Annotated in this window: 43 protein-coding genes, 1 tRNA gene and 1 pseudogene; 26 read left to right on the top strand and 19 right to left on the bottom strand. The window is 60.6% G+C overall.

The genetic code is table 11. The features are described from left to right. Nucleotides 1-71: 71 nt before the first annotated feature. Nucleotides 72-788 carry an aspartate/glutamate racemase family protein gene (locus VL202_RS13215; RefSeq protein WP_325464574.1) on the bottom strand — a complete coding sequence of 239 codons (717 nt, stop codon included), beginning with the start codon at nucleotides 786-788 and terminating at the stop codon, nucleotides 72-74. A gap of 168 nt (nucleotides 789-956) precedes the next feature. On the opposite strand from VL202_RS13215, the gene VL202_RS13210 reads away from it, so the two are divergent. Further along, a complete protein-coding gene (locus VL202_RS13210) occupies nucleotides 957-1,421 on the top strand; it encodes an Lrp/AsnC family transcriptional regulator (RefSeq protein ID WP_325464573.1) in 465 nt (154 codons plus the stop codon). A gap of 113 nt (nucleotides 1,422-1,534) precedes the next feature. Beyond that, nucleotides 1,535-2,830 carry an NAD(P)/FAD-dependent oxidoreductase gene (locus VL202_RS13205; RefSeq protein WP_325464572.1) on the top strand — a complete coding sequence of 432 codons (1,296 nt, stop codon included), beginning with the start codon at nucleotides 1,535-1,537 and terminating at the stop codon, nucleotides 2,828-2,830. Between the two features lie 18 nt (nucleotides 2,831-2,848). Here the strand turns inward: VL202_RS13205 and VL202_RS13200 are convergent, their stop codons facing one another. Further along, nucleotides 2,849-3,208, bottom strand: coding sequence for a DUF4087 domain-containing protein (locus tag VL202_RS13200; RefSeq protein WP_325464571.1), 360 nt, complete (start codon nucleotides 3,206-3,208; stop codon nucleotides 2,849-2,851). A 314-nt stretch (nucleotides 3,209-3,522) separates the two neighbouring features. Beyond that, nucleotides 3,523-3,963, bottom strand: a pseudogene (locus VL202_RS25970) (hypothetical protein); the annotation flags it as partial. A 301-nt stretch (nucleotides 3,964-4,264) separates the two neighbouring features. Between VL202_RS25970 and VL202_RS13190 the strand changes: the two are divergent. The 3 genes from VL202_RS13190 to VL202_RS13180 all read left to right on the top strand — a co-directional run bounded on the left by VL202_RS13190 (nucleotide 4,265) and on the right by VL202_RS13180 (nucleotide 7,794). Beyond that, a complete protein-coding gene (locus VL202_RS13190) occupies nucleotides 4,265-4,915 on the top strand; it encodes a TetR/AcrR family transcriptional regulator C-terminal domain-containing protein (protein ID WP_325464569.1) in 651 nt (216 codons plus the stop codon). Nucleotides 4,916-4,964: 49 nt separating this feature from the next. Beyond that, on the top strand, nucleotides 4,965-5,984 hold the full coding sequence (ilvC, locus tag VL202_RS13185; protein WP_325464568.1) for a ketol-acid reductoisomerase: 1,020 nt from the start codon (nucleotides 4,965-4,967) through the stop codon (nucleotides 5,982-5,984). Nucleotides 5,985-6,570: 586 nt separating this feature from the next. Continuing rightward, nucleotides 6,571-7,794, top strand: a complete 1,224-nt coding sequence (locus tag VL202_RS13180; protein WP_325464567.1) for a PLP-dependent aminotransferase family protein — start codon at nucleotides 6,571-6,573, stop codon at nucleotides 7,792-7,794. On the opposite strand, the gene VL202_RS13175 is transcribed toward VL202_RS13180, so the two are convergent. Further along, nucleotides 7,791-9,458 carry a M20/M25/M40 family metallo-hydrolase gene (locus tag VL202_RS13175; RefSeq protein WP_325464566.1) on the bottom strand — a complete coding sequence of 556 codons (1,668 nt, stop codon included), beginning with the start codon at nucleotides 9,456-9,458 and terminating at the stop codon, nucleotides 7,791-7,793. The two genes, VL202_RS13180 and VL202_RS13175, sit on opposite strands and share 4 nt — an antisense overlap. Nucleotides 9,459-9,617: 159 nt before the next feature. Between VL202_RS13175 and VL202_RS13170 the strand changes: the two genes are divergently transcribed. Continuing rightward, the gene (locus VL202_RS13170) at nucleotides 9,618-10,034 is read left to right on the top strand and encodes an Lrp/AsnC family transcriptional regulator (protein ID WP_325464565.1); all 417 of its coding nucleotides are present in this window, start codon (nucleotides 9,618-9,620) and stop codon (nucleotides 10,032-10,034) included. Nucleotides 10,035-10,050: 16 nt separating this feature from the next. Here VL202_RS13170 and VL202_RS13165 read toward each other — a convergent pair whose 3' ends face one another. The 3 genes from VL202_RS13165 to VL202_RS13155 all read right to left on the bottom strand — a co-directional run bounded on the left by VL202_RS13165 (nucleotide 10,051) and on the right by VL202_RS13155 (nucleotide 13,674). Next, the gene (locus tag VL202_RS13165) at nucleotides 10,051-11,100 is read right to left on the bottom strand and encodes an aldo/keto reductase (RefSeq protein ID WP_325464564.1); all 1,050 of its coding nucleotides are present in this window, start codon (nucleotides 11,098-11,100) and stop codon (nucleotides 10,051-10,053) included. 101 nt (nucleotides 11,101-11,201) lie between these two features. After that, on the bottom strand, nucleotides 11,202-13,103 hold the full coding sequence (locus VL202_RS13160) for a CASTOR/POLLUX-related putative ion channel (RefSeq protein WP_325464563.1): 1,902 nt from the start codon (nucleotides 13,101-13,103) through the stop codon (nucleotides 11,202-11,204). 187 nt (nucleotides 13,104-13,290) lie between these two features. Then, on the bottom strand, nucleotides 13,291-13,674 hold the full coding sequence (locus tag VL202_RS13155) for a DUF4189 domain-containing protein (protein WP_325464562.1): 384 nt from the start codon (nucleotides 13,672-13,674) through the stop codon (nucleotides 13,291-13,293). Between the two features lie 210 nt (nucleotides 13,675-13,884). On the opposite strand from VL202_RS13155, the gene VL202_RS13150 reads away from it, so the two are divergent. The 5 genes from VL202_RS13150 (at nucleotide 13,885) to cax (ending at nucleotide 18,211) form a co-directional block, all read left to right on the top strand. Continuing rightward, the gene (locus VL202_RS13150) at nucleotides 13,885-14,991 is read left to right on the top strand and encodes an endonuclease/exonuclease/phosphatase family protein (RefSeq protein ID WP_325464561.1); all 1,107 of its coding nucleotides are present in this window, start codon (nucleotides 13,885-13,887) and stop codon (nucleotides 14,989-14,991) included. Nucleotides 14,992-14,999: 8 nt separating this feature from the next. Continuing rightward, nucleotides 15,000-15,749 carry an NUDIX hydrolase gene (locus tag VL202_RS13145; RefSeq protein ID WP_325464560.1) on the top strand — a complete coding sequence of 250 codons (750 nt, stop codon included), beginning with the start codon at nucleotides 15,000-15,002 and terminating at the stop codon, nucleotides 15,747-15,749. Between the two features lie 70 nt (nucleotides 15,750-15,819). Next, nucleotides 15,820-16,737, top strand: coding sequence for a PhzF family phenazine biosynthesis protein (locus VL202_RS13140; RefSeq protein ID WP_325464559.1), 918 nt, complete (start codon nucleotides 15,820-15,822; stop codon nucleotides 16,735-16,737). Between the two features lie 149 nt (nucleotides 16,738-16,886). After that, nucleotides 16,887-16,962, top strand: a tRNA-Lys gene (locus VL202_RS13135). A 160-nt stretch (nucleotides 16,963-17,122) separates the two neighbouring features. Then, a complete protein-coding gene (cax, locus tag VL202_RS13130) occupies nucleotides 17,123-18,211 on the top strand; it encodes a calcium/proton exchanger (protein WP_325464558.1) in 1,089 nt (362 codons plus the stop codon). A gap of 38 nt (nucleotides 18,212-18,249) precedes the next feature. On the opposite strand, the gene VL202_RS13125 is transcribed toward cax, so the two are convergent. Continuing rightward, nucleotides 18,250-18,435: an SDR family oxidoreductase gene (locus VL202_RS13125; protein ID WP_414692852.1), complete on the bottom strand. Its 186-nt coding sequence runs from the start codon at nucleotides 18,433-18,435 to the stop codon at nucleotides 18,250-18,252. Between the two features lie 13 nt (nucleotides 18,436-18,448). Here VL202_RS13125 and VL202_RS13120 point away from each other — a divergent pair, with 13 nt between their 5' ends. The 5 genes from VL202_RS13120 to VL202_RS13100 all read left to right on the top strand — a co-directional run bounded on the left by VL202_RS13120 (nucleotide 18,449) and on the right by VL202_RS13100 (nucleotide 27,040). Beyond that, on the top strand, nucleotides 18,449-18,565 hold the full coding sequence (locus VL202_RS13120) for a porin (RefSeq protein WP_325464557.1): 117 nt from the start codon (nucleotides 18,449-18,451) through the stop codon (nucleotides 18,563-18,565). Between the two features lie 321 nt (nucleotides 18,566-18,886). Continuing rightward, nucleotides 18,887-20,578, top strand: a complete 1,692-nt coding sequence (aspT, locus tag VL202_RS13115) for an aspartate-alanine antiporter (RefSeq protein WP_325464556.1) — start codon at nucleotides 18,887-18,889, stop codon at nucleotides 20,576-20,578. 186 nt (nucleotides 20,579-20,764) lie between these two features. After that, entirely contained in the window at nucleotides 20,765-23,476 is a 2,712-nt protein-coding gene (locus tag VL202_RS13110) for a decarboxylase (protein ID WP_325464555.1), read from the top strand. Nucleotides 23,477-23,652: 176 nt separating this feature from the next. Then, complete coding sequence (aspT, locus tag VL202_RS13105) at nucleotides 23,653-25,350, top strand: aspartate-alanine antiporter (protein ID WP_325464554.1); 1,698 nt, start codon at nucleotides 23,653-23,655, stop codon at nucleotides 25,348-25,350. 82 nt (nucleotides 25,351-25,432) lie between these two features. Continuing rightward, on the top strand, nucleotides 25,433-27,040 hold the full coding sequence (locus tag VL202_RS13100) for a bifunctional aspartate transaminase/aspartate 4-decarboxylase (RefSeq protein ID WP_325464553.1): 1,608 nt from the start codon (nucleotides 25,433-25,435) through the stop codon (nucleotides 27,038-27,040). Between the two features lie 259 nt (nucleotides 27,041-27,299). Here VL202_RS13100 and VL202_RS13095 read toward each other — a convergent pair whose 3' ends face one another. Genes VL202_RS13095 through VL202_RS13080 form a run of 4 tightly spaced genes read right to left on the bottom strand, consistent with a single transcriptional unit; the run spans nucleotide 27,300 to nucleotide 31,910 of the window. Next, nucleotides 27,300-28,136, bottom strand: coding sequence for an alpha/beta hydrolase (locus VL202_RS13095; protein WP_325464552.1), 837 nt, complete (start codon nucleotides 28,134-28,136; stop codon nucleotides 27,300-27,302). 12 nt (nucleotides 28,137-28,148) lie between these two features. Next, a complete protein-coding gene (locus VL202_RS13090) occupies nucleotides 28,149-29,636 on the bottom strand; it encodes an NAD-dependent succinate-semialdehyde dehydrogenase (protein ID WP_325464551.1) in 1,488 nt (495 codons plus the stop codon). Nucleotides 29,637-29,652: 16 nt separating this feature from the next. Then, nucleotides 29,653-30,879 carry an iron-containing alcohol dehydrogenase gene (locus tag VL202_RS13085; protein ID WP_325464550.1) on the bottom strand — a complete coding sequence of 409 codons (1,227 nt, stop codon included), beginning with the start codon at nucleotides 30,877-30,879 and terminating at the stop codon, nucleotides 29,653-29,655. Beyond that, nucleotides 30,876-31,910 (bottom strand): Ldh family oxidoreductase, encoded by a 1,035-nt coding sequence (locus VL202_RS13080; protein ID WP_325464549.1) that lies wholly within the window; start codon nucleotides 31,908-31,910, stop codon nucleotides 30,876-30,878. Before VL202_RS13080 ends, VL202_RS13085 begins: the two co-directional genes overlap by 4 nt. A gap of 105 nt (nucleotides 31,911-32,015) precedes the next feature. Here VL202_RS13080 and VL202_RS13075 point away from each other — a divergent pair, with 105 nt between their 5' ends. The 5 genes from VL202_RS13075 to VL202_RS13055 all read left to right on the top strand — a co-directional run bounded on the left by VL202_RS13075 (nucleotide 32,016) and on the right by VL202_RS13055 (nucleotide 36,960). Continuing rightward, on the top strand, nucleotides 32,016-32,699 hold the full coding sequence (locus tag VL202_RS13075) for a GntR family transcriptional regulator (RefSeq protein ID WP_325464548.1): 684 nt from the start codon (nucleotides 32,016-32,018) through the stop codon (nucleotides 32,697-32,699). Between the two features lie 100 nt (nucleotides 32,700-32,799). Further along, entirely contained in the window at nucleotides 32,800-34,287 is a 1,488-nt protein-coding gene (locus VL202_RS13070; protein ID WP_325464576.1) for a sugar ABC transporter ATP-binding protein, read from the top strand. After that, a complete protein-coding gene (locus tag VL202_RS13065; RefSeq protein WP_325464547.1) occupies nucleotides 34,284-35,276 on the top strand; it encodes an ABC transporter permease in 993 nt (330 codons plus the stop codon). Before VL202_RS13070 ends, VL202_RS13065 begins: the two co-directional genes overlap by 4 nt. Before the next feature lie 56 nt (nucleotides 35,277-35,332). After that, on the top strand, nucleotides 35,333-36,283 hold the full coding sequence (locus tag VL202_RS13060) for a substrate-binding domain-containing protein (protein WP_325464546.1): 951 nt from the start codon (nucleotides 35,333-35,335) through the stop codon (nucleotides 36,281-36,283). Between the two features lie 62 nt (nucleotides 36,284-36,345). Beyond that, on the top strand, nucleotides 36,346-36,960 hold the full coding sequence (locus tag VL202_RS13055; RefSeq protein ID WP_325464545.1) for a DJ-1/PfpI family protein: 615 nt from the start codon (nucleotides 36,346-36,348) through the stop codon (nucleotides 36,958-36,960). 468 nt (nucleotides 36,961-37,428) lie between these two features. Here VL202_RS13055 and VL202_RS13050 read toward each other — a convergent pair whose 3' ends face one another. After that, the gene (locus tag VL202_RS13050) at nucleotides 37,429-37,656 is read right to left on the bottom strand and encodes a hypothetical protein (protein WP_325464544.1); all 228 of its coding nucleotides are present in this window, start codon (nucleotides 37,654-37,656) and stop codon (nucleotides 37,429-37,431) included. A 461-nt stretch (nucleotides 37,657-38,117) separates the two neighbouring features. Between VL202_RS13050 and VL202_RS13045 the strand changes: the two genes are divergently transcribed. Together VL202_RS13045 and VL202_RS13040 are read left to right on the top strand one after the other, a co-directional pair. Further along, complete coding sequence (locus VL202_RS13045) at nucleotides 38,118-39,839, top strand: ABC transporter ATP-binding protein (RefSeq protein ID WP_325464543.1); 1,722 nt, start codon at nucleotides 38,118-38,120, stop codon at nucleotides 39,837-39,839. Nucleotides 39,840-39,937: 98 nt separating this feature from the next. Beyond that, the gene (locus VL202_RS13040) at nucleotides 39,938-40,102 is read left to right on the top strand and encodes a hypothetical protein (RefSeq protein WP_325464542.1); all 165 of its coding nucleotides are present in this window, start codon (nucleotides 39,938-39,940) and stop codon (nucleotides 40,100-40,102) included. Nucleotides 40,103-40,226: 124 nt separating this feature from the next. Here VL202_RS13040 and VL202_RS13035 read toward each other — a convergent pair whose 3' ends face one another. From VL202_RS13035 to VL202_RS13010, 6 genes are all read right to left on the bottom strand, one after another. Further along, a complete protein-coding gene (locus VL202_RS13035; RefSeq protein WP_325464541.1) occupies nucleotides 40,227-40,460 on the bottom strand; it encodes a hypothetical protein in 234 nt (77 codons plus the stop codon). 500 nt (nucleotides 40,461-40,960) lie between these two features. Beyond that, entirely contained in the window at nucleotides 40,961-42,004 is a 1,044-nt protein-coding gene (locus tag VL202_RS13030; protein ID WP_325464540.1) for a sulfate/molybdate ABC transporter ATP-binding protein, read from the bottom strand. A 14-nt stretch (nucleotides 42,005-42,018) separates the two neighbouring features. Then, on the bottom strand, nucleotides 42,019-42,903 hold the full coding sequence (gene cysW, locus VL202_RS13025; RefSeq protein ID WP_325464539.1) for a sulfate ABC transporter permease subunit CysW: 885 nt from the start codon (nucleotides 42,901-42,903) through the stop codon (nucleotides 42,019-42,021). Then, on the bottom strand, nucleotides 42,893-43,750 hold the full coding sequence (gene cysT, locus VL202_RS13020; protein ID WP_325464538.1) for a sulfate ABC transporter permease subunit CysT: 858 nt from the start codon (nucleotides 43,748-43,750) through the stop codon (nucleotides 42,893-42,895). Before cysT ends, cysW begins: the two co-directional genes overlap by 11 nt. Before the next feature lie 6 nt (nucleotides 43,751-43,756). Beyond that, entirely contained in the window at nucleotides 43,757-44,722 is a 966-nt protein-coding gene (locus tag VL202_RS13015; protein WP_414692854.1) for a sulfate ABC transporter substrate-binding protein, read from the bottom strand. A gap of 250 nt (nucleotides 44,723-44,972) precedes the next feature. Beyond that, a complete protein-coding gene (locus VL202_RS13010) occupies nucleotides 44,973-45,245 on the bottom strand; it encodes a hypothetical protein (RefSeq protein WP_325464536.1) in 273 nt (90 codons plus the stop codon). 187 nt (nucleotides 45,246-45,432) lie between these two features. Between VL202_RS13010 and VL202_RS13005 the strand changes: the two genes are divergently transcribed. The 3 genes from VL202_RS13005 to VL202_RS12995 all read left to right on the top strand — a co-directional run bounded on the left by VL202_RS13005 (nucleotide 45,433) and on the right by VL202_RS12995 (nucleotide 51,464). Further along, nucleotides 45,433-45,993, top strand: coding sequence for a DUF924 family protein (locus tag VL202_RS13005; protein ID WP_325464535.1), 561 nt, complete (start codon nucleotides 45,433-45,435; stop codon nucleotides 45,991-45,993). Between the two features lie 254 nt (nucleotides 45,994-46,247). After that, nucleotides 46,248-48,740 (top strand): mechanosensitive ion channel domain-containing protein, encoded by a 2,493-nt coding sequence (locus VL202_RS13000; protein ID WP_414692853.1) that lies wholly within the window; start codon nucleotides 46,248-46,250, stop codon nucleotides 48,738-48,740. Nucleotides 48,741-48,902: 162 nt separating this feature from the next. After that, nucleotides 48,903-51,464: an FAD-dependent oxidoreductase gene (locus tag VL202_RS12995; protein WP_325464534.1), complete on the top strand. Its 2,562-nt coding sequence runs from the start codon at nucleotides 48,903-48,905 to the stop codon at nucleotides 51,462-51,464. Nucleotides 51,465-51,801: the final 337 nt, after the last annotated feature.

Here is a 51,801-nt window from a genome sequence, read left to right as displayed (position 1 = left end):
TCGATATGCAGCAGGCGCAGTTTTGCCGTCTCTTCCGTCGCTTGACGAGGAAGATGCTGCCGAGCAGCCGGTCAGGCTGCGCGCGATTCCAGCTTGGCCGCATCAAGTGCGAATTCGACGGCCGCATTGGCATGAATGGCGGTCGAATCGAAGCCCGGCAGCGGCAGGTTGGCGGGATCGAGGATCAGGCAGATTTCGGTGCAGCCGAGAATGATCGCATCCGCGCCTTCGGCCTTCGCCCGCTCGATGACACCCATCAGGGCCGTGCGTGAACTGTCGAGGATGATGCCGGCGCAGAGTTCGTTGAAGATGATGTCGTGAACGAGCGTGCGGTCCTCGGCATTTGGAACCATGACATCGACGCCGTCGGCGGCCATGCGGTTGACGTAGAAGCCGTGTTCCATCGTGTAGCGCGTCGCAAGCAGCAGAGGCCGCTTGATGCCGGCCGCCTTCATGCTCGCGGCCGTCTCGTCGATGATGTTGATCAGCGGCACGGAAACGGCGGACTGAACCTCGTCGGCGATCAGGTGCATCGTGTTGGTGCAGATCAGAACGCAGGCGGCGCCGGCCGCCTGAAGGCCCTGTGCGACCTCGGACAGGCGCTTGGCGGCGTCATCCCAGCGTCCGGCCTTCTGCATGTCGACGATCGTCTGGAAATCGACGGAATGCAGCATGACTTCGGCGGAGTGCAGGCCGCCGAGACGCGAGCGCACGGCCTCGTTGATCATCCGGTAATAGACCGCCGAACTTTCAAAACTCATTCCACCGATAAGGCCGATCTTGCGCATTGTCTTGGCTCCACTCCGTTTTTGTATGAAGGGATTGTCGCCGGGATGCGATCGAAAGTGTTCGCTTTGTTTCGTGACATTTTGCTCGTTATCGCGTATTTTTTGCACAATAAGCGGCGGCGGCGCAAATATTTGTTGCTGTGGTGAAGATTTACACGGAGGCGAGGCGTGCTGGACGAAAGAGACCGCAAGATTCTGTCGTTGCTGCAGGAGGACGCGAGCCTCTCGGTCAGCGACCTCGCCGAAAAGGTCAGCCTGTCGATCTCGGCCTGTTCGCGGCGGATCCAGCGACTGGAGGAAACCGGTTATGTCGCTCGTCGCATCGCCGTGCTCGATCGCGAACGGATGGGCGTTCCGACCACGGTGTTCGCCCTCATCAAGACGGCCCATCATGCCGACGACTGGATCGATACCTTTCGCAAGGTGATCAGCGATATCCCTGAAATCGTCGAAGCTCACCGGCTGACCGGCAATTACGATTATATCCTCAAGGTCGTGCTGCCACGCGTCGAGCAATATGACATCATCTACAAGCAGATCGTCCGCAAGGTCGAACTGTTCGATGTCTCGGCCTCGATCTCGATGGAAATTCTGAAGAGCGGCATGGCGGTGCCGGTGGGCTACGCGACGTGAAACGCCGGTATCTGTGAAACGAACAGCACGGGTGCACGTTAGCCATGCCGAGATCGCAGTTGTCGATCATTGCCGACAGGTAGAGGCTGGGCTTCAAAACAGGAGAAACGGTCATGGCGCTTGAAAACGCTCATCATGTCGTCGTTGTCGGCGGCGGGTTCGGTGGTCTTCAGCTTGTGAAGGATCTCAAGGGATTGCCGGTTCGGATCACTTTGATCGACCGGCGCAACCATCATCTGTTCCAGCCGCTTCTCTACCAGGTCGCGACGACACTTCTGGCGACATCCGAAATCGCCTGGCCGATCCGGCGGCTGTTTCGCGACCGGCCGGAGGTGACGACAATTCTTGCCGAGGTCGATGGTGTCGATGCCACGGCGCGGAGCGTGACCCTGAAGGGCGGCGCGACCCTGGGCTACGACACGCTGGTTCTGGCGACCGGAGCAACGCACGCCTATTTCGGCCATGACGAATGGGCACCGGTGGCGCCGGGGTTGAAGACGCTCGAGGACGCGACCACGATCCGCCGGCGCATGCTGCTCGCCTTCGAGCGAGCGGAGACCGAAACGGATCCCGCGACCCGCGATGCACTTCTGACCTTCACGATCGTCGGTGCCGGACCAACGGGCGTTGAACTTGCGGGCATCATCGCCGAGCTCGCCCACAAGACACTGCCGCAGGAATTCCGCCATATCGATACGCGCAAGGCGCGGGTGATCCTCGTCGAGGCCGGGCCGCGCGTGCTGGCGAGCTTTGCCGAGGAACTTTCGCCCTATGCCCACACGGCGCTCGAGAAGCTCGGAGTGGAGATCCATACCGGCGAGCGGGTAACCGATTGCAGCGCCGAAGGCGTGATGATCGGCGAAACATTCATTGCCAGCCGAACGATCGTCTGGGCGGCCGGGGTTCAGGCATCGCCCGCCGCGCGCTGGCTCGGCGTCCCGGCCGACAAGGCGGGACGGGTCATCGTCGATGCCGATCTGCGGGCGCCGGGTCTGGCAAATGTCTTCGTCGTCGGTGACACGGCCTGCGTCATCCAGCAGGACGGAAAGCCCGTGCCGGGCATCGCGCCCGCCGCCAAGCAGCAGGGCGCCCATGTCGGCAAGGTCATCCGGGCGTGGCTTCTCCAGAAGCCCGCGCCGTCTTCTTTCCGCTACCGTCATCAGGGCAGCCTGGCGACGATCGGCAAGCGGTCGGCGATCATCGATTTTGGCCGGATCAAGCTAACCGGCGCGCTGGCCTGGTGGATCTGGGGCATCGCCCATATCTACTTCCTGATCGGAACGCGAACGCGGTTTGCCGTTGCCTGGAGCTGGTTGTGGATCTATCTGACCGGCCAGCATTCGGCGCGGTTGATCACGCAGAAGGAGACGTTGGAGCCGACGCTGGAAAACGGTGAGGCCAAGCCGTAGCCGTGATGTCGCCCGAGCCTATTGCGGCGAGGAAAGATTGCTGTCGTTCTTGCATTTGGAAAGCGCCAACTGCCTGAACGAAAGAATCTGTGTGATGCTGCCGTCGGCATCGTCGGTTTCGACCTTCATGCAGGCGCAGGCGTAACCATAATTGCCATTGGTGGCGACATAGTCGCGCTCCGAAATATCCGGGATCAGGTCCATGCCCTCCGGGCCTTCGCCGGCGCCCTGCGACATGATCGTCCAGCTGCCTTCCGCGTCGTCCAGCCACCAGTTGCCCGGTGTCGGGTTCTGCAGCCAGCCGCAACGATTTTCGGCGGCAAATACCGGCGTTGCGGCGAGGGCGGCGACAAGAAGGGCGGCGAGGCGGAGTTTCATCGGATGGTCCTCGGGGTCGGTCATGTGTGGGATCAGGGCTGGACGCGCTTGCAGTCGAACATGTCGCCGCTCTCCATGGAAAGCCATTGCAACGACTTTGCCGTCACGCTTGAAAGGCCGATCTGGTACTTGTTGTCGAAGGACAGGATGTAGTTTCCGTCCTCCTTCTCGACCTTGCGGATAGCTTGCGATTCTCCGCCCGAATCGTAGGTCTTGTCGGTGAACGTGAAGACACCGACGCCGCAATCCCAACTGCCGATATAGGGCGGCGCGTCCTGCTCGGCCGATGCCGGCTCGGCGGCGGCCTCCGCCGCGTTGATGCTAGTGATTGCCCAATGCGCCTTGGTGCAATCGTCATTGTCGCAGATCGCGCCCATCCACACCGCGCCATCGGCCAGCATGACGCCGTCGCTGTTGACGAAGAGGCCGCTGTATTCCTGATTGGCGACCGCATCGCGCGTTTCCTGCGGCACCAGCGCATCGAAATGTTTTCGCATGTCTTGCGCGTCGCCAATGTCGTAGCTTTCACCATTGGCATTGACCCGCAGAGGATATTCGCCGAGTGCCGCGACCCCGGCCGCATCTCCATCGCCCATTGCCTCCGTCAGCTTTTCCCAGGCCGTATCGAAGGCGTCGGCGTTGCCATGCAATTGCTCGATCCGGTCGTAGACGGCATCCTCGGACTGGGCCGCCGCCGGTACGGCCAAGGCAAGCGGCAGGAGGAAGAGAGCGGCGGACAGGCGGGTGCGGATCATCGGAAACTCCAGCGCAGCGGGCAGGAAAGCAGGAAGGCGGGAAGGCAGGAAGGCGAGGGTAGTGGATGCGGTGAGAAAACAAAACCGAACATCCTTGAATGGTCCGACCCATTTTCGGGGGAGTGCGCGGTTTCGCGGGATTTTTTTCTCTCCCCGAAGACGGCCGAAGGTCGGCTTTCGTTTGCGCCGTGGGCCTCAAGAAAAAATATCCTTACGGCCCTCGCCAACTTGCTTGACCGGCTCCCGGCTTTGCGGCATAAGCGGAGAACCGTACCGTACGGTACTGTCGTTGGAGACGATATTGCAGCTTGCCGCCCACCCACACCAGCCGGATTATTCGCCGCGCCAGAACGACGTTCTGGACAGCGCGTTGCGGCTGCTTGTCGATGGCGGCGAGAAGGCGCTGACGACGGCCAGCGTCGCGCGGGCGGCCAATTGTTCGAAGGAAAGCCTCTACAAATGGTTCGGCGATCGCGACGGACTGCTGTCGGCGATGATCGGTTTCCAGGCGAGCAAGGTCAGAACCTTCGACGATCATGCCGGATTGCTGACGGCGGCGACGCTGCACGACCATCTGGTCCTGTTCGCGCGCGATCTGCTCGAGGTTCTGTCGGGTGACGTGTCGCTGGCGCTGAACCGGCTGGCGATCGGGCAGGCGAGCCGCGAGGGTTCCAAGCTCGGGATGATGCTGCAGGAGCGCGGCCGCCGGCAGATCGGCAAGCGCGCCGGTGCGCTGCTGGAGGCTGGCCGGGATGCCGGGCTGCTGGTGTTCGGGGACCGCGACGATGCCTATGACATGCTTTACGGCCTGATCGTTTCCGATCTGCATCTGCGCATGCTGCTCGGCGAGGACAGTGTCCGGATAACCAGGGATTTCGGCCGCAGGGCGGAGAGGGCGGTGTCTGCGTTTCTTCGCCTCTACGGCAGTGAAAAGAGTTCGGCCAGGTCCTGAGGGCGGCCGGAAGAGTTTAAATGAGACAAGCAAAGGGAAGGAAATTACAATGCGCGTCTATTACGATCGTGATGCCGATCTCAACCTCATCAAGTCCAAGAACGTCGTCATCGTCGGCTACGGTTCCCAGGGTCGCGCTCATGCGCTGAACCTGAAGGATTCCGGCGCGACCAACGTCGTTATCGCTCTGAAGGCCGGCTCGCCGACCGTCAAGAAGGCTGAAGCCGACGGCTTCAAGGTCATGACCGTTGCCGAAGCCGCCAAGTGGGGCGACCTTTTGATGATGGCAACGCCGGACGAACTCCAGGCCGACATCTACAAGGCTGACATTGCCGGTAATATCCGCGACGGCGCAGCGATTGCCTTCGCGCACGGCCTCAACGTTCACTTCGGCCTCATTGAGCCGAAGGACACGCTCGACGTCGTCATGATCGCTCCGAAGGGCCCGGGCCACACGGTTCGCGGCGAATACCAGAAGGGCGGCGGCGTTCCCTGCCTCGTTGCCGTTGACAAGAATGCGTCCGGCAACGCGCTCGACCTCGCTCTCTCCTACGCTTGCGGCGTCGGCGGCGGCCGTTCGGGCATCATCGAAACCAACTTCAAGGAAGAGTGCGAAACCGATCTCTTCGGCGAACAGGTCGTTCTGTGCGGCGGTCTCGTCGAGCTGATCCGCGCCGGCTTCGAAACGCTGGTCGAAGGCGGCTACGCGCCGGAAATGGCCTACTTCGAATGCCTGCACGAAGTGAAGCTGATCGTCGACCTGATCTATGAAGGCGGTATCGCCAACATGAACTACTCGATCTCGAACACCGCCGAGTGGGGCGAATATGTTTCGGGCCCGCGCATCATCACGGCTGAAACCAAGACCGAAATGAAGCGCGTCCTGACCGACATCCAGACCGGCAAGTTCACCTCCGAGTGGATGCAGGAATGGAAGGCCGGCGGTGCCCGCTTCAAGGGTATCCGTCGCAACAACGATGCCCACCAGATCGAGGAAGTCGGCGCCAAGCTGCGCGCCATGATGCCCTGGATCGGCAAGAACAAGTTGGTCGACAAGGCCAAGAACTAATTCTTTCTGCATGGCAAAATTAGCGTGTTGCACTTGCGCAATACTGAAAAGGCCGGAGATTTTTCTCCGGCCTTTTTCACATTCCGCAGTCTAGTTCCGGCAATATTTGGAACTTTTGGCCTTTTGGGGTATTCTCTTCGCCAGGAGGATACTGCCATGACAACGTTCTTCTACCATTTCGCCCTGTTTGATGTTTTTATCGTCGGTGCCATCGTGGTTCTCATCGGGCTCAGCATGTTCGGGCATCACGAGGCGTAAAGACGTTTTCCGTTGAAGCGACGAACCGTCGAAAGCCTGAACGGCCTACAGTTCCGGTACCTGCATGCGTCGTCCGAGATGTGCACGTCCGTGATTTCGGCGTGCGCTGATATCTCTGCGATCGATGATATTGATCGCGCCTGCATCGTTGATGATGCTTCCCAGGCCCAATGATCTTTGTAAATCTGTTGCTTCTTCACGCCCGTTGCTTGGCTGTCCATGGCGCGATCACAAAATGTGTTCGCGGGATGAAATATAGGTCAGTATTGTTGACTTATTAGGCGGACCGTGATGTGCTTCGGCAAAAGCATAATCTGAGGAAACGTTCATGCTCGATTGGGAAAACATCTTCGCAACGCGGTCTTCGCGGATGCGCGCTTCGGAAATCCGCGAACTGCTGAAACTGCTGGACCGTCCCGACATCATCTCCTTTGCCGGCGGCATTCCGGATCCGGCCCTGTTTCCCGACGAAGCCTTCAAGGCGGCCTATGCCGACATTTTCGGCGGTCCGACCGTCAGCGCCGCCCTGCAATATTCGGTCAGTGAAGGCTACCTGCCGCTGCGCCAGTGGCTGGCCGACCGCATGGCCGCGATCGGTATCCCTTGCGAGCCGGAAAACGTCCTGATCACGTCGGGGTCGCAGCAGGCGCTCGACTATCTCGGTAAGCTGTTCCTCTCGCCCAATGACACCGCTCTGGTGACCTGGCCGACCTATCTCGGCGCACTGCAGGCGTTCAACGCCTATGAGCCGACTTACGACCAGCTGTCCGTTACCGGCAATCGTACGCCGCAGGCCTATCGCAATGCGGCGGCGGACGCCGGCGGCCGGGTGAAGTTTGCCTATATGTCGGCCGAGTTCGCCAACCCGACCGGGGAAACGCTGGATCTGGCGGCGCGCGAAAAGGCCCTCGATCTCGCCGAGGAACTGGACATCGCGATCATCGAGGATGCCGCCTATCAGTCGTTGCGCTATGACGGCGAAGCCGTCCCGCCGATCCTGGCGCTCGAAATCGCCCGCAAGGGATCGATCGACGATACCCGCACGATCTATTGCGGTAGCTTCTCCAAGACGCTGGCGCCCGGCCTGCGCGTCGGCTTCGTGGTCGCGGCCATGCCGATCATCCGCAAGCTGGTGCTGATGAAGCAGGCGGCCGACCTGCATTCCTCGACTATCAACCAGATGGCCATCTGCCATGTCGCCGAGCGTGGTTTCGACGCACAGGTCGAGAAGATTCGCGCCGTCTACAGCAAGCGCCGCGATGCGATGCTCGCAGCACTTGCCAAATATATGCCGAAGGATGTCAGCTGGACGGTGCCGGAAGGCGGCATGTTCGTGTGGCTGACCCTTCCGGCCGGCATGGACGGTGCCGAGTTGCTCGCCAAGTCGCTCGTCTCGGCCAAGGTCGCCTTCGTGCCCGGCAAGGCCTTCTTTGCCGATGGTTCAGGTGCCAATACCTGCCGCGTCAGCTTCTCCTGCGCCAACGAGGCGATGATCGATGAGGGCATTTCCCGTCTCGGTCGCCTGATCGGCGAGCAGGCACTGGCGGCCTAATCCCCCGCTGCGAAGCTGGCAAGAGCGGCCTCATGGATCAGGTCGGGGAGCACGTCGAAGGCATAGGGCATGTGGACGCGCTCCCATTTCTGATGGTAGTCGCGTCCCCATGGGCCGATATTGACCACCGGATAGGACAGGAGCCCATCGGGTGCGTCATCGACAAAGGCGGCGCAGGGTGTGTTCTGTGCCAGAAGTTGCGTTTGTTCGGTCGCGGGACGATGACCGAAGAAGCTCATGTCGGAAATTCCGGCGAAGAATTGCTTGGCCTTGATGCTGGTTTGATGCCGCTTGGCGCAGATCTCGGCAGCAGTCATCATGCATCGCTCGAAGGCGGTACCCCGCTCGCCGGCGCTGTCCAGATGCACCCGCGGATAATGCAGGGTGGAAAACCCGACGACGACCAGCGGACCTTCGAGCCCGGCTTCCGCCAGCGTCGCGGCAACGATCTGGCGGGTGATCGAAAGCGGATCCTGACCGTTGGACAAGGAACGATCGAGCGTGGAAATCCGGTCGAGCGCTGCCTGTCCGCCGCGCTCAGAGGCGGTCGAGCGCAATTCCGAGTACAGCAGAATTTTCCCCTCATGCCGACGCGCTTCTCCGCTGCCCTGCCGGGCGAAGAACGCCTCGGCATTTTCGGTCTGGGCATCGAGCGCAGTCCGCATCGCGCCGGCGACGATCGAACGGAATTCGCCGAGCATGTCCTCGGGCGTCCGGCGGTGCGTCAGCCAGTTGAACGACATCCAGACATGGGCGGGTGTCGTCACCTCGTAGCCGTGGCGCACGTCCCTGGCTTCGAGGCAGACGGGAGCCGGCGAGAGTTCGCCGTGAGCCTCGTCGCAAAATGCGCTGTTGGTCTCCATCGCCCGCATGATCTCGGCGCCGATCAGATGGGCGCTGATGCCGTCGAAGGCGTAACCGGCATGGGTCGGCCGGCCGGCAATGAAGGCGAAGGGCGAAAACTTGCCGACGGAGCCGAGATAGACCGCGCGGCCTTCTTCGCCGGTCCCGTCATCGCCGCTGGCATCGAGATTGATGCCGCCGATGATATCGAGATCGAATTTTTCCGCGACGGCGGGCAGGGCGTCGCGCAGGGCGCGCATGCCGCGTGAGCGGTTTTCCTCGTCCGGCGTGGCGACGAAGAGCAGATTGCCGGGCGGCTCGTCCAATTCGGCAAAGCGCTCCAGCGCCGCGATGCCGGCCGCAAGGCCGCTTTTCATGTCGAGCAGGCCACGACCGGCCAGAAAGTCGCCGCTCATCAGGTCGGAAAGCGCCTTGTCTTCCGCCGGGCTGCGGCTCTTCGCCGACAATTCGTCGATCAGTGCCTGGGTCAGGAACTCCGGGTCGCAGGCGAGGGAAGCCAGCGACCCGTAATTGGCGATCGATACGGTATCGAAATGACCGGCCAGCACCAGGCAGCGACGACCCTTTCCACGCACCAGCGCCAGCACGTTCTGCCGGGCCGGCGTGCCGTGGCTGTCGAGAGCCAGCAACTGATCGGGACGGGCAGAGAAATAGGGCATTTGCCCGAGAATCTCGATCAACCGACCGGAAAAGGCAGCTTCGTCGTCGCTTTCCGTCACGCTCGGCCAACGGGTCATCTCGACCGACAGTTCGCCGGCGCGTGACAGGGAGTTGCGGAGGGAGGCGGGGCTGGATTGCATGGAACTGGTCCTGATATGCGGGAAGCAGGGGATCTGCGGGAACGATCATCGGACTGTAGTTGGAGGCTCGAAAAGGCGAAATGGCAAAATCATGGAAATTTGCTTGATATTTTAGGCAAAGTGACGGTTTCTGTTGGCATATTGTATGAGGGTATCACGATGGACAACATCGACCGGCGGTTGCTGGCGATTCTGAGGACCGATGGTCGTGCCTCTGTCTCGAAGCTGGCGGAACTTCTGAAGATTTCCCGCGGCACGGTGCAAAACCGCATCGACCGGCTGACCGCCGACGGCGTCATCGCCGGCTTTACGGTTCGCATCGCAGCAGTGGAGGATCCGCATGCCGTGCGTGCGGTCATGCTGATCGAGATCACCGGACAGAAGACGGTGTCGGTGATCAAGACGCTACGCGGCATTCCGGAGATCAGGGCGCTGCACACGACCAACGGCGCCTGGGATCTCGTCGCCGAAATCCAGACGGAAAACCTCGGGGAATTCGACCGGGTCCTACGTCACATCCGTGCGCTCGACGGGGTGTCGAAATCCGAAACCAGCCTGCTGTTGACGACGATATAGGCCGGAGCGATCCTGTTTAGATATGCGGTCCGAGCAGCGACAAATCCGCTTCGCCCAGCCTGTCGGCGGCGGTGCGCAACTGGTGCCAGTAGGGATAGATCACCGGTGGGGCGCTGACTTCGTCGAGGCGCTGGCGTTCTTCTCCTGATAGCACGAGGTCGGCCGCGGCGAGATTGTCCTTGAACTGCGCTTCCGTGCGGCCACCGATGATCACCGACGTCACGGCCTTGCGGCCGATCAGCCAGGCAAGCGCCACCTGTGCCGCCGAGACATTGCGGCTTGCGGCGATATCGACGAGGACATCGACGATCGCCCAGAGGCGGTCCTCGTTGCGGATCGGCGGTTCGTCCCAACCGGCCAGTTGCCGCGAGCCTTCCGCTGTCTTGTCGCGCCGGTGCTTGCCGGAGAGCAGGCCGCCGGCAAGCGGACTCCAGACGAGCACGCCAAGGCCCTGGTCGATCGAGATCGGCAGCAGTTCGTATTCGGTGTCACGCGATTCCAGCGTGTAATGGATCTGCTGGCTGACGAAGCGCTGCCGGTGCTCCTGCGTGCTGACACCGAGCGCCTTCATGATGTGCCAGCCGGAAAAGTTGGAGCAGCCGATATAGCGCACCTTGCCGTGGCGCACGAGCGTATCGAGCGCTTCCATGGTTTCCTCGACCGGCGTCTGGCCATCCCATTCATGCACCTGGTAGAGGTCGATCACGTCGGTTTTCAGTCGCCGCAGGCTATCCTCGCAGGCACGGATGAGGTGGTGGCGCGACAGGCCGCGGTCGTTCGGACCGTCGCCCATCGGAAAGCGCGCCTTGGTGGCGATCAATACGCCGTTCTTGCGCTTGCCACCGAGCGCGTCACCGATGATCTCCTCGGAAACACCGGCGGAATAGGCGTCGGCGGTATCGATCAGGTTGATGCCGGCATCGAGGCAGATGTCGATCAGCCGACTTGCCTCGTCGAGACCCTGCGTTCCCACCATCGACGCCCAGCCCTTGCCGCCGATCGTCATCGTGCCCATCGTCAGCGTCGAAACCTTGAGGCCGGAGCGGCCGAGGAGGCGATATTCCATGTTGATGTCCTGCTGTTCGTGGCGGGGAGGGTACGCGCTAGATTAAGGCAATCGGGCGAAACGGAAAGGGCAAAAGATGGTCTTGCACTGTTCGCCGGTCATCATTCCTTGGCCAGCACGATGACGCGGTCGCTTGCGTCGTAGAGCAGCTTTTCGGATTTCGACGGATTGACGACAACGCCGCCGAGACGGCGCGGATCCGCGTCACCCTCGCGCTGGCGGCGATAGCCGATCGCCACTTCGCCACGGCGCAGCGCCGCAAGGCACAGCGTGTAGAAGGTTACCGGTTCGCCGATCGCGACATAGTCGCTGACCGGGCGCATGTAGATTTCCGACCCATCTTCGTCGAGCAATTCGTCGAAGATCGCCGCCATGCGCTCGTTCTCCGACGCCTGCGCCAGCATCAGGCTGACCAGCTTGTTGCTGACGACGAAATCGTCGGCGCGGGTGACTTCCGCCAGTTCGCGGTTGCGCACATCCGTCATCTCGCTGACGACGCTGATATGGCGGCCCGCCTTTTCGGCGATCTTGCGCAGTTGCAGCAGCGTCACCAGTGTGCGGGTGTCAGCCGGCTGCGGGGCCATGTGGTCGCTGTAACCTAAAACCAGCACATGGTCATAGCTCGGAATATCGAGCGCATCGAGTTCGGCGCGGCTGCTGGTGTCGATGATGTGGCGATCGATCGCCATATTGCGGTTGGCGACGTCGAGCGCGGCGATCTCCGCTTCCAGCTCCGGCGTGTCGCCGGCGATGGTCAGCAGGGAGCCGGGTGCGACATAACGCGACAACTCGTAGGCGATGATTGGTCCGCGGCGGTTCCAGCCGAGAATGAGGGTCCGTTCCGGAGCCTGTCCGCGCGCCTCGACGGGTAGGATGGCTTGCTTTTCGATGCGGATCTCATTGTTGCCGGATTTGATCGCGGCGTCGTCCTCGGCAATGATGATGGCGCGCTCGCCTTCCTTGAACACTCGGCTCGGCGCCGGGTTGAGGTGCACCTTGCCCTCTTCGTCGCAGAGACCGATCAGCGTCGATGTCTCATACGCCATGACGGCAGCGGCAAAGCTCTTGCCGGTGAGGTTTGGCTGCGTCAGGGTGTAAATCTCGCATCCGTCGAAATCGAGCAGTTCGGAATAGACGGCGCTGAGGCCCGACTGGCGGCTGGAATGGACGACGATGCGGGAGATCAGGTCGTCGGCGAGAATGAGCTGCAACTCGCTGCCGCCAACGATGCGGGCGACATCGGCATTGCTGCTGTCGCGAATTTCTGCGGCGATCTGATAGGGCTTTGCCCGCCGGTCGGGGCCGTTGACCAGCGCCAGCACGCTCTTGATGACCTGTGAATCCGGATCGTCACCTTCCGGTGACAGCACGATCACCGAGCGCGACGTCTGCGGGTTGACGATATTGAGGTCGTAGAGGTCGGTCGGATCGCCGCTGCGGCAGATGATCTTGGTGTTCTTCAGATCGGCCACCTTGGTGGCGATTTCATCCTCCATTTCCACCTTGTCCTTGGCGGCCATGATGACGATACGCGGCTTCTTGCGGCTGGTGTTGGCGATGACGAGCTCTGAAATGACGTCGAAGATCGAGGGCGACCAGTTGAGGATGATGGTGTGGTCGCTCTCCAGCACCTGGGAGCGGCCCTTGCGCAATTCATCCAACTTGTTTTCCAGGCCGGCACTGAGCACGCCGATCAGGGCGGAGAAGACGAAGATGCCGGCGATCGTGACGAAGAGGGAGACACCGCGAAAGCCCCAGCCGACGTCGCCGCCCATCGCTCCGGCATCCATGGTGCGCATCAGCGATTCCCAGGCACCTTCGATGAAGCTGACCGGTTCTCCGCCTTCCGGCGCGATCTGGGTTATCGCCAGGAAGGCGCCGGCGAGGATGATGACAATGAGAGAAATGACTGCCAGCCAGCCGATCAGGGCGATAGGGCCTGCTGCCATGCTCTTGTCGAACGCATAGCGCAACCGCGCGCCCCATGCCGTACCCTTGCTCATTGATATTCCCCCTGACGCCGCAATATGGCAGTCATTTTCGAGTCGCAGATATTCCCAATATAATCAACAGGTTTGGACGGCTGAAACGCGAATTCGCATAGGGATGTTCGCGGCGCGTTTCGCTGCAAACTTGCAAATCCATTTTCGCCGGTCTTTTCCGGACGGCGGTTTCTGCCGGAAAAGCCTTTCAGTATCCGCCGGAGCATTGCCAGCGGATCACCTGGCAATTGTAGGAGTGACGCGAGCAGGCCGCGACTGCCGCGCGCTGCGCCTGCCGGTTGTTTTGCGCCCAGTCGGCGCCCCAGCCGCCGTCCGGTCCTCTTGCGAGCGCGCCGCAGCTGTTCTTGAACCAGATCGCCACGCGGCAATCGCCGGCATTCTTGTAGCAATAGGATTGGGCCGCGTCCTCGGCTTCCCGGCGGGAGCGGTAATCGTGCGACCAGCCGGTTGCGCCGGTTGCGGGCGACAGCGAAATCGCCCCGAAACTGTCGGCGCGTGCAGTGGCGATACCGCCGGTCAGGCAAACGACGGCCGCAAGAATGGTTTTCGTCGCCCAATTAAATGCGCGCATGCTCTTATCCCCGATGCTTCCAGCATGATCCTCGACCCGATCCTGATCATCAGCAACGGCTGAACAAGAACCTTTATTCAGCCGGATGCGATGCCCCCAATTTTGGTGCAGGCACGCATGTCGCGCAGGCGTGATCGAGGCCGGGAGAAAGACGTTCGACTTTTGCCAATGATTGGCTAAAGTCGCGCCAATCGCAGCCGGAATTCGCTGATGTCCCTTCGCCTCGCCACCTTCAATATCGAAAACCTGATGAGCAGGTTCGATTTTTCCGGCTTTCGCAACCAACTCAAGCAGGATCGCGTGCTGCGGTTGTTCGACGTGAAGAGCGAGGCGGAATACCAGCGGCTGGAGGAAGCCCGCACGATCGCCCATACCGACGACACAAGGCAGATGTCGGCCTTGGCGATCGCCGACTGCGACGCCGACATCCTCTGCCTGCAGGAAGCCGACAACATGACGGCGCTGCAGGCGTTCGAATACGGCTATCTCTTCCGCATGGTCGGCAATGGCTACCGGCAGAAATATCTCGTCGAAGGCAATGACAGCCGTGGCATCGATGTGGCGGTGCTCGTGCGCGAGGAGACGCGCGACGGGCAGAAGATCGAGTGCGTCGAGGTCAAATCCCATGCCGGCCTGACCTATGCCGATCTCGGCCTGTTCAACGACGCGCTGGCCGCCACTAACCGGCCGGGCGACAAAATCTTCAAGCGGGACTGCCTGGAACTCGATTTTCGCATCGGCGGCCGGCCGTTCACCCTGTTCGTCGTCCATTTCAAATCGATGGGGCCGGCGCGCGACGGGGTGGACGGACGCACCGCGACGATGCCGGTCAGAACGGCGGAAGCGACCGCCGTCCGGCGCATCATCGAAAACCGGTTCGGCCCCGGCAATCTCGCCGGCAAGATGTTCGCTGTTTGCGGTGACATGAACGACTATCAGGAGCGCGTCGATGTGCTGGGCGACCGGCGCAACGGCTACAGCTTTGTCCCGAAGCAGGAAACGGTCAGCGCGCTCGATGTGTTCAGCCATGACGGCTTCGTCGAAAACGCCCTTCGCCGCCGCCCGGAACTGGATCGCTGGACCCTGTTTCACAGCCGTGGCCCCGAGGAGCGGCATCTCTGCCAGCTCGACTATATCTGGTTGTCGAAGGCTTTGGCCGAGCGCAATCCGGCAAGCGTGCCGGAGATCATCCGAGGCGGCCAGCCCTACCGCACGATCTTTCCAAAGGGGCAGGAGGTCGAGCGCTATCCGCGAACCGGTTGGGATCGTCCCAAGGCATCCGACCATTGTCCCGTCGTCATTTCCCTCAACGTGTGAATGCGTCCATGCATGATCTCAAGTCGAACCTGACCACCAACATGTCCGAATGGCCGCCGGAACGCAGGATTTTTCCCGTGACCGGTATCGAACTGCGTGTCATGGACGGTCCCCATCCGTATTGTGTTTCCGCACAGGAAGCGATCTCTGCCAACTGGGCTGAGGAGATTGCGGCCAATCCCGCGCTTTACGATGGCCGCATGCTGCTGCCGCGTGCGATCACCATCGAGAACGGTCATATTCGCGGCGAAAGCCATATCGTACCGTTCTCGGCTTTCCTGCTCTGGCGCAAGACCCGTCCGGTCGCTTCCGCGCTGCACCTGTTCGGCCTGCCGGTGATCATGTCTTCCGATGATGCCGTCATTGCCATCCGCATGGGCAAGCACACGTCCAATCCGGGTCGCGTCTATTGCGCGGCGGGCTCGCTCGACCCGGAGGATATTCGCGACGGTATCTGCGACATGGATGGCAACATGGCACGCGAGGTGCTCGAAGAGACCGGCATGGCGCTTGCCGATGCAAAGAGCGTGTCGGGATTCCATGCCTTGCATGACCGGGGCGTGATCACTGTTCTGCGCGTCTACCGCTTTGCCGAGACCGCGGACGCGCTGATCGCGCGCATCGGCCGCCACGTCGCCGAGGACCCGGAGCCGGAGATCGACGAGGCGCTGGCGATCCGCAGCGCCGAGCCGGGGCTGCACACCTATCTGCCCTTCATGCCGCCGATCCTAGAATGGGTTCTGAACGGCGGACGGTGATGGTTTGCGCTTGCCGCCCGTTGTTTGGCGTGCAAGGTCTGTGGCCAAGGAAACAGGCAGGGAGCTGATGGTGGCACGACGCTACGCAATCTACGATGTTTTCACCGCCAACAGGCTGGAGGGAAATCCGCTGGCCGTGGTCTTTGACGGCGATGGCCTGAGTGACAAGGCCATGCAGGCGATTGCCGGTGAGTTCAACCTGTCGGAGACGGTCTTCATCACGCCTGCAGAAAACTCCGCACATACCGCACAGTTGCGGATTTTCACCCCAGGCTACGAATTGCCCTTTGCCGGTCATCCGACCGTGGGAGCGGCGATTGCGCTTGCCGAGGAAGCGCGCAAGACCGGCGAGGGCGACTACGATCTCGTCCAGATGCTGGAGGAAAATGTCGGACCGGTACGCTGCGCCGTTCGCCACAAGGCGGGATCGGCGACTTTCGCGGAATTCGACGTGCCGCGAAAGTCGGAGCAACTCGAGGCCCGGTTCGACCGGCAGGCGCTCGCCGATGCCTTCAGCCTGAAGGCGACGCAGATCGGTTTCGAGAACCACGTGCCCTCGTTCTGGAGTGCCGGCGTGCCATTTGTGATGGTGCCCGTGCATGATGTCGCCGCCGCCGGCGCGGTGGACTTTGATGCGGCCGCCTGGGAGCAGGTGACGCCGATGGCGGAAGGCCGGCTTGCCAGCGCCTATGTTTACTGTCGCGGCGGGGTCAACCACATCGCGCGCTTCCATACGCGCATGTTCGCGCCGGCCATGGGGATCACCGAGGACCCGGCAACCGGGGCTGCGGTCGCCGCCTTTTCAGGTGCCATCCATCATTTCGACCGGCTGATCGACGGCCATCATCCCTTCCTGATCGAACAGGGCGTGGAGATGGGGCGCCCATCGCTGCTGCATCTGCATATCGACGTTGCCGGCGGTGAAATCACGGCTTCACGGATCGGCGGGCAGGCGGTGAAGATCGCGGCAGGTGAACTTTATCTTTGAAAAACAGGCCTTAAACCGCCCACACAGATTTTTTTGCAAAATCCGAAAGAAAATCGCCTGGGGAACTGGACAAGCCAGGCGAAGGCCATTATACGCCCCATCAGACCACGGCAACGGCGGTCTTGAGGCCGCAGCGAAGCGGTTCTGGCGGGTGATTAGCTCAGTTGGTAGAGCAGCTGACTCTTAATCAGCGGGTCGTAGGTTCGAACCCTACATCACCCACCATTTTTCTCTTTTAAGACCAATGGTTATGCTGATAAATTAAATCAGCATAAACACAGACAGCCCCAAAATCACCAGCAAATCACCGGAATTTTGTTGACAGGATTTCGACGTCATTTCTGCGTTTGTCAACGAATTGTGGATAACCGGATTGGACCTGACCATGGGGAACTTGCTTCAAGAGATTCGCGACAACCGTCCGCTCTGGCTGTTGGCCATGGTGCCCGTCCTCTTCATTGTCGATCATCTGGCGCCCAACGCCCACACGCTGCTGTTCGTGCTGTCGATCCTTGCGATCTTTCCGCTCGCTCTGCTTCTCAGTCATTCGACGGAAGCCGTGGCGGGCAGGATGGGCGATGCCACAGGCGGTCTTCTCAATGCGAGCCTCGGCAACCTGACGGAACTGGTCATTGCGCTGACGGCCCTGCGCGCCGGGGAATACGCCTTGGTCAAGGCGTCGATTGCCGGCGCGATCGTTACCAACACGCTGTTCATGCTCGGCGCTTCCTTCCTGCTCGGCGGGCTGAAACACCGCGTGCAGGAGTTCAACCGGGTGAACGCGCGCTTTCAATCGAGCCTGCTTTTCGTCGCCACGGTCGCCATCCTGATACCTTCGGCGGTGACCGCTGCGGATTCGATCGCCATGTCGACCTTCACCCGCCAACTCAGTGTCGGCCTCTCCATCCTGCTGATTGTCGTCTATGGCCTGGGCCTGCTCTTCTCGCTGAAAACCCACAAGGAAATCTTCGGCCAGCAGGAAGAGCAAGGCGGCGAGCATGCGCCGCTCGGCGCGGCATTGGCGACGCTGGCCGGAGCGACGGTCCTGGTGGCGCTGGTCAGCGAAATCTTCGTCGAATCCGTCCAGCAGGCGGCCGTCTCGTTCGGCATGACACCAGCCTTCGTCGGTTTCATCATCGTCGCGCTGGTGGGTGGTGCCGCGGAAATGGCATCCGCCTTTTCCGGCGCCCGCAAGAACCGTCTCGATCTCAGCGTCGGAATTGCGCTTGGCAGCGCTTCGCAGATCGCGCTCTTTGTCGCCCCCGTCCTGGTCCTTGTCAGCTATTTCATCGGACCGACACCGATGGACCTGGAGTTCTGGCCGGGCGCCGTTGTCATGATATTCCTGGCGGCGATGACCGTCGTGCTCGTCACGGCCGGCGGCCACTCCACCTGGTTTGTCGGCGTGCTCCTGCTGATGGTCTATGTCATCCTGGCCATGACGCTTTATCTCCTGCCGCCACAGGTCCAGTGACGGAGCGCCACTGAAACGGCCTCTGTCAATCCATGATGTTATAGTCGCAGTCCACGTAAAGAACCTGTCCGGCGATCGTGCGCGCGTGTCACGAGCGCCCACGGCGAGATGACTTGTGCACGAATGTACCTTGGGCCAAGTTCTGCGGCGAGATAGCGCAAAGCACCCTCGAGGGCAGCCTTCGCGCGGCACGTCGACAACCCGGCCGCCCAGCGTGGCGACACGCAGTCGGCGAATTTGGCACGTTCGCACAATCCTCAGGCTGTCTGCGACGCCTTCGGCGAAGGCTATTTCTATATTCCGGGGATCGAGACCTGCCTGAAGAGCGGCATCGGCCAGGGCTGGGAGGCGTGATAACGCACGCGACCGCGCTTCGACTTAATCAAGCTGAACTCGGTTGTGAAAATCTGCGATACTGATGATTGCGACGACAGGTTCATATTGTGCACGGTGCGCGAGGAAAGAGAGAAAGCAGCCTCCGACTCGCCTGAATTTCAAGAAATTTCGTTGGGAATCATTGGGTTTCCCACCTTGCAAGACGTTTGCAACCGTGTATCTTGTCATTGATATTTCGCATTATTTTGCAACTATAACGCAAATGACTGTCCATTACCATGCATTTGGGCCCCGGAAGCAGAGTGGCCCTCCCCCTGCGATGAGAGAAAAGGCACCATCATGATCGACTGGTTTGTCAACACGCTTCGCGCCTATCCGGAAATTGCGATCTTCCTGTCCCTGGGCCTCGGTTATTATTTCGGCTCCTTCACCTACAAGGGGCTGGGGCTCGGCGCGGTGACGGCGACGCTGATCGCCGCCGTGCTGATCGGCCAGTTGGGCATAACGATTTCCCCACCGCTGAAGCCGTTCTTCTTCCTGATGTTCCTGTTCGCCGTGGGCTACGGCGTGGGGCCGCAATTCGTACGCGGCATCGCCAAGGACGGGATTCCGCAGGCGGTGTTCGCCGTTGTCGTCTGCCTGTTCTGCCTCGGCGCAGCCTATTTCGGAGCCCTCATCGCCGGTTACGACATCGGCTCGGCCGTCGGCCTCTACGCCGGTTCGCAGACCATTTCGGCCTCGATGGGTCTTGCAACCGATGCCATCAACCGCCTCGGCCTGCCGCCGGAAGAGAGCAAGGCCATGCTCGACGCAATGCCGGTCGCCTATGCTGTCACCTACATCTTCGGCACTGTCGGTTCAGCCATCGTTCTCGCCCTTCTCGGCCCGGCCATGCTCAACATCGACCTGGAAGCCGAATGCAAGCGCTATGAGGAAGAACACGGCGGCAAGAAGGAACTCGGCGGCGCCGGAACCGCATGGCACAATTTCGAACTGCGCGCCTATCGCGTGAAGGACGGCGGCCGGATCGTCGGCATGACCGCGCTTCAGGCGGAAGGCCTGTTGCCGTCCGAGCGCGTCTTCATCGGACGCATCCGCCGGGGAGGCGTGGTCACCGACGCGACGGCGGAGACCGTGATAGCCGCGGGCGACGTGGTCGCGGTTGCCGCGCGCCGTGAAGTCCTGGTCGACCTGATCGGCAGCGTCGCCGACGAGGTCGACGACCGCGAACTGCTCGCCGTTCCCGCAAACGGCGTCGATGTTTTCGTCACCAACAAGGACGCCGACGGCAAGACGCTGGCCGAACTCGCCACCCGCCCGGCGGCGCGCGGCGTCTTCCTGCGCAAGATCGTGCGCGGCGCCACCGCAACGGAAATCCCCATCCTGCCCAATACTAAGGTCCATCGCGGCGATATCCTGACAATCGTCGGCCGCACGCAGGATACCGACGCCGCGACCAAGGATCTTGGCCGTCCGGATGCGCAGACCGATATCGCCGATGTCGCCTTCATCGGCGCGGCGATCTTCATCGGCGCCCTGATCGGCGCGCTTACTTTCAAGGTCGGCAGCGTTCCGCTCACCCTGTCGACCTCCGGCGGCGCGCTGGTCTCCGGCCTGTTCTTTGGCTGGCTGCGCTCCGTGCGGCCGACTTTCGGCCGCATCCCGTCACCGACTGTCTGGTTCATGAATTCCGTCGGCCTCAACGTCTTCATTGCTGTCGTCGGCATTTCGTCGGGCCCCGGCTTCGTCGCCGGTCTGCAGCAGCTTGGCTTCAGCCTGTTTCTCTGGGGCATCGTTGTCACGACCGTGCCGCTGGTTCTGGCCATGTATGTCGGCAAATACGTCTTCAAATTCCACCCGGCTATCCTGCTCGGCGCCTGCTCCGGCGCCCGCACGACGACGGCTTCCCTCGGCATGATCAACGACCGGGCAAAGAGCCAGATCCCGGGCCTCGGCTATACAGTCACGTATGCCGTCGGCAATACGCTGCTCACCATCTGGGGCATGGTCCTGGTGCTACTGCTCGCCTGAGGGCGGCAGCGTCGATACCGACGGGACGGCGAAGGGGGCGGGGGCGGTCTACCCGCCGGCTATGTAACCCCGGTTTCAGCTACCGGCCCATGCATTCAATCTTCAACGGATCGTGCGGCGCCGGCCTGATCGGAAAGACCCGCCTCTGATCGGAATTTTAAAATAAAACCATATTGGGAGCATGCGATGTCAACCAAGACCGCGAACGTCAATCAGTTTCTGCTCATGCATTCTGGCCGCGCCGACAATTGGCGCGAGGTCACGACACTGGCGGATGCCTGGGCAGCCGGTCGGGGCGAACGGGCGGCGCTTGAGGCGGCCCTGGCGGGGATCAGCGCGATCGAGGAATACAATGCCTATCCCGGGACACGGTTGCTCGAGGCGCTGAACGAACGCATCGTCACCGGCGATGCCGGCGGCGCGGCGAAACTCGCAAGACGCATCTCGAACGGGCTGCTGACACATGCCTATCGCGGCCGGCCGTCGGAATGGGACGTGCACGACACGATGTCGCCGAACGAAGTAATCGACATCATGCCGCCCGCGACGGGAGAAGCCGCCGGCCGCCGGCCCTATTTCGAGGTCCTCTTCGTCAACAGCCAGCCGGCGGCGCGCTGGCCGGCGCTGGCGAACGAAATCCGCCGGCTGCGGCGCTCCGAGGACGGCTTCATCTATGAGCCGGTTTTCGTCGGCTCGTTCGAAGACGCCATTTGCGCTGCCGCGCTGAACCCGGACATCATCTCCGTCGTTCTGGCCGAGGGCTTCCCGTACCGCTCGCGCCACGACACGCCGGTGCTCCGCTCCGTGCTCGATCCGCTCGGCGAAACGGAAGGTCCGGACATGTCGGCGCTGCGCCTTTCGCGCGCGTTGAAACGCATCCGTCCGGAGCTTGATGTCTATCTCCTCTCCGATCGCCAGGTGGAGAAACTGGCGGGCGATTCGGCGGCGGATGCGGTACGGCGGATTTTCTACGCTGTCGAGGAGCCGCTGGAACTGCATCTTGCCATTCTCGAAGGTGTACAAGCACGCTTTGAAACACCTTTTTTCGACAACCTGAAGAAATATGCGCGCCGTCCGATCGGCACATTCCATGCGCTTCCGATCGCCCGTGGAAAATCCGTCTTCAAGTCGGACTGGATCCGCGACATGGGTGAGTTCTATGGCCTCAACCTGTTCCTCGCGGAAAGCAGCGCCACGACCGGCGGCCTCGACAGCCTGCTGGAGCCGACCGGGACCATCAAGCGTTCGCAGGAAATGGCCGCGCGCGCCTTCGGTGCCGATCATGTCTTCTTCGTTACCAACGGTACGTCCACCTCCAACAAGATGGCCGTGCAGGCGCTCCTCGCGCCCGGCGACATCGCGGTGGTCGATCGCAACTGCCACAAGTCCCACCATTACGGCATGGTCCTGACCGGCGCGCAGCCTTACTATGTCGAAGCCTTTCCGATGACGGAATATTCGATGTATGGCGCGGTCCCGCTCGCCACCATCAAGAGTGCGCTGTTGGCGCTCCGGGCGGAGGGACGGCTCGACCGCCTGAAACTACTCGATCTCACCAACTGCACCTTCGACGGCCACATGTACAATGTCCGGCGCGTGATGGAGGAATGCCTCGCCATCAAGCCGGACCTGATCTTCCTATGGGACGAAGCCTGGTCCGGTTTTGCCCGCTTCTCGCCCTTCCTGCGGCCGCGCACGGCCATGGGCGCTGCCGGCGATATCGAGGAATGGCTGCGCGACCCTGCCTCGATCAAGTCCTATGAAAAACAGCAGGCCGAGCTGGGCGACAATCCGTCGGACGAGACGCTGCTTGCCGCCCGCCTCATCCCCGATCCGCGCCTCGTGCGTCTGCGTGTCTACCAGACCAACTCGACCCACAAATCGATGTCGGCAATCCGGCAGGGCTCGATGCTGCTTGTCAAGGATGTCGATTTCCACACCGTGGAAGCCCAGTTCCACGAGGCTGTCTTCACCCATGCCTCGACCAGCCCGAACCAGCAGCTGATCGCAAGCCTCGACGTGGCGCGGCGGCAGATGGAACTCGATGGTTATGGGCTGGTGATGAACGCAATCGAGATTGCGTTCAAGATCCGTCAGGCCGTCAACGAGCACCCGCTGATCTCGAAATATTTGCGCGTCCTCGGCGCCGACGAGATGATTCCGGCCGCCTACCGCCAGTCCGGCTTCAAGGACTATCTGGCACCCGGCACCACCTGGGCGACCGCCGTCAAGGCGATGCGGGAAGACGAGTTCTATCTCGATCCCACCCGCATGACGCTGGTCTGCGGCACCGCCGGCTTCGACGGGACACAATTCAAGGGATTGCTCGCCAGCGAGTTCGGCATCCAGATCAACAAGACCTCGCGCAACAGCGTGCTCCTGCAGTCGAACATCAACAATACGCGCAGCGACGTCGCGCATCTCATCCGGGTCCTGGTCGAGATTTGCCACGGCATCGAGAAGCGCCTGGCCGACGGAGGCGAAGAGGGGCTGGTAGCCTTCGCGGCGCGGGTGAAGTCGCTGATGACCGATGTACCGGACCTTCCGAATTTCAGCCGTTTTCATGAGACCTATCGCGGCGATGCCGGCAAGACGACCCCGGAAGGCGACATGCGAACCGCCTTCTTCAATGCCTATGACGCTTCCCTCTGCGAATATGTGCCGCTGAACGGCGCCGAATGCGACCGGCGCTTGGCGGAAGGGCCTGACATGGTCTCCGCCAACTTCGTCATCCCCTATCCGCCGGGCTTCCCGATCATGGTTCCCGGCCAGGTCCTGACCCAGGAAACCATCGATTTCATGCGCAAGCTCGATGTGAAGGAGATTCATGGCTACGAGAAGGCCAAGGGGCTGAAGCTGGTCAAGCCCGACGCCGTCGCCGCCAAGCCGCGGCGATGACCGCCCGCCAGACGACGGGAATGGGGGAGCGCCGCGAGATCATCCCGGCGCTTCCCGGCTTCGTCGGCACTTGCATCGCGTATGCCGTGAAGGACTTCCCGGCCGGATGCGCGACCATGTCAGGCCGCTATCGACGAGACCGCAGCGCTCAGGGATCAAGGAGGGGCTAGTTCGGTATGGTTTGGGTCGAGAATTTCCTGGTCAGGTATCCTGAGCTTGCCGTGTTCCTTGCCATCAGCATCGGATACCTGATCGGCAGCTTCAAATTCGGGGGTTTCAGCCTCGGCCCCGTCACGGGCTCTCTGTTTGCCGGCATCCTGATCGGTCAGTTCGCCCATGTGCCAATCGCCCCGATGGCGAAATCCTTCCTGTTCCTGCTGTTTCTCTTCGGCATCGGTTATTCGGTCGGGCCACAATTCCTGCAAGCCCTCAAGCGCGATGGGTTGAAGCCGGTCCTGCTTGCTCTTGTCGTCGGTATCACAGGGCTTCTGACGGCGATCGTCGTTGCCAAGTTTCTCGGCCTCGATCCGGGTTTCGCGGCCGGGATGCTCTCGGGCGCCCTGACCCAGAGCCCTGCCATGGGCACCGCCACCGAAGCGATCAATGCGCTGCCTCTGCCCGATGCCGATCGTGCGCTCTTCGTTGCCCATGTCGCCGTCGCCGATGCCGTCTGCTACGTCTTCGGCGCGCTCGGCGTCATCCTGTTCTGCAGCGCGGTTGGTCCAAAATTGCTGGGCGTCAATCTGGTCGAGGAAGCCATCCGGCTAGAGAAGGAGTACGGAATTGTCCGCAAGCCGAGCGGGATCGCCTCGGCCTGGCACCGGTTCGAGATGCGGGCCTATCGGATTGCGGAGGGTGCACCCGCTGCGGGTCTGTCCATCGCCTCCGCCGAGGCGACCTTTCCCGAGCACAGGTTCTTCATCCAGCGCGTCCGGCGTGGGGATACGATCCTTGAAACGGCACCGGATATCATCATCAGCCCTGGCGACATCGTCGCCGTGTCGGGATCGCGGCAAGCGCTCATCGGCATCCTCGGAACCCGCGCCGACGAGGTCGAGGACCGGGAGCTTCTCGACGTGCCGGTGTCGGTCGTCGACGTGCTCGTGACGAGCCCGGATGTAAAGGGCCGAAACCTTGCCGACGTGGCGAAGGAGAGCTGGACGCGCAGCCTCTATCTGCGCGCCGTCAGCCGCGGTGGTCACGACATTCCGCTCGCCCCCGGCATCACCATCGAGCGCGGGGACATCGTCAGCCTGGTCGGGCCGGAAACCGTGGTGTCGGGCGCCGCCAAGCGGCTTGGGGTCATCATCGCCCCGACGACAACGACGGATTTCTTCGTTCTTGGTCTGGCAATCTTCCTCGGCGGCCTTGTCGGCGTTCTCGTCGCCTTCCCGATCGGCGACATGCGGATTTCGCTGAGCACCAGCGTCGGCACCCTGATCGCCGGACTGATTGTCGGGCATCTGCGCACGCGCTTTCCGCTCTTTGGCCGGATACCGGATGCGGCCGTATCGCTGATCACGGCGCTTGGCCTTGCCGCCTTCGTCGGCATGACCGGCCTGCATGCCGGACCAGTGTTCTTCTCGGCCATCGCCGAGGCCGGCGCAGGTCTTCTGGTCGGCGGCATGATCGTGACGCTCACGCCGATGTTCCTGGGGCTCTATTTCGGCCGCTACATCCTGCGCATGAACCCTATTCTCCTGCTTGGCGGATTGGCCGGGGCGCAGACCATGACAGCCGGCATGGCGGCCGTCCAGGACCGGTCGGGAAGCAGCATTGCCGTGCTCGGTTATACGCCGGCCGTCCCGATCGGCCATATCCTGCTCACAACCTGGGGAACCGTGATCGTCGGCGTCATCGCCGGCGGCCACTGAATGGCGGCGGCACAGCGCGCCGCGACGACCACCTGCACCAGCCGCTGCGGCGGCCTCTGAAGCTCATGAGGAGGACTGAAACATGACCGCGATCGACTACAAGAAATTCGAGAAGATGAGTCCGTTCGAGATCAAGGACGGCTTGATGAAGCTCGCCAAGCGCAGTTCGGCGAAATCGGCGCACGCGCTGCTCAATGCCGGGCGCGGCAATCCGAACTGGATCGCGACAGCGGCGCGCGAAGCCTTCTTCCTGTTCGGCCAGTTTGCGCTCACCGAGTGCCGGCGCACGATGGACAATCCGGTTGCCGGTCTGGCCGGCATGCCGCAACCCAAGGATATCGCCGCCCGGCTGTCGACCTGGCTGGAAAAACGATCGGAAGAGCCCGGCGCCGACTTCATCGCACGCATGGTCGATCATGGCGTCAAGGCCTTCGGTTTCGACGCGGATGCCTTCGTGTTCGAACTCACCGATTCCATTATCGGCGACAATTATCCTGTTCCCGACCGCATGCTGGTGCATGCCGAGCAGGTCTCGCATCGCTACCTGATGTGGGCGATGGGTGCGGACACTTCGCTCTCGGGCAAGTTCGACCTCTATGCCGTCGAAGGCGGCACGGCGGCGATGTGCTACATCTTCAAGTCGCTGATCGCCAACCGCATCCTGAAGAAGGGCGACACGATCGCCATGGGCACGCCGATCTTCACGCCCTATATCGAAGTCGCCGAGTTGGAAGACTATGCCTTTAACGCGGTTCATATCCGCGCCACGCAGGAGCATCGTTTCCAGTATTCCGACGAGGAAATCGCAAAACTCGAGGATCCCAAGATCAAGGCCTTCTTCGTCGTCAATCCGGGCAATCCGACATCCATGGCGATCGACACGGCAACGCTGAAAAAGCTGGTCGATCTCGTCAAGACGAAGCGCCCCGACCTCATCATCCTCACCGATGACGTCTACGGCACCTTCGTGCCCAACTTCCGTTCGCTGATGTGCGAATTGCCCTACAACACGATCGGCGTTTATTCCTATTCGAAATATTTCGGCTGCACCGGCTGGCGCCTCGGCGTCATCGGTATCCATGAAAAGAACATTCTCGACGACATCCTGGCCAAGCTCCCGGACGACGAACTGCAGGCACTCGACAAGCGCTACATCTCGATCACGCTGGAGCCGCGCAAGCTGAAGATGATCGACCGCATCGTCGCCGACAGCCGCGACGTGGCGCTCAATCACACGGCCGGCCTGTCGCTGCCGCAGCAGGTGATGATGACCATGTTCTCCATCGGCGAACTGATGGATACCGAAAAGATCTACCAGAAGGCCTGCATGGATATCTGCAAGACGCGCGTCGATACCCTGCTCGAGGGCCTGCCGCTCGATCTGCAGCCAAACCCGAACTTTTCCGGCTATTACGGCACGATCGATTTCGAGTTCTGGCTGCGCCACTATGTGGGCGAAGACATGGTCACCTGGCTGAAGAAAAACGTCCATCCGCTCGATCTCGTTTACCGCCTGGCGGAGGACCATTCGATCGTGCTGCTGAACGGCGGTGGCTTCGACGCGCCGAACTGGAGCGTGCGCGTCTCCTTCGCTAACCTTGCCGACGACGCCTACGATGATATCGGTCGCGCGGTCCGCGCCGTCGGTCGCGGATATGTCGATATGTTCAATGCCACGAAGGGCAAGTAAGATCAGCAACAACAGGGCCCGATGCAATTATGCGTCTCGCAAGCCTCGTGCGAGACGCAACCTTTTAACGACTGCGCATACAAGTGTGGGTTACGGCCGGGGCGCGTCGTATCAACTCATGCGATGCGTGATAACTACGAGTTGTTGCCGGTCGGTTTCTATAGCGGATTGCCTTTTTGACCTCGGCCTGTTCTCGGCATTTTTAGCGGTTTTCAAGTTGTAGAAGGGGCATGGTTTTCCTCCCATCGAGTAGCCGCAGTCATCGGCTTTCTGTGGAGTTGGCCACAATGAGTTCGGCCAATATGGAAGCAGTTGCCGCGTCGGAGCGCCCAAGGTCACGGACGCTTGACATATGGTTGCCTCCGCTGATTATCCGGTTGGACACGACGAGGCCTTGCTTCTCCAAGCATGTGGCGAACGCCTTGGCTTGTCGATGGAATGGTGCGGTTTCGTTCTCACCGACCGCGATACTCACGCTGCACCCGGCATGATATGCGTGTAGCATTGGAGAAAACTCAGCCACCTCCTCATCGGTAATTCCGATTTCCGGAGCTAGAAACGAACCCTGCAAAGGCGCAAGGTCATAAATTCCACCAAGCAGGAACGCTGCCCGCACTTTTGGATCAGCAGAGTCTTGCCGAAGCAAAAACGTCGCCAAGTGGGCGCCGGCGGAATGCCCGCTGACAGTCAGTTGCTCAACGTCTCCACCGTAACTGGATATGTTATCCGTGACCCAGCGCTTAGCGCGCTGGATCTGATCGATAATTGCATTCATGCGGACGGCTGGCATCTTTGCATAATCGACGATGACCGCGATGGCCCCCGCGCGGGTGATCGTTGTGGCGACGGAAGAGTAATCCTTCTTGGAGAACATTCGCCAGTAGCCGCCATGAATGAAGATGTGTACCGGAAGCTTCTCTCGAGCACAGGCTGGGAGGAAGATGTCCAGTGTCTCGCCATCTCCCGTGCCGTAAGGAATGTCTGCCACCATCGGCAGTTCGTCGCGTGTTCTGGCGCTCTCCGAGACAATTTCTGCAACAATCTCGTCGAAATCCGCCACATGGGATCGGGTTCGAAACGGGTCCATCTCCACCATCACATCTCCGGTTCAGAAGCTTGTTGCGATATATTTAGCTTCCATGAATTCGGCAATGCCGTGGTGCTGACCGCCTTCGCGGCCAAGACCACTCTGCTTCACCCCACCGAAAGGCGCCGCAGGATCGGAGACCAGCCCTCGGTTCAGGGCAATCATGCCAGCCTCGAGGTTGGTGGAGACGCGAAGGCCGCGAGCGACGTCACCGGTGTAGACATAGGCGGCCAACCCATACTCCGTGTCGTTCGCGCTGGCGACCGCTTCTTCTTCAGTCTCGAAGCGATAGAGAGGGGCGACAGGCCCAAAGATCTCCTCATGCGCCATCTCGGAGCTGGCACTGACCTCGACAAGCACCGTTGGCGGGTAAAAGAAGCCAGCGCCCGCTGGCGTTTCACCACCGCAGAGCGCACGAGCACCTCTAGTCTTCGCATCCTCGACCAGGCGGCCAATTTTCTCGACCGCCTTTCTCGTAATCATCGGGCCGCAGTCAGTTTGGCCGTCGACGCCCGACCCTACCTTCAGCGCGGCCATGCGTTTGCGCAGGCCTTCTGCGAATGCATCATATATGCCGGATTGGACATAAAAGCGGTTTGCAGCGGTACAGGCTTCCCCCGCGTTGCGCATTTTAGCGATCATGGCCCCGTCGAGGGCGGCCTCAAGATTGGCGTCATCAAACACCAGGAATGGTGCGTTTCCGCCAAGCTCCATCGAGCAGGAGATGACGTGCTTCGCCGCCTCCGCCAGCAGGTGGCGTCCGACCCCGGTCGATCCGGTGAAAGAAAGTTTTCTCACTCGGGGATCGCCCAAGACTTCGGCAGTGATCGACCCCGGATCACTTGTGGTCAGGACGTTGACCACGCCGGGCGGAACTCCGGCTTCTTCATAGATCGCTGCGAGTGCATAGGCAGTGAGGGGCGTCTCGCTTGCGGGCTTGAGTATGACCGTGCAACCTGCGGCGAGGGCGGGCGCAATCTTGCGGGTAGCCATCGCTGCCGGGAAATTCCACGGCGTGATCAAAAGGCATATTCCGATCGGCTGGTAATCGACGATGATACGGTTGGTCCCGGATGGGGCGATGCCGAACTCCCCGGTGATGCGAACCGCTTCCTCCGCGTTCCAGCGGAAGAATTCGGCCGCGTACGCGACCTCACCGCGTGCATCGCGCAATGCCTTGCCGTTTTCCATCGATATCAATGTCGCGAGCATCTCGGAGCGCTCAATCATCAGTTCAAAGCAACGCCGCAGGATTTCCGAGCGTTTGCGGGGAGGGGTCGCCCGCCACAAGGGGGCTGCACCTGCAGCGGCTTGCACGCAGAGCCGCGCGTCCTCGACCGTCGCATCGGGCACGGAGGTCAACCGTTCTCCGGTCGAGGGGTCGACGATAGCGATATCGCGGCCACTATGGGACGGCCGCCAGCCGCCGTTTACATAGAGGCCTCGGGAAGCCGCGGCGATGTCCGGCATCTGATAGTCAAGCTGTGGAGTTTTCTGTGCGATGGTCATGGTTATTCCTCAAAAACTAGATGGCTGACGCGGCGAGATCGCCGTCATAGGCTGCTCGAACAAGACGTTTCATCGCGTCGAGATCGAAGGGCCGGGGGTTGTTCTTGATCAGTCTGTCGATGCCGAAGGCCTGTTCTGCGGTCCAATCGAGTTTGTCGGCTGAAAGGCCGAGATCTGCCAACGTCGATGTGATTCCAATCGCTGCGAACAGTCTGCGGATCTCTTCAATCGCGCCCTTCGCGTGGTCTTCGATGTTGGTGCCTGAGGCCTCCAGCCCAAGGGCCTTGCCGATTTCGGCCATCTCAGCACTCGCGACCGACTGATTGTAGGTCATCACGTATGGCATCATGGTCGCAACACCGAGGCCGTGCGCCGTGTGCGTGAGGGCTCCCGCTGGATATTGAATGGCGTGTGCTGCGGCAGTGCCGGCGGTGCCAAACGCGCAGCCAGCAGCCAATGCCCCCATCATCACGTCCGCGCGCGCATCCTCGTCGGAGCCATCCTTACAGGCCTTCTCGAGGCTGCGGCCCAAAAGCTTGATGGCCAGCAATGCAAAATGGTCGGTGAGAGCGCTCTTGCCTATGAATACGTTGTTTTGCGCCAAGGTGTGGTCCGTACCCCGGCGCGCCGCGGTGAACGCCTCGATGGCATGGGTCAACGCATCCGCGCCCGCGATTGCCGTCAATCCGGGCGGGCAGGTCATGGTGAGTTCGGGGTCGCAGAGCGCCGCAAAGGCAATCAGATGCGGACTGGATATACCGACCTTCAGAGTGCGTTCGGAGTCGGAGATCACCGCTACGGGCGTCACCTCGGAGCCCGTTCCAGCCGTCGTCGGCACGGCGATCACCGGGAGGATAGGCCCTGGAACCTTGAACTCGCCATAATAGTCTTTCAGCTCTCCTCCGTGGCTCAGTAGCAACGCCGCGCATTTCGCCATGTCCAGGCAGCTCCCGCCACCGATCCCTATCACCATCTCAGGCGCGAAGTGGCGCGTTTGATTGACACAAACTGCCACGGTTTCCTGCGGGACGTCCGGCTGGACGGCGCTGTACACCAGAACTTCAACAGAAGCCGCCTTCAGCCCAGCAACCATCTCAGCGAACGTCGCCGTTGCCGCGAACCGTTCGTCGGTACAAATGAGAGCTCGTTTCCCCAGTTTTGCGGCAACCGCCGGCAATGCGTGTCGCTGGCCCTTGCCGAACAGGATTTCGCGTGGAAGCCGGATGGCGGCGAAAATGGTCATCGTGCATGTCCTCTGGAGAATGATTTGTTGGAAAAAGAGAGATCGTTCAGGTTCTGCCAAAGCCTCGGCGCAATCTCGAAACCATCATCAAGCGCTTTGCGACGTCTTTGGGATGCACGGTCACCGGGCACCGCAACTGGAATGCTTGGATCGGACGGCGTCGAGGTTCGCACGAGATCAAGATAGGACGACAGGCGAAGCATCAGGTCAGGCTGGATGCCGATATCGATTGCGATAAACACATCGCCCTTGTTGCAAATCGCCTCTGCATCAAGCGTCCCCCTGACGTCCGGTGACAGGGCGGACCCAGCCAGCGCGGCGACCAGCAGTTCCAGGGCCATGCCAAGTGCGTAACCCTTGGCTTCGCCGAATGGAGCAATCGCACCCTTCATAGCCCGTTGTGCGTCGGTGGTCGGCTGGCCCGCCGCATCGCACGCCCAGCCAAAGGGGATCGACATCCCGTTTGCGGCGTGGTGGTGGATCTTCCCCATCGACACGACCCCTGTTGCAAGGTCAACCACGACGGGACGGTCCGCGGTCGGAACCGCGATGGCTAGTGGATTGGTTCCAAGCACAGCGCGCGTACCGCCGTAGGGATGGACAAGGGCTTCGCTGGACGAAAGCGCGACGCCGACCTGACCGCTTTCGGCGATCCACTCGACATAGTGCGCAAGCATTCCCAGGTGGTTCGAGTTTCTGATGCCGCATAGGGCGATCCCAGAGTTTCGAGCCCGTTCGCTCACCTGTTTCAAGGCTGAGGCAGCAACCACAGGCCCAAGGCCTCGTCGCCCATCGACCTCCAGAAACGATGACGCGCGCCAAGTCGCTTGTCCTTCGGTTCGAGGATCGATCAGGCCGCGTTCGATTCGGGCAAGAATGCGCGGCAGTCGTTGGAGGCCGTGGGAGGGATGACCCTTCATTTCCGCTTCGACAAGGACATTGGCCTGGATTTCCGCATGACGAGCGGACGCGTGCCGCTCCACCAACAGGGTGGTCGATAACCGCAATGCGTCGGCCTGAGATACCCTCATAACGTCTCCGATATAAAATCCTATAGGATATGGTATTGCATATAGGGCACCATCGTGCTAGCTCTCTGCCATGTCAAGAGGCAAGATATGCAGAGCAAAAATTCAATGAACCTGAACGAAGCGCCCGATATCAGCGGGTTCATCCAGCGTAGCAACAGCCTTGCGGGAAGCGTGTACGAGGCAATTTTCGCCCAGTTGATGTCGCTAAAAATCGCGCCAGGCGCACGTATTACCGTCGACAACATGGTGCGCGAACTCAACGTCTCGCAAACCCCGATCAGGGAGGCGCTCGGCAGGCTCGAGGGCGAGGGATTGGTCGTAAAGACCCATCTTATCGGTTACAGCGCTGCCCCGCAGATCACCCGTCGTCGGTTCGACGAACTCTATCAGTTGCGGCTGCTGCTTGAGCCAGACAGCTCCGCACGTGCGGCGGCTGCAATGGACGAGACAAAGCTTGCGGCCCTTCAAGAGGCGGCCGGCGTCATGGGGCGCCGCGAAGGCACCGACGAACGTATCCGCTACTCTACCTTTGCCCGACAGGACGCTCTCTTCCACGATAAGATTCTCGAGTTCGCAGGCAACGAGCTCATCCGCGAAACGCTGAACCATCAGCACACGCACTTCCATATTTTCCGATTGATGTTCCACTCACGGGTCACGGAGGAAGCGCTCGACGAGCACGAAGCTCTGCTGTCTGCGTTTGCCGCGGGGGATGCTTCCGGCGCGGAAAAGGCAATGCGGGTACACTTGGAGCATTCGCGTGACCGCCTGCTTCCGGCCTTCGAATGAGGGGGATGCCATGTCCGCTGTCTTGAGCCTTCACCGGGGAAAAGGCGATCTGCTGAATGGCAGTCGTCCGGAGAGCCGGCCCGTCCTGCGGGCAGAGGGGATGTCGAAGAACTATGGGCTGGTGACTGTTTTGTCCGAGGTTTCGCTCGACGTTCTTCCCAGCGAAATCCATGCCATCATTGGCGAGAACGGCGCAGGCAAGTCGACATTCATGCGGCTGCTTTCGGGCTATACGCAGCCGACGTCCGGGACCATCTCGCTCGCGGACAAAGTTGTCGCGTTCTCAAAGCCGGAGCATGCACAGCAGGCTGGCATAGTCCTGGTGCATCAGGAAATTTTGCTCGCCGACGGGCTGACGGTCGGCGAAAACTTGTTTCTCGGGCGCGAATTGATGCGCAATGGAATGGTCGACGACCGGGCCATGCGGCGTGTCGCCACTGAAAAACTCACTGAACTGGGTTGCAAGGTTTCCCCAAACGCATTGGTTCGCGACATAGCGCTCGCCGATCGACAGCTCGTCCAAATCGCCCGTGCGCTTCTCGATGATTATAAACTGGTTATTTTCGACGAGCCCACCGCGGTTCTGACGGGCGACGAAGTCGAGCGGCTCCTTGGCATCATCCTGCAGCTCAAGGAGCAGGGTGCCGCGGTCCTCTACATCAGCCACCGGCTCGACGAAGTGCAACGGCTCGCCGATAAAGTCAGCGTGCTGCGTGACGGCAAGCTCGTGGGGACCTATCCGGGCGACGGGCTCACACAAATGGACATGGCCCGCCTGATGGTCGGGCGAGACCTTGCAGCGCTCTATCCGGAAAAACGCTGCACCCCCGCAGGAGAAACCGCCCTCGAAGTCAGCGGTTTGGCAGTGCCTGGTTATGCGAAGGACATTTCCTTCATCGCACGCAAGGGCGAGATCCTCGGTTTCGCTGGAATGATCGGTGCGGGGCGGACCGAAGTGTTCGAGGGCATCATGGGCCTGCGTGCAGCTCATGGGTCGGTAACGCTCGATGGTGAACCGATCGACATCCGTTCCCCGCGCGCGGCTATGGACGCTGGCATCGGCTACCTCACCGAGGACCGCAAGGGAAAAGGCCTGCTGCTCCACGAGCGACTTGCGCCAAATTTGACACTCTCCGCTCTGGCACGGTTCCATCCGGGCTTGATGATGCGACGTGGCCGCGAAAAGACCGCGCTATTGGACGCCGTCGACGAGTACGACATCCGCCTGAAGACATTCGGGGTGAAGGCTGGGCAGCTTTCAGGAGGCAACCAGCAGAAATTGCTGCTGGCGAAGGTACTCCTGACCAATCCGACGCTTGTCGTCATCGACGAGCCGACGCGTGGCATCGATATCGCCAACAAGGCCCAGATTTACGCCTTTATCCATCGCCTCGTCGGCGAGGGCCGGACGTGCATCGTCATCTCTTCGGAAATGCAGGAGCTGATGGGCATCTGCGATCGGATCCTCGTGATGCGGGAGGGTCGCATCACCGGAGAGGTCAGCGGCGACAGGATGACGGAACATGAAATTGCGCTTCTGGCGACCAGCAATGTGTCGACAGGGGCCGAGCAGGGAGGGAACCCATGAGCGTGATCGTAGGCTCGACGCCGCTAAGGCAAGAGCGGGAATGGAACATTGGCTGGGCTGACGTGGGGCCCTTCCTGGCGCTTCTGGCCTTGCTCATCATTGGCTTCCTCGTCAACCCTGACTTTTTGTCGACGACCAACCTTGGAAACGTGATAACCCGTAGCGCCTTCATCGCCATCATTGCAGTCGGCGCGACCTTCGTGATCTCGTCAGGTGGGCTGGATCTCTCGGTCGGTTCGATGGCCGCCTTTATCACGGGCATCACCATCATGTTCATGAACGCGATGGCGCCGGAGTGGGGCGTCGCGTCTATTCCGGCCGGCATGGCAGTCGCTGTCGTCGTGGGAACCGCTTGCGGCCTCATGAACGGGTTGATCGTGACCGTCGGAAAGATCGAGCCGTTCATTGCGACGCTCGGCACCATGGGTATCTTCCGGGCATTGATCACCTATATGTCCGACGGCGGGACGATCCCGATCGACCGCAGTCTGCGGGAGGCCTATAGGCCTGTGTACTTTGGGACCGTCGGCGGAATACCGTTTCCGATCCTGATCTCGATTGCAGTTGCGGCGGTTGCGTCCTTCATCCTCTACAAGATGAAGTATGGGAGGAAATGTGCTGCAGTCGGGGCCAACGAGGACGTCGCCCGTTACTCCGGTATCTCGATTATAAAAACACGGACGATCGCCTATGCGATACAGGGCGCATGCGTTGCGATTGCCGCGATCTGCTACGTTCCGCGGCTTGGTGCGGCAACGCCCACAACCGGTGTTCTTTGGGAACTCCAGGTCATCACCGCCGTCGTTATCGGCGGGACCGCTCTGCGCGGCGGCAAAGGTCATGTCTGGGGTACGGTCGCAGGCGCTGTTATCCTCGAGCTGATCGCCAACCTGATGGTGTTGTCCGACTTCGTCTCTGAATACCTCGTGGCCGGGGTCCAGGGCGTCATCATCATCATCGCGATGCTCATTCAAAGGTTTTCGAAATAATCCGTGTCCGGACCGCACGGGTGCTTCATTGTGGGTCCAATTCTGGGAGGAATTTAATGTTCAAGTCCAAATTTATTGCGGCGGCAGCCATTGGCAGCTTGCTCATCGCGAGCCAGGCGTTGGCAGCCGATAAGAAGGTGGTGGCCGTTTCGATCCCGGCGGCCGACCATGGCTGGACGGCAGGCGTCGTCTATCATGCGCAGGCCGCAGCCAAGGAGATCAATGCTGCCTTTCCGGGCGTCGAAGTCGTCGTGAAGACTTCGCCCTCGGCAACCGCACAAGTCAGTGCTCTTGAGGATCTGTCGGCCGGCCGCAAGCTCGACGCCCTGGTCATTCTACCGTATTCTTCGGAAGAACTGACGACGCCCGTAAAGGCCGTCAAGGACGCCGGAACTTTCGTTACCGTTGTGGACCGCGGTCTCAGCGACGCCTCGATCCAGGACCTGTATCTTGCGGGCGATAACATCGCCGTTGGCCGCAATACCGCGAAGTACATGATCGAAAAACTGGGCGGCAAAGGCAATCTCGTCGTTCTGCGGGGTATTCCGACAGTCATCGACGACGAGCGCATCAAAGGCTTCAACGACGCCATTCAGGGCACCGAGCTAAAGGTTCTCGACATCCAGTACGCAAACTGGAACAGCGACGAAGCCTTCAAGCTGATGCAGGACTATCTCGCAAAATATCCGCAGATCGATGCTGTCTGGGCCAACGATGACGACATGCTGCTTGGCGTCCTTGAGGCCGTCAAGGAGTCCGGTCGCAAGGACATCAAGCTCGCGCTCGGCGGCAATGGCATGAAAGACATCATCAAGAAGGTCATTGATGGAGACGCGATGACGCCCGTCGAAACCCCATACCCGCCCGCGATGATCAAAACCGCGATCTACCTGACCGTCGCCAATCTTATTGGCCAGGCGCCGGTGCGAGGCACCGTCAAGCTCGACGCTCCGCTGATCACCCAGGAAAATGCGCAGGAATACTATTTCCCGGATTCTCCGTTCTAATCCAACCCCTAAACATGGGGCGGCGCGTGCCGCCCCACTGCATGAGCAAGAGGAGCATAATCATGGCAGGCAAAAAGATACTGATGCTGACCGGTGAGTTTACCGAAGAATACGAAATTTTCGTCTTCCAGCAGGCGATGGAAGCGATCGGACATACCGTACACGTCATTTGCCCGGACAAGAATGCCGGCGATCTCATCAAGACCTCGCTTCACGACTTCGAGGGCGATCAGACATATACCGAGAAGCTCGGGCATTTCTTCACCATCAACAAGACGTTCTCAGAGGCCGAGAAACAGCTCGATCAGTATCATGCGGTCTACGCTGCAGGTGGTCGTGGACCGGAATACATTCGGACCGACAAGCGGGTGCAGGCAATCGTCCGGCATTTCCACGAGATGCAGAAGCCGATCTTCACAATCTGCCATGGCGTCCAGATCCTGATCGCCGTCGATGGCGTCGTGCGTGGCAAGAAGGTCGCGGCACTTGGAGCCTGCGAGCCTGAGGTTACGCTGGCTGGTGGTACGTATATCGATCTTTCGCCGACTGAAGCCTATGTCGATGGGACCATGGTATCGGCCAAGGGTTGGACTGCTTTGGCTGCGTTCATCAGGGAATGCCTCAAGGTCCTTGGCACGGAGATTCGCCACAGCGAGGACGTTGCAAAAGCAGCTTGATCAACCTTTTATCCGAATGGAGCGGCCGCCACGAAAAGGCGGCCGCTGATTGAAGAGCAGGACGCGATCCATGACCGATCCAGCGCATTGGTCGGGCGAGCACGATCAGACCAGTAATTTCCGCATTGCAGCGACCGAACGTCCCCTTCGCGTCAGATCACGCGCCCGCCAGGCTCAAGGTCTGCTTTCGAAAATAGGAGCCCGGAAGCCAACCGACGGCGCCCCCAAATCGGCCTTTCCATCGACCCCAAGTCATGGACGACTGGAAAATTCGATGCGGATCGAATTGTAAGAACAGGGGCAGCGGTTCGAGTTCCTTCAAGGCGATAACACTCAAAGTGTTACCGAATGACGGCGGGCCTTGCGATGCAAGGTCGCTGGTGTTCCACAATTCCTGTGGCGAGGTTTCTGGCGTCTGCTGTCCGCGCCGAGAGAATTGCGCGGCGGGCCGAGCCCGCCGCTGCGGAATCAGAAGAACTTGCGGCTCTTCAACACTTTGCCCAGAACGCTGACGCTTTCCTTGATGGTCATGGACTTGGGGACAGTCTTTCCGCTGGCATTTTCGGATTCAAGGTGGAAATAAAGTGTTGCTCCGTCTCCGCTTTCGGTGACGTACATGACCTTGGAAAAATCGATCAGTGCCGTTTTGCCGGTGCTCAGGGTTACAAAATGCCAGAACAAAGTGACCTCCTTCATATTTTGAAATTCTGTTTCAGTGAATTGTCGCGTACAAATTTTGTGATCATTGGTTGAAGCGGATTTTTATATTTGCATCCTTCACGCTACAACGCTGTACAAATTACCGCCGATAAGTCCAGACAAAAGGCCCGATACCCCAGTGACGGGCGGTCATCACGTTTTATTCATCGGAATCATCAGCAGAAACTCAATGCTGTTGTTGGTGCCGCAAGCCGGCACCTGGGTTCAACAGGGCTCGCAGTTGGATCAATACTGAAGATTTGTGTCAAAAAATTGCATGATTTTCGGCAGTTGGCACATATTGTCTATGTCGTTTCGGCAAAGATGCTTGTTGTTCCGCTCGAACTGATTAAAAGAAGCGCCGATTGCAATACAGCGCGAGTGCGCGCGTGGGTGAAGTCCGCGCGGAGATGCGGGCGCCGGTCTCCCGACCAGGCTCCGAAAAGGACCCAACAGACATGCGCGATCTTATCGGACGCTTCTTTGCCTATTATCGGCCACACCGCCGGCTGTTTCTCCTGGACTTTTCCTGCGCCGTGGCGTCGGGCCTGCTGGAGCTTGGCTTTCCCGTTGCGGTGAAGCTGTTTATCGACGTGCTTTTGCCGACCGGACAGTGGGGATATGTCGTGCTCGCCTCCGCCGGACTAATGGCGGTGTACGTCATCAACGGCGGACTGATGGCGGTCGTGACCTATTGGGGGCATATGCTCGGCATCAACATCGAGACCGAGATGCGGCGCAAGGCCTTCGATCATCTGCAGAAACTCTCCTTCGGTTACTTCGACAACCAGAAGACCGGACATCTTGTGGCGCGTCTGACGAAGGATCTCGAGGAAATCGGCGAGGTGGCGCACCATGGTCCGGAAGACGTGTTCATTGCCATCATGACACTGATTGGTGCTTTTCTGCTGATGGCGTCGGTCAATCCGAAGCTGGCGCTGATTACCGCCCTGGTGCTGCCGCTGACGGCCTGGCTGACGACACGCTACGGCGGCCGGATGACTCGCAACTGGCAGGCGCTCTATAACCGAGTCGGCGACTTCAATGCCCGCATCGAGGAGAATGTCGGCGGCATCCGCGTGGTCCAGGCCTTCGCCAACGAGGACCACGAGCGCGGATTGTTCGAGGCGGACAACCAACGCTATCGCCAGACCAAGCTCGACGCCTACCGGATCATGGCGATATCGACCACGCTCAGCTACCTTTCCATGCGGCTGGTGCAGATGGTGGTGCTCGTCGCCGGCAGCTATTTCGTTCTGCAGGGAGAACTGACGGCGGGTGGTTTTGTCGGTTTCCTGCTTTTGATCGGTGTCTTCTTCCGTCCGGTCGACAAGATCAACTCGGTGATCGAAACCTATCCGAAAGGCATTGCCGGCTTCCGGCGCTATATCGATTTCCTCGATACGCGCCCGGATATCGCTGACCGCCCGGGCGCCCGTGACGTCACTTCGCTGAAGGGAGATATCCGCTATGTGGGGGCGGGATTCGGCTATCAGCAATCGAAGGCGATCCTGGACGAACTGACGATCGATATTCGTGCCGGCGAAACCATTGCCTTTGTCGGCCCCTCGGGCGCCGGCAAGACGACGATCTGCGCGTTGCTGCCGCGCTTCTATGAAGTGACGACCGGATCGATCACCATCGATGACATCGATATCCGCGATATGAGCCTGCGGTCGCTTCGAAACCAGATCGGCATCGTCAGCCAGGATGTCTTTCTGTTTGCCGGTACGTTCCGCGAGAATATCGCCTACGGGCGGCTGGACGCCACCGAGGCCGAAATCATCGAGGCGGCGCGCAAGGCGCGGCTGGAGGGCGTCATCGCCGACCTGCCGCAGGGGCTGGATACCGTCGTCGGAGAGCGCGGGGTGAAACTGTCGGGCGGGCAGAAGCAGAGGCTCGCCATTGCTCGCATCTTCCTGAAGAATCCGCCGATCCTCATTCTTGACGAGGCGACCTCGGCGCTCGATACCGAAACCGAGCGTGCCATCCAGCAATCCCTGACAGACCTGTCCGAAGGCCGCACGACGCTGGTCATCGCCCATCGATTGGCGACGATCACCCAAGCCGACCGTATTCTCGTCGTCACGGACGGCAGGATCGTCGAGGATGGCAGCCATGCCGAGCTTTCGAAGCAGGACGGGCTCTATCGCCGGCTCAGCCAGTTGCAGGCGGGGTAGACGTCTCCCCGCGCAGGAGCGTCCAGAGGAACCTTGACGGCCACGCGGCGTTTCAATCGTTACCCATACCGGTGATGCTTCGAAGAAGGAGACAGGTCATGACCTCCCGCACGGTGATGATGGGTGTCTACGGTTTCGTGATCGGTGCTATCCTGAGCATACTCGTCGTTCAATATTTCGCACCCGACGACAGCAACAAGAGTACCACGCCGCCGGACCCTCTGGTGGTGAGGCCGGAAAACGCGGCGCAGGAGACGCAGTGACTACAGCGCCGCGCGTCAAATATGACGCGCAAAGGTCGCAGTAATACTTTAAATATGCTGCATGATCTTATCCTTGAATCGATTCCGATTTAAGGAATTATGCAGTAGCGCGCCTTGTGCGATGTCAGGCGCTGATGGCAAGGTCCGGCTGAAGGGCAGCCTCGCAGGCGCGCATCAGGGCTTCCGGATCGCGCTGGCCGCCCTGATAAAGCCGAACGATGAGGTTGGCGCAGATTTCCATGTCGGCATCCGACCGGCACTTTTGATGGTTCTCGCAAAACTGATCGAATACCATCCGAAGCGCATCGATGTCCTCGGCGCACAGAGCGTCCATATAGGGACTGAGAGTCATGGTCATCCATCCTCCAGTTGGTGGAAGCAATCGGCTTCCTGGGGCGGCGTCGTTGACGCCAGCCACGATGATCGCAGTGTATCCCCTTTCGAAATTGCCGCCATTCACTAAGACATGATCGGGTCTTGGCGGATACGTTTTTTCTGAGGCAACCTTTGCCTTCTGGCCCTTCCGGGAGAGGCAGGAAACACCCGCTACGCGACTTCAACTCACGATAGCCCACAACGGCGGCAGAAATCCGGCAGACGAGACTTTTGATCGGTTGGTCCAGGAAACGTGATCGGGCACGTCAGGACAGGACTGGCGGACATTGCGCCAAATGGCCTGCCTGTTCCGCTTGGATGGAAAGACCGTCGATGCCGTGGCAGTGGCAGCGGCTTGCGGTGCCAGATCAAGCCGACAGGTCGAAAGACACCGTTGAACCGGGTCTGTATTGCAGTCGAGGAAGGACAACCCGGCATCGGTTCAAGAGAGGGCCGGCCGCACAAGGTGCGACCGGATCATCTTCAGGCCGTTTCCCGAAACAGCTTCCAGCGCGTCGGCCGGAAGGAGAGGCGCGAATGGTCTGTGGTCACCCGTTCCGGCGGCAATTCGATTTCCACCTTGTTCTTTGCCGCGCTGACGTCGAGTTCGACGTGGCGGGTGCCGGCGACACGGCGCGTCACCGTAACGGAGCCGGAAATGCAGCCGCTGGCGCCATCCAGCAACTCGATATCATGCGGACGGAAATAGAGCTGGGCGGGGCCGTCCTTTTCACCCTGGGCGCTGACGCCGATCGGCTGGCCATCGAGCCAGAGCTGCCCGTTTTCGACCTTGACCGGGAGGATGTTCGACTGGCCGATGAAGCCGAAGACGAAGGGCGAATTCGGCGTGTCGTAGATTTCGTCGGGCGTGCCGATCTGTTCGATCTTGCCCTGACTCATGACGACCACGCGGTCGGCAAGTTCAAGCGCTTCGTCCTGGTCATGCGTGACGAAAACGGTGGTGTGGCCGGTGCGGTCATGGATTTCGCGCAGCCAGCGGCGCAGTTCCTTGCGCACCTGCGCATCGAGCGCGCCAAAGGGCTCGTCGAGCAGCAGGACGTTGGGTTCGACCGCCATGGCGCGGGCGAGCGCGACACGCTGGCGCTGGCCGCCGGACAGTTGCGCCGGATAACGCCTTTCCAGTCCGCTCAACTGGACGAGATCCAGCAGTTCCAGCGCGCGCTTGCGGATTTCGGCCTTGGCGGGCCGGCGACTGGCGGGTCGGATCGTCAGGCCGAAGGAGACATTGTCCAGCACGGTCATGTGGCGAAACAGGGCATAGTGCTGGAACACGAAGCCGATATTGCGCTGTTGCACGGTCTTGCGCGAGGCATCCTCGTTGCCGAAATAGACCGTCCCGTCGGTTGGGCTTTCCAAACCTGCGATCAGCCGTAAAAGCGTTGTCTTGCCCGAGCCGGACGGGCCGAGAAGGGCAATCAGTTCGCCCGAGCGGATGTCGAGCGAGACGTCATTCAGCGCCGGAAAGCGGCTGAATTCCTTGCGGATGTTTTGAACGCGAACTTCCATATGGACTTGACCTTTCAGTGCCTGCGGCTGGCGGCGATCTGTTCGCTGTACTTCATTTCAAGCAGCGACTTCAGAACGAGGGTGACGAGGGCCAGCAGGGCGAGAAGCGTTGCGACCGCGAAAGCGGCAACGAAATTGTATTCGTTGTAGAGGATTTCCACCTGCAGCGGCATGGTGTTGGTCAGGCCGCGGATATGGCCGGAGACGACCGACACGGCGCCGAACTCTCCCATGGCGCGGGCATTGCAGAGCAGCACGCCGTAGAGCAGGCCCCATTTGATGTTGGGGAGCGTAACGTACCAGAAAGTCTGCCAGCCGCTTGCACCCAATGACAGTGCCGCTTCCTCGTCGCTGGTTCCCTGTTCCTGCATCAGCGGGATCAGTTCGCGGGCAACGAAGGGGAAGGTGACGAACACGGTTGCCAGCACGATTCCCGGGACGGCAAACAGGATCTGGATGCCGTGGCTCTGCAGCCAGGGACCAAGAAGGCTGTGGGAACCGAACAGCAGGATGAAGACCAGACCGGAAATGACCGGGGAAACCGAGAAGGGCAGGTCGATCAGCGTGGTGAGGAACGCCTTGCCCTTGAACTCGAACTTGGCGATCGCCCAGGCGGCGGCAACGCCGAAGACCAGGTTGAGCGGCACGGCGATGGCCGCCACCAGCAGGGTCAGCCGGATCGCTGCAAAGGTTTCCGGGTCCGACAGCACGGTCAGGAACTCGCCCGGACCGTTGCGCATCGCCTCGGTGAACACCGCCGCCAGCGGAAGGACCAGAAAGAGCGCGACGAAACAGAGCGCAACGCCGATCAGGCCGTAGCGCGCCAACCGGCTTTCGGACGTGGCGACGCGGACGAGTTCGGTGTTTCCGGTCCGCGATGAAGTGGCATCATGCGCCATAACCGTACCTCCGTCTGCTCCAGGCCTGGATCGTGTTGATGATCAACAGCATGGCAAAGGAAATCACAAGCATGACGGCCGCGATCGCGGTCGCCGCCGGATAATTGAATTCCTCCAGCCGGATGACGATCAGCAGGGGGGCGATTTCCGAGACGTAGGGCAGGTTGCCGGCGATGAAGATGACCGAGCCGTATTCACCGACGCCACGGGCAAAGGCGAGCGCGAAGCCCGTCAGGACCGCGGGTGCAAGCCCCGGCAGCAGGACGCGCCTGATCGTCTGGAACCGGTTGGCGCCGAGTGTCGCGGCTGCCTCTTCCACTTCCTTGTCAATCTCTTCCATGATCGGTTGCACCGTCCGGACGACGAAGGGCAGGCCGACGAAGACCAGCGCGAAGATGATGCCGATCGGCGTGAAGGCGATCTTGATGCCGAGCGGTGCCAGCAGGCTGCCGATCCAGCCGTTCGGTGCATAGAGCGTGGTCAGTGCGATGCCGGCGACGGCGGTCGGCAATGCGAAGGGCAGGTCGATCATGGCATCAATGATCCGCTTGCCGGGAAAGCGATAGCGGACGAGCACCCAAGCCAGGATGACGCCGAAGATCACGTTGACGAAGGCGGCGGCAAAGGCCGTGCCGAAGCTGATGCGCAACGCGTTCAGGGTTCGCTGGTCGGTGGCCAGCGTCCAGAATGTGCTCCAGCCCAAGGCACTGGAGCGCCAGGCGAGGCCGGAGAGAGGGATGAGGATGATGAGGATGAGCCATGACAAAGTAACGCCGAGCGCCAATCCGAATCCCGGAATGACGCTCGGCTGTCTGAATTGCCACAGCGAAGCTGTGCGTGTGGTCATTAAGTCTTATTGCCCCGGCTTGTAGATCTGGTCAAAGAGCCCACCATCTCCGAAAAATTTCGGCTGAGCTTCCTTCCATCCGCCGAATTCGTCAATAGTCGCCAGCTTCACATCGGCAAAACGCTTGATGTCTTCCGGGTCGGCCGCTTCCGGCTTGAAGGGACGATAGTAGTGCTTGGCCGCGATCTTCTGGCCGACATCCGAGTACAGGTACTGGAGATAGGCTTCGGCGACCTTGCGGGTGCCCTTGGCATCGACATTACCGTCAACAAGCGCGACCGGCGGTTCAGCCTTGATCGAGATTGTCGGCGTGACGATCTCGAACTGGTCGGGCCCGAGTTCTTCCAGCGACAGATAGGCTTCATTTTCCCAGGCAAGAAGGACGTCGCCAAGGCCGCGCTGGACGAAGGTTGTCGTCGAACCGCGTGCGCCGGTATCGAGAACCGGAACATGCTTGAAGAGCTGCGTCACATATTCCTGCGCCTTGGCATCGTCGCCGCCATTGGCCGCGCGGGCCCAGGCCCAGGCTGCCAGGAAGTTCCAGCGCGCGCCGCCCGAAGTCTTGGGGTTGGGCGTGATCACCTGGATGTCGTCCTTGACCAGATCGCCCCAGTCCTTGACGCCCTTCGGATTGCCCTTGCGCACCAGGAAGACGATCGTCGATGTGTAGGGTGCGCTGTTGTTGTCGAATTTCGCCTTCCAGTCAGCCGGAATCTTTCCGGTTTCCCTGGCGATGGCATCGATATCGGCTTCGAGCGCCAGCGTGACCACATCGGCTTCGAGCCCGTCGATGACGGCGCGCGCCTGCTTGCCGGATCCCCCATGCGACGCCTGGATCGTCACGGTCTCGCCCGTGTCCGCTTTCCACTTTTCAGCGAAAGCCACGTTGAAATCCTTGTAGAGTTCACGCGTCGGGTCATAGGAGACATTGAGAAGCGTCGTGTCTGCAAACGCGAAACCCAAACCACCCATCTGTATGCTCGTGGCGAGAAGCCCCACCGTGAAAAGTTTTGTGAGTTGTTTCGCTCGCATGTCTACCTCCGTTGTTAGCAGGCATACTCTATCCATTAAGTAGGATATTATAACGCAGATCATTCCCTTTCACGGTGCAGCGGGAGAAAGTCCTGCCCCCGCACCGTGCCATTGCCGAAATCATTTGCCTCAGCCTGTTTTACCTAAGGTAGCAATCACTCATAAATGATCCGCGCAGTTGATCTGTTTTTCAATCATACAAGTCGATGCGCGAGCGGCGGCGGGCGACGAGTTTGAGCGACCGGTCGGGCATGATCATGTAGGTTTCCTCGATCCGTTCACCGAAGGGACCATAGAAATTGTTGTGCAACGTGCTGCCGATGGGCGCTTTCTTCAGCTTGGTACGGGGCTGGCCATTATAGGTGATGCTGCCGGGGATGGGCTCGAGGCTGTTATAAGGCGTCGGTGCGACACAGGATGTCAGGAACAGGGCGGCAAAGGCCGCAACGACTATGGTTTTCATCGTCGAACTCCTTCGGGATGTCGTCACCCCGTCCATCGACAAGATAGCGTTTTCGCGAATATTTTCCAGAGTGCCTTGATTCCTCATAGGTGATCGCGACTTTCCTTCGTTGTATGGAAATGTGCGCGCAGGTGCCTATGTCATCGGCAGATCGAGTGCAGATTATTTGAGGGGGGAGAAGGTAACGATGGCGAATGCAGGCAATCCATGCACACCGGAGGAGGTTCTCGCCTTCTGGTTCGATGAACTCAGCCCGGACGACTGGTTCAAGCCTCAGTTTGAGGTGGATCAGCGATGCGACCAGCTTTTTCGCGGGGCGCATCTGGCAATGGCGAGGGCGCTTCCTGCGGAATGGCATGCCACTCCCTCCGCGAGGCTCGCCGCCATCATCCTGTTGGACCAGATACCGCGCAATATCTATCGCGGCACGCCGCTCGCATTCGCAACGGACGGCTTGGCGCTTCGCGAGGCCCGTCTTGCCTTGGATACCGGCGCCGATCTGGAGGTGCCCGCAGATCGGCGGCCATTCTTCTATCTGCCATTCGAACACTCGGAAAATCTCGTGGACCAGACCTTTTCGGTCAAGCTCTTCACCGAGCTTGGAGATGCCTACAACCTCGATTTTGCCATAAGACATTGCGAGATCATCCGGCAGTTCGGTCGTTTTCCGCATCGGAACGCAGCTCTGGGGCGCTCTTCCACCGAGGCGGAGATCAATTTTCTGTCTCAACCGGGGTCCTCGTTCTGATCGGTTCGGGCTACAGCGCCGCGCGTCAAGCACGACGCGCAAATGTCGCTGTAACACTCTAAATATACTGCGTAATTCCTTAGATCGATTCCGATTTGAGGAATTATGCAGTAGGCTTTTGCATCTGGCGGCACTCCAGCCTAAGGAGCAGCCAACGTGCGGCATTTCGATTCCATCGAGGCGGCCGACGGCAAGATAAGGATATTTGAACACCAATGATGTCGAAGATCGCCGCCGCCTTTCTTTCGTTGTGGATGTTCGCCGCGCCGCTGCTGGTCATGGCGCAGCAACAGGACCCTGCGAAAGCCGCCGGGCAGCCGGTTGCGGAGGCCGCAAGCCCGCAGGCACAGGCGGCCCGGCAGCTTGAAGAAGCGCGCAAGAATGTGGTGCGGCTGACAGATATCGTCACGCGCGCAAAGAACGACGATAACCGTCTTGCGGAACTGAAGGCCGAGGTCGATGCGGCCGCCAAGCAGATCATCGCGACATCGCTGGCGACCCGGCCGCGTCTCGACGAGATCAAGGCCCGCCTAGCCGAACTCGGCGATCCGCCGGCGGAGGGTACGCCGCCGGAAACCGACGTCGTCGCGCAGGAGCGCAAGCGCCTGATGACGGAGCGGAGTGAAATCAACGCGCTGACCGGGACCGCGGAAGACCTCTCCATCCAGGCAACAAAGCTGTCGAACGGCATTACCGCGATCCGCCGTGCGTTGTTCAGCAATACGCTGCTCAAGCACACCGAGCTCAATCGAGCGACGGTGGTTGACGCGATTGCCGCCATCAATCTGGAGCGACAGGCTTTTACGCGGACGGTCGGTAGTTGGCTGAGCTTTGCCTGGAATTTCAAGCGTATCCAGTTGCTCTCGGCATTGTTCCTGTCGCTCTGCGCGGCCCTGATCCTGCTTGCCGGTACGCGAAAACTGCTGTTTCCGATGGTCCATCGCGAAATCTCAAACGAGGAGCCGGGCTACATTACCCGTCTGTCGGTGGCATTCTGGTCGACGATGGTCCCGACATTGGCAACCGGGGTCTTTGCGGCAACCAGCTATTTCTTCCTTCAGGCTTTCAAGGTCCTGAGACCCGACATCGCGCCGATCGTCTCCATATTATTGGTGATCACCGTCGCGCTGGTCTTCGTCTCCAAGTTGGCGAATGCCGTTCTGGCGCCAAAGCACCGCGCCTGGCGTCTCGTTCGCGTCTCCGATCAGGGCGCGCGGCTGCTGGTCATTGCGATTATCGCCATGGCGATCGTCAACGGCCTCGATTATCTCGCCGGCACGATCAGCGAGGTTATGGGGTCGCCGGTTGTTTTCACCGTTGTGAAAAGCCTGATCGCCACCGTCATCATCGGCCTGATCCTCATGGCGATGGCGCTGATCAAGCCGATCGTGCCGGCGAATGAAACGCTCGATGGCCGCGGCAAGCCCTGGCCGCGCGCGGTGTCGCTGCTCTTCGTGCTGACCGGCGCGATCATCATTCTTCTGACCCTGTCTGGCTATGTCGGTCTTGCCCGGTTCATTGCCACCCAGATCGTCATGACCGGTGCCATTCTTGTCACCATGTATATCGGCATCCTCACCGGCAAGGCCGTCGCCAAGCAGAATGCGCTGGCTGATACGGTCGTCGGCCGCCACCTCGAGAAGCGCTACGGGATGGAGCAGGTGGCGCTGGACCAGGCTGGGCTTGCCGCGGGACTGGGCATCTATGCGCTGGTCGGGGCGTTCTTCCTTCCCCTCATTCTGATGCAGTGGGGCTTCAAGATCGCCGATATCGAATCCTCGGCCTACCGGATCTTCACCGAGATCAAGATCGGCAGCATCACCATTTCCATCGTCGGCATTCTCGCCGGCATCCTGCTGTTTGCTGCCGGTTATGTGGTGACGCGCTGGTTCCAGCGCTGGCTCGACGGCAGCGTCATGGCGCGCAGCCGCATCGATGCGGGCGTGCGCAACTCGGTGAAAACCGGTGTCGGTTATCTCGGCGTCGGTCTGGCGGGCCTGATCGGCGTTTCGGCGGCGGGCTTCGACCTGTCGAACCTGGCGCTGGTCGCCGGCGCTCTCTCCCTTGGCGTCGGTTTCGGTCTCCAGAATATCGTCTCGAACTTCGTCTCCGGCCTCATCCTCCTTGTCGAGCGGCCGTTCAAGGTGGGCGACTGGGTGGTGACCGGAACGACGGAAGGCTTCGTCAAGCGCATCTCGGTGCGCGCGACCGAGATCGAGACCTTTCAGCGCCAGACGATCATGGTGCCGAACTCGCTGTTCATCAACGCATCGGTCGGCAACTGGACACACAAGAACAAGCTCGGACGGTCCGATATTCCGGTGACCGTCAGTTACAACAGTGCGCCGCGCCAGGTCATGGACACGCTGCTGCAGATCGCCGCCACCCATCCGCTCGTCCTGAAAAACCCGGAGCCGCAGGCCGTCTTTTCCGCCTTCGGCGATGCGACGATGACCTTCGAGCTGCGGGTCTATCTCGCCGATATCGTCAACGGCAATGGCGTGCGCAACGATCTGAGGCTGGCGATCTACGAGCGGTTCCGCGAGGAGGGGCTTGGCGCGCCGTTCCCGATCGCGGTGCTGGAGCCCGAGCCGGTTCCGCCCGGACCGGAGGCGGACGAGCTTGCCCGGCAGGCGGAACTGGCCGGCCCGCCTCAGCCGGTTCCAGCGGAGGAAGCAGTCAAGCGTAGCGGCACGCAGCGTCGCCCGCGCCGGGTGTCGGTCGAGGCGGTTGGCGAAAAAGGATAAGGATCGGGCCGGGGGGCGGTCAAAAAGCCCGCTTGCCCGCGCGCCAATCCGTGGACGGACCGGCTCTGGTCGTGCAGCATGATGAGAATGTCGTAGACAGGCTCTAGTCGCGACCGAGCAGCCTCTAAATTCGCTTCCAATAGTCAATCAGGGTTCCACGACATGGCAGAATTTCCTCAGAAGGCGAAGGTCGTAATCATTGGGCTCGGCGGCATCGTCGGTGCGTCGATCGCGCATCACCTGATCGAGCGCGGATGGGATGACATCGTCGGCATCGACAAGTCCGGCATTCCGACCGACATCGGTTCGACGGCGCATGCATCCGATTTCTGCTACACGACCAGCCACGATTATCTCTCGGTCTGGACTACCCAGTACTCCATCGATTTCTACGAGAAGATGGGCCACTACGCCCGCATCGGCGGTCTCGAAGTCGCCCGCACCGGCGACGACACCTGGATGGAAGAGATCAAACGCAAGCTCTCCTCCGCCAAGGCGTTCGGCACGCGCGCACACTATGTGTCGCCGTCCGAGATCAAGGCCATGTTCCCGCTGATCGAGGAAGATCAGGTCATGGGCGGCATGTTCGATCCGGATGCCGGCCTCGTCATTCCGCGTTCGCAGACGGTTGCGGGCAAGCTGGTCGATGCCGCCGAGAAATCCGGCAAGCTCCAGGTCTACGGTAACACGCCGGCGACCTCGCTGATCGTCGAAGGTGGCCGCATCAAGGGTGTCGTCACCCATCGCGGCACGATCTTGGCCGATCACGTCATCGTCTGCGCCGGTATCTGGGGGCGCCTGATCGCCGAAATGGTCGGCGAAGACCTGCCGGTCATGCCGGTAGACCACCCGCTGACCTTCTTCGGTCCATACAACGAGTTCGAAGGCACCGGCAAGGAGATCGGCTATCCGCTTTTGCGCGACCAGGGCAACTCCGCCTATATGCGCGACACCGGCGATCCGAAGACCACCGAGGGCGGCCAGATCGAGTGGGGCTATTACGAGCAGACCAATCCGCGCCTCTGCCACCCGCGCGATATCCTTGAAAAGAACGAGGCGCGCCTGTCGCCGTCGCAGCGCGACCTCGACATGGAGCAGATCCTCGAACCGCTCGAAAAGGCGATGGAACTGACGCCGATCCTCGGCGAACTCGGCTATAACGAAGGCCATTCCTTCAACGGCCTCTTGCAGGTTTCCGCCGCCGGCGGTCCATCCTGTGGCGAGAGCCAGAAGGTGCGTGGTCTCTGGTACTGCGTCGCCATCTGGGTCAAGGACGGTCCCGGCTACGGCAAGCTGATCGCCGACTGGATGACCGACGGCCGCACCGAGATCGACCACAATTCGATCGACTATTCGCGCTTCTATCCGCACCAACTGACGGAAGAGTTCATCGAGGGCCGCAGCTACGAGGCTGCCCAGAAGATCTACTTCCCCGCCGTTCACACCCGCGAGCCCTATGCGACGGGCCGCGGCGCCAAGCGCTCGCCCTTTCATGAGCGCGAAAAGGAACTCGGCGGCTATTTCATGGAACTCGGCGGCTGGGAGCGTGCACATGGCTACGCTGCCAACGAGCATCTGCTGGAAAAGTATGGCAACCGCGTTCCGGTACGGGAGAACGAGTGGGACAACCGCCATTTCTGGCGTGTCTCGAACGCCGAGCATCTCGCGATGAGCGAGGATTGCGGCATCGTCAATCTCTCGCATTTCCACATGGTCGATATCGAAGGCCCCGATCATGTCGAACTGCTCGAATGGCTGTGCGCGGCCAGGATCGGTGGCGACGCCAATATCGGCAAGGGAATCTACACCCATTTCCTCGACGACGAGGGCATGGTGCGCGCCGATTTCACGGTCTTCCGCATGGCCGACCGCTGCCGCCTGGTGAACGGTGCCGATGCCGGTCCTCGCGACTTCCATTACATGAAGCGTGTGGCTGAGGATCGTGGCCTCGATGTCACCATCACCGACACCTCGGAGAAATTTATCACCATCGGCATCTGGGGTCCGAACGCCCGCGACACGCTGAAGAAGGTGGTCAAGGATTCCGCCGGCCTGGATATCGAGAACTTCCCGTTTGCCGCGATCAAGCCGATCGAGATTGCCGGAAAGAATGTCTCGGCTTTCCGCATCTCCTATGTCGGCGAGCAGGGCTGGGAACTGCACATGAAATACGAGGACGGACTGGCCGTCTGGGACGCGCTGCGCGCCACCGGCGTCATGGCCTTCGGCGTCGAAACCTATGCCAACTCGCGCCGCATGGAAAAGAGCCTGCGCCTGCAGAACGGCGACCTGCTCACCCAGTACAACCTGATCGAGGCCGATCTTGCCCGTCCGAAGGTCAAGGAAGCCGATTTCCGCGGCAAGGCGAAGCATCTCGAATACAAGGCGCGCGATCATCAGCCCGCCATGCTTTGCACGCTGGTCATGACCGAGAATACCGATGCCAAGGGCGTGAGGCGTTATCCGGTCGGTTCCATGCCGGTCATGGATCCGGAAACCGGCGAGGTCCTGATCGACGAACTCGGCCGTCGCTCCTACACGACCTCGGTTGCCTTCGGCCCGACCATCGGCAAGAACATCGCGCTTGCTTACCTGCCGCACGCCTATGCCCAGGAAGGCCGCAAGCTGAATGTCGAGTATTTCGCCGAGACCTATCCGGTCGAGGTTGCGGGTGTCGGCTACAAGCCGCTCTACGACCCGGAAAACCTGAAGCCGCGCAGCTAAGGCCAGAGGCCATCCAGTCCGTGACGTTGTTTGGCGTGCTTGCCCTGACTGACAGGCGCGCCTTTCATGGTGACTGGATGATGCAAGACGTGTGAACACGTCATTCAGCCTCTATTCAGCCGACCCGTCATATTTTGCATGCAATTCTTCCGGCGTCGGATAATCTGATCTCGGGCAGAAGGGGGTCTCGTCTCGTTCAGGTATGTCGCCTCGAACCGCGAGCCGCCAAGAGGGGCGGCGCCTTGGCGCTGGTAGGCAATGAAAACATTCGTCAGTGCATGTGTTTTGACTGTCGTCTCGGCGTTCCCGGCGTGGTCCGCCAGCGTCACCAACAAGG

It is taken from the genome of Pararhizobium sp., from assembly GCF_035497515.1.
Classification (GTDB): domain Bacteria; phylum Pseudomonadota; class Alphaproteobacteria; order Rhizobiales; family Rhizobiaceae; genus Pararhizobium.
The sequence above is the reverse complement of the archived record's forward strand: the minus strand, read 5'-3'. Positions and strand labels throughout refer to the sequence as shown.

What these genes read in the sequence shown, in the direction of transcription:
- VL202_RS13215 (WP_325464574.1), bottom strand. Translation starts at nt 788, where the DNA reads ATGCGCAAGATCGGCCTTATCGGTGGAATGAGTTTTGAAAGTTCGGCG.
- VL202_RS13205 (WP_325464572.1), top strand. Translation starts at nt 1,535, where the DNA reads ATGGCGCTTGAAAACGCTCATCATGTCGTCGTTGTCGGCGGCGGGTTC.
- VL202_RS13200 (WP_325464571.1), bottom strand. Translation starts at nt 3,208, where the DNA reads ATGAAACTCCGCCTCGCCGCCCTTCTTGTCGCCGCCCTCGCCGCAACG.
- ilvC (WP_325464568.1), top strand. Translation starts at nt 4,965, where the DNA reads ATGCGCGTCTATTACGATCGTGATGCCGATCTCAACCTCATCAAGTCC.
- VL202_RS13180 (WP_325464567.1), top strand. Translation starts at nt 6,571, where the DNA reads ATGCTCGATTGGGAAAACATCTTCGCAACGCGGTCTTCGCGGATGCGC.
- VL202_RS13175 (WP_325464566.1), bottom strand. Translation starts at nt 9,458, where the DNA reads ATGCAATCCAGCCCCGCCTCCCTCCGCAACTCCCTGTCACGCGCCGGC.
- VL202_RS13170 (WP_325464565.1), top strand. Translation starts at nt 9,618, where the DNA reads ATGGACAACATCGACCGGCGGTTGCTGGCGATTCTGAGGACCGATGGT.
- VL202_RS13165 (WP_325464564.1), bottom strand. Translation starts at nt 11,100, where the DNA reads ATGGAATATCGCCTCCTCGGCCGCTCCGGCCTCAAGGTTTCGACGCTG.
- VL202_RS13160 (WP_325464563.1), bottom strand. Translation starts at nt 13,103, where the DNA reads ATGAGCAAGGGTACGGCATGGGGCGCGCGGTTGCGCTATGCGTTCGAC.
- VL202_RS13155 (WP_325464562.1), bottom strand. Translation starts at nt 13,674, where the DNA reads ATGCGCGCATTTAATTGGGCGACGAAAACCATTCTTGCGGCCGTCGTT.
- VL202_RS13150 (WP_325464561.1), top strand. Translation starts at nt 13,885, where the DNA reads ATGTCCCTTCGCCTCGCCACCTTCAATATCGAAAACCTGATGAGCAGG.
- VL202_RS13145 (WP_325464560.1), top strand. Translation starts at nt 15,000, where the DNA reads ATGCATGATCTCAAGTCGAACCTGACCACCAACATGTCCGAATGGCCG.
- cax (WP_325464558.1), top strand. Translation starts at nt 17,123, where the DNA reads ATGGGGAACTTGCTTCAAGAGATTCGCGACAACCGTCCGCTCTGGCTG.
- aspT (WP_325464556.1), top strand. Translation starts at nt 18,887, where the DNA reads ATGATCGACTGGTTTGTCAACACGCTTCGCGCCTATCCGGAAATTGCG.
- VL202_RS13110 (WP_325464555.1), top strand. Translation starts at nt 20,765, where the DNA reads ATGTCAACCAAGACCGCGAACGTCAATCAGTTTCTGCTCATGCATTCT.
- aspT (WP_325464554.1), top strand. Translation starts at nt 23,653, where the DNA reads ATGGTTTGGGTCGAGAATTTCCTGGTCAGGTATCCTGAGCTTGCCGTG.
- VL202_RS13100 (WP_325464553.1), top strand. Translation starts at nt 25,433, where the DNA reads ATGACCGCGATCGACTACAAGAAATTCGAGAAGATGAGTCCGTTCGAG.
- VL202_RS13095 (WP_325464552.1), bottom strand. Translation starts at nt 28,136, where the DNA reads ATGGTGGAGATGGACCCGTTTCGAACCCGATCCCATGTGGCGGATTTC.
- VL202_RS13090 (WP_325464551.1), bottom strand. Translation starts at nt 29,636, where the DNA reads ATGACCATCGCACAGAAAACTCCACAGCTTGACTATCAGATGCCGGAC.
- VL202_RS13085 (WP_325464550.1), bottom strand. Translation starts at nt 30,879, where the DNA reads ATGACCATTTTCGCCGCCATCCGGCTTCCACGCGAAATCCTGTTCGGC.
- VL202_RS13080 (WP_325464549.1), bottom strand. Translation starts at nt 31,910, where the DNA reads ATGAGGGTATCTCAGGCCGACGCATTGCGGTTATCGACCACCCTGTTG.
- VL202_RS13075 (WP_325464548.1), top strand. Translation starts at nt 32,016, where the DNA reads ATGAACCTGAACGAAGCGCCCGATATCAGCGGGTTCATCCAGCGTAGC.
- VL202_RS13070 (WP_325464576.1), top strand. Translation starts at nt 32,800, where the DNA reads ATGTCGAAGAACTATGGGCTGGTGACTGTTTTGTCCGAGGTTTCGCTC.
- VL202_RS13065 (WP_325464547.1), top strand. Translation starts at nt 34,284, where the DNA reads ATGAGCGTGATCGTAGGCTCGACGCCGCTAAGGCAAGAGCGGGAATGG.
- VL202_RS13060 (WP_325464546.1), top strand. Translation starts at nt 35,333, where the DNA reads ATGTTCAAGTCCAAATTTATTGCGGCGGCAGCCATTGGCAGCTTGCTC.
- VL202_RS13055 (WP_325464545.1), top strand. Translation starts at nt 36,346, where the DNA reads ATGGCAGGCAAAAAGATACTGATGCTGACCGGTGAGTTTACCGAAGAA.
- VL202_RS13050 (WP_325464544.1), bottom strand. Translation starts at nt 37,656, where the DNA reads ATGAAGGAGGTCACTTTGTTCTGGCATTTTGTAACCCTGAGCACCGGC.
- VL202_RS13045 (WP_325464543.1), top strand. Translation starts at nt 38,118, where the DNA reads ATGCGCGATCTTATCGGACGCTTCTTTGCCTATTATCGGCCACACCGC.
- VL202_RS13040 (WP_325464542.1), top strand. Translation starts at nt 39,938, where the DNA reads ATGACCTCCCGCACGGTGATGATGGGTGTCTACGGTTTCGTGATCGGT.
- VL202_RS13035 (WP_325464541.1), bottom strand. Translation starts at nt 40,460, where the DNA reads ATGACCATGACTCTCAGTCCCTATATGGACGCTCTGTGCGCCGAGGAC.
- VL202_RS13030 (WP_325464540.1), bottom strand. Translation starts at nt 42,004, where the DNA reads ATGGAAGTTCGCGTTCAAAACATCCGCAAGGAATTCAGCCGCTTTCCG.
- cysW (WP_325464539.1), bottom strand. Translation starts at nt 42,903, where the DNA reads ATGGCGCATGATGCCACTTCATCGCGGACCGGAAACACCGAACTCGTC.
- cysT (WP_325464538.1), bottom strand. Translation starts at nt 43,750, where the DNA reads ATGACCACACGCACAGCTTCGCTGTGGCAATTCAGACAGCCGAGCGTC.
- VL202_RS13015 (WP_414692854.1), bottom strand. Translation starts at nt 44,722, where the DNA reads ATGGGTGGTTTGGGTTTCGCGTTTGCAGACACGACGCTTCTCAATGTC.
- VL202_RS13010 (WP_325464536.1), bottom strand. Translation starts at nt 45,245, where the DNA reads ATGAAAACCATAGTCGTTGCGGCCTTTGCCGCCCTGTTCCTGACATCC.
- VL202_RS13005 (WP_325464535.1), top strand. Translation starts at nt 45,433, where the DNA reads ATGGCGAATGCAGGCAATCCATGCACACCGGAGGAGGTTCTCGCCTTC.
- VL202_RS13000 (WP_414692853.1), top strand. Translation starts at nt 46,248, where the DNA reads ATGTTCGCCGCGCCGCTGCTGGTCATGGCGCAGCAACAGGACCCTGCG.
- VL202_RS12995 (WP_325464534.1), top strand. Translation starts at nt 48,903, where the DNA reads ATGGCAGAATTTCCTCAGAAGGCGAAGGTCGTAATCATTGGGCTCGGC.